The organism is Devosia sp. Z11_6 (assembly GCF_058133665.1).
In genome coordinates, this window is sequence record NZ_JBYUNQ010000001.1 from 507,299 (window position 1) to 563,363 (window position 56,065).

53 protein-coding genes (1 of these 53 only partly in view) are annotated in these 56,065 nt (G+C 63.4%); 26 read left to right on the forward strand and 27 right to left on the reverse strand.

Annotated features, from left to right (window positions below; translation table 11 throughout):
• The 4 genes from AC3YMN_RS02385 to AC3YMN_RS02400 all read right to left on the reverse strand — a co-directional run.
• On the reverse strand, window positions 1-363 hold the start of the coding sequence (locus AC3YMN_RS02385) for a carbohydrate ABC transporter permease (RefSeq protein ID WP_172123982.1). Its footprint begins 468 nt before the window's first position; 363 of the gene's 831 nt are visible here — the first part of the coding sequence; its start codon is at window positions 361-363; its stop codon lies off the left edge, out of view.
• Window positions 364-542: 179 nt separating this feature from the next.
• Window positions 543-1,415: a carbohydrate ABC transporter permease gene (locus tag AC3YMN_RS02390; protein ID WP_489888785.1), complete on the reverse strand. Its 873-nt coding sequence runs from the start codon at window positions 1,413-1,415 to the stop codon at window positions 543-545.
• Window positions 1,416-1,719: 304 nt separating this feature from the next.
• Entirely contained in the window at window positions 1,720-3,030 is a 1,311-nt protein-coding gene (locus tag AC3YMN_RS02395; RefSeq protein ID WP_489888786.1) for an ABC transporter substrate-binding protein, read from the reverse strand.
• Window positions 3,031-3,320: 290 nt separating this feature from the next.
• On the reverse strand, window positions 3,321-4,100 hold the full coding sequence (locus AC3YMN_RS02400) for an SDR family NAD(P)-dependent oxidoreductase (RefSeq protein ID WP_489888787.1): 780 nt from the start codon (window positions 4,098-4,100) through the stop codon (window positions 3,321-3,323).
• A gap of 107 nt (window positions 4,101-4,207) precedes the next feature.
• Here AC3YMN_RS02400 and AC3YMN_RS02405 point away from each other — a divergent pair, with 107 nt between their 5' ends.
• Both AC3YMN_RS02405 and AC3YMN_RS02410 read left to right on the forward strand, forming a co-directional pair.
• A complete protein-coding gene (locus AC3YMN_RS02405) occupies window positions 4,208-4,933 on the forward strand; it encodes a Crp/Fnr family transcriptional regulator (RefSeq protein WP_489888788.1) in 726 nt (241 codons plus the stop codon).
• 179 nt (window positions 4,934-5,112) lie between these two features.
• Complete coding sequence (locus AC3YMN_RS02410) at window positions 5,113-5,340, forward strand: DUF2934 domain-containing protein (protein ID WP_127753833.1); 228 nt, start codon at window positions 5,113-5,115, stop codon at window positions 5,338-5,340.
• A gap of 54 nt (window positions 5,341-5,394) precedes the next feature.
• On the opposite strand, the gene efp is transcribed toward AC3YMN_RS02410, so the two are convergent.
• Complete coding sequence (gene efp, locus AC3YMN_RS02415) at window positions 5,395-5,964, reverse strand: elongation factor P (RefSeq protein WP_127753832.1); 570 nt, start codon at window positions 5,962-5,964, stop codon at window positions 5,395-5,397.
• A 125-nt stretch (window positions 5,965-6,089) separates the two neighbouring features.
• Here efp and epmA point away from each other — a divergent pair, with 125 nt between their 5' ends.
• From epmA to AC3YMN_RS02430, 3 genes are read left to right on the forward strand one after another with little or no spacing between them, the layout of a single operon-like run.
• Window positions 6,090-7,175, forward strand: coding sequence for an EF-P lysine aminoacylase EpmA (gene epmA / locus AC3YMN_RS02420; RefSeq protein WP_489888789.1), 1,086 nt, complete (start codon window positions 6,090-6,092; stop codon window positions 7,173-7,175).
• Complete coding sequence (locus AC3YMN_RS02425) at window positions 7,172-8,221, forward strand: lysine-2,3-aminomutase-like protein (protein ID WP_489888790.1); 1,050 nt, start codon at window positions 7,172-7,174, stop codon at window positions 8,219-8,221. The genes epmA and AC3YMN_RS02425 overlap by 4 nt, the downstream gene beginning before the upstream one ends.
• A gap of 17 nt (window positions 8,222-8,238) precedes the next feature.
• The gene (locus AC3YMN_RS02430) at window positions 8,239-8,520 is read left to right on the forward strand and encodes a hypothetical protein (RefSeq protein ID WP_489888791.1); all 282 of its coding nucleotides are present in this window, start codon (window positions 8,239-8,241) and stop codon (window positions 8,518-8,520) included.
• 98 nt (window positions 8,521-8,618) lie between these two features.
• Here the strand turns inward: AC3YMN_RS02430 and AC3YMN_RS02435 are convergent, their stop codons facing one another.
• From AC3YMN_RS02435 to AC3YMN_RS02455, 5 genes are all read right to left on the reverse strand, one after another.
• Window positions 8,619-9,275 carry a glutathione S-transferase family protein gene (locus AC3YMN_RS02435; protein WP_489888792.1) on the reverse strand — a complete coding sequence of 219 codons (657 nt, stop codon included), beginning with the start codon at window positions 9,273-9,275 and terminating at the stop codon, window positions 8,619-8,621.
• A gap of 142 nt (window positions 9,276-9,417) precedes the next feature.
• A complete protein-coding gene (locus tag AC3YMN_RS02440; protein WP_489888793.1) occupies window positions 9,418-11,181 on the reverse strand; it encodes a Rieske 2Fe-2S domain-containing protein in 1,764 nt (587 codons plus the stop codon).
• A 495-nt stretch (window positions 11,182-11,676) separates the two neighbouring features.
• Window positions 11,677-12,171, reverse strand: coding sequence for a DUF1801 domain-containing protein (locus AC3YMN_RS02445; protein WP_127753826.1), 495 nt, complete (start codon window positions 12,169-12,171; stop codon window positions 11,677-11,679).
• 47 nt (window positions 12,172-12,218) lie between these two features.
• Entirely contained in the window at window positions 12,219-13,115 is an 897-nt protein-coding gene (locus AC3YMN_RS02450; protein WP_489888794.1) for an aromatic ring-hydroxylating oxygenase subunit alpha, read from the reverse strand.
• A gap of 71 nt (window positions 13,116-13,186) precedes the next feature.
• A complete protein-coding gene (locus AC3YMN_RS02455; RefSeq protein WP_489888795.1) occupies window positions 13,187-13,963 on the reverse strand; it encodes an SDR family NAD(P)-dependent oxidoreductase in 777 nt (258 codons plus the stop codon).
• Window positions 13,964-14,206: 243 nt separating this feature from the next.
• On the opposite strand from AC3YMN_RS02455, the gene AC3YMN_RS02460 reads away from it, so the two are divergent.
• Window positions 14,207-16,192: an autotransporter assembly complex protein TamA gene (locus tag AC3YMN_RS02460; protein ID WP_489888796.1), complete on the forward strand. Its 1,986-nt coding sequence runs from the start codon at window positions 14,207-14,209 to the stop codon at window positions 16,190-16,192.
• On the forward strand, window positions 16,192-20,523 hold the full coding sequence (locus AC3YMN_RS02465) for a translocation/assembly module TamB domain-containing protein (RefSeq protein WP_489888797.1): 4,332 nt from the start codon (window positions 16,192-16,194) through the stop codon (window positions 20,521-20,523). Before AC3YMN_RS02460 ends, AC3YMN_RS02465 begins: the two co-directional genes overlap by 1 nt.
• Window positions 20,524-20,822: 299 nt before the next feature.
• Here AC3YMN_RS02465 and AC3YMN_RS02470 read toward each other — a convergent pair whose 3' ends face one another.
• The 4 genes from AC3YMN_RS02470 to AC3YMN_RS02485 all read right to left on the reverse strand — a co-directional run bounded on the left by AC3YMN_RS02470 (window position 20,823) and on the right by AC3YMN_RS02485 (window position 26,856).
• Window positions 20,823-22,673 (reverse strand): extracellular solute-binding protein, encoded by a 1,851-nt coding sequence (locus AC3YMN_RS02470; protein WP_489888798.1) that lies wholly within the window; start codon window positions 22,671-22,673, stop codon window positions 20,823-20,825.
• Between the two features lie 52 nt (window positions 22,674-22,725).
• A complete protein-coding gene (locus tag AC3YMN_RS02475) occupies window positions 22,726-24,351 on the reverse strand; it encodes an ABC transporter ATP-binding protein (RefSeq protein WP_489888799.1) in 1,626 nt (541 codons plus the stop codon).
• A gap of 262 nt (window positions 24,352-24,613) precedes the next feature.
• Window positions 24,614-25,756 (reverse strand): ABC transporter permease, encoded by a 1,143-nt coding sequence (locus AC3YMN_RS02480; protein WP_489888800.1) that lies wholly within the window; start codon window positions 25,754-25,756, stop codon window positions 24,614-24,616.
• Window positions 25,753-26,856 carry a microcin C ABC transporter permease YejB gene (locus AC3YMN_RS02485; RefSeq protein ID WP_489888801.1) on the reverse strand — a complete coding sequence of 368 codons (1,104 nt, stop codon included), beginning with the start codon at window positions 26,854-26,856 and terminating at the stop codon, window positions 25,753-25,755. Before AC3YMN_RS02485 ends, AC3YMN_RS02480 begins: the two co-directional genes overlap by 4 nt.
• Before the next feature lie 214 nt (window positions 26,857-27,070).
• Between AC3YMN_RS02485 and AC3YMN_RS02490 the strand changes: the two genes are divergently transcribed.
• The 13 genes from AC3YMN_RS02490 to uxuA all read left to right on the forward strand — a co-directional run bounded on the left by AC3YMN_RS02490 (window position 27,071) and on the right by uxuA (window position 41,794).
• On the forward strand, window positions 27,071-27,298 hold the full coding sequence (locus AC3YMN_RS02490; protein ID WP_127753817.1) for a hypothetical protein: 228 nt from the start codon (window positions 27,071-27,073) through the stop codon (window positions 27,296-27,298).
• A 119-nt stretch (window positions 27,299-27,417) separates the two neighbouring features.
• Window positions 27,418-28,062, forward strand: a complete 645-nt coding sequence (locus tag AC3YMN_RS02495) for an AprI/Inh family metalloprotease inhibitor (protein WP_127753816.1) — start codon at window positions 27,418-27,420, stop codon at window positions 28,060-28,062.
• Window positions 28,063-28,118: 56 nt separating this feature from the next.
• The gene (gene zapE / locus AC3YMN_RS02500; RefSeq protein ID WP_489888802.1) at window positions 28,119-29,231 is read left to right on the forward strand and encodes a cell division protein ZapE; all 1,113 of its coding nucleotides are present in this window, start codon (window positions 28,119-28,121) and stop codon (window positions 29,229-29,231) included.
• A gap of 1 nt (window position 29,232) precedes the next feature.
• Entirely contained in the window at window positions 29,233-29,724 is a 492-nt protein-coding gene (locus AC3YMN_RS02505; RefSeq protein WP_489888803.1) for a P-loop NTPase family protein, read from the forward strand.
• A gap of 88 nt (window positions 29,725-29,812) precedes the next feature.
• The gene (gene mdh, locus AC3YMN_RS02510) at window positions 29,813-30,775 is read left to right on the forward strand and encodes a malate dehydrogenase (RefSeq protein WP_489888804.1); all 963 of its coding nucleotides are present in this window, start codon (window positions 29,813-29,815) and stop codon (window positions 30,773-30,775) included.
• 162 nt (window positions 30,776-30,937) lie between these two features.
• On the forward strand, window positions 30,938-32,134 hold the full coding sequence (gene sucC, locus AC3YMN_RS02515; protein WP_489888805.1) for an ADP-forming succinate--CoA ligase subunit beta: 1,197 nt from the start codon (window positions 30,938-30,940) through the stop codon (window positions 32,132-32,134).
• A 33-nt stretch (window positions 32,135-32,167) separates the two neighbouring features.
• Window positions 32,168-33,076, forward strand: a complete 909-nt coding sequence (sucD, locus tag AC3YMN_RS02520) for a succinate--CoA ligase subunit alpha (RefSeq protein WP_127753811.1) — start codon at window positions 32,168-32,170, stop codon at window positions 33,074-33,076.
• A 210-nt stretch (window positions 33,077-33,286) separates the two neighbouring features.
• The gene (locus AC3YMN_RS02525; RefSeq protein WP_489888806.1) at window positions 33,287-36,289 is read left to right on the forward strand and encodes a 2-oxoglutarate dehydrogenase E1 component; all 3,003 of its coding nucleotides are present in this window, start codon (window positions 33,287-33,289) and stop codon (window positions 36,287-36,289) included.
• A gap of 10 nt (window positions 36,290-36,299) precedes the next feature.
• On the forward strand, window positions 36,300-37,580 hold the full coding sequence (gene odhB, locus AC3YMN_RS02530) for a 2-oxoglutarate dehydrogenase complex dihydrolipoyllysine-residue succinyltransferase (RefSeq protein WP_489888807.1): 1,281 nt from the start codon (window positions 36,300-36,302) through the stop codon (window positions 37,578-37,580).
• A gap of 154 nt (window positions 37,581-37,734) precedes the next feature.
• Window positions 37,735-38,199: a hypothetical protein gene (locus AC3YMN_RS02535; protein WP_489888808.1), complete on the forward strand. Its 465-nt coding sequence runs from the start codon at window positions 37,735-37,737 to the stop codon at window positions 38,197-38,199.
• A 197-nt stretch (window positions 38,200-38,396) separates the two neighbouring features.
• Window positions 38,397-39,803: a dihydrolipoyl dehydrogenase gene (lpdA, locus tag AC3YMN_RS02540; RefSeq protein WP_489888809.1), complete on the forward strand. Its 1,407-nt coding sequence runs from the start codon at window positions 38,397-38,399 to the stop codon at window positions 39,801-39,803.
• Window positions 39,804-39,893: 90 nt separating this feature from the next.
• A complete protein-coding gene (locus AC3YMN_RS02545) occupies window positions 39,894-40,508 on the forward strand; it encodes a trimeric intracellular cation channel family protein (RefSeq protein ID WP_489888810.1) in 615 nt (204 codons plus the stop codon).
• Window positions 40,509-40,573: 65 nt separating this feature from the next.
• A complete protein-coding gene (uxuA, locus tag AC3YMN_RS02550) occupies window positions 40,574-41,794 on the forward strand; it encodes a mannonate dehydratase (protein WP_489888811.1) in 1,221 nt (406 codons plus the stop codon).
• Here uxuA and AC3YMN_RS02555 read toward each other — a convergent pair.
• From AC3YMN_RS02555 to AC3YMN_RS02590, 8 genes are all read right to left on the reverse strand, one after another.
• Window positions 41,791-42,933: a succinylglutamate desuccinylase/aspartoacylase family protein gene (locus AC3YMN_RS02555; protein ID WP_489888812.1), complete on the reverse strand. Its 1,143-nt coding sequence runs from the start codon at window positions 42,931-42,933 to the stop codon at window positions 41,791-41,793. The genes uxuA and AC3YMN_RS02555 overlap by 4 nt on opposite strands.
• Window positions 42,934-42,937: 4 nt before the next feature.
• Window positions 42,938-43,672 carry an ABC transporter permease gene (locus AC3YMN_RS02560; RefSeq protein ID WP_489888813.1) on the reverse strand — a complete coding sequence of 245 codons (735 nt, stop codon included), beginning with the start codon at window positions 43,670-43,672 and terminating at the stop codon, window positions 42,938-42,940.
• A complete protein-coding gene (locus AC3YMN_RS02565) occupies window positions 43,672-44,484 on the reverse strand; it encodes an ABC transporter permease subunit (RefSeq protein WP_489888814.1) in 813 nt (270 codons plus the stop codon). The genes AC3YMN_RS02560 and AC3YMN_RS02565 overlap by 1 nt, the downstream gene beginning before the upstream one ends.
• 75 nt (window positions 44,485-44,559) lie before the next feature.
• The gene (locus AC3YMN_RS02570) at window positions 44,560-45,312 is read right to left on the reverse strand and encodes a transporter substrate-binding domain-containing protein (protein WP_489888815.1); all 753 of its coding nucleotides are present in this window, start codon (window positions 45,310-45,312) and stop codon (window positions 44,560-44,562) included.
• 29 nt (window positions 45,313-45,341) lie between these two features.
• Window positions 45,342-46,136 carry an ABC transporter ATP-binding protein gene (locus AC3YMN_RS02575; RefSeq protein WP_489888816.1) on the reverse strand — a complete coding sequence of 265 codons (795 nt, stop codon included), beginning with the start codon at window positions 46,134-46,136 and terminating at the stop codon, window positions 45,342-45,344.
• 142 nt (window positions 46,137-46,278) lie between these two features.
• Window positions 46,279-47,256 carry a sensor histidine kinase gene (locus AC3YMN_RS02580; RefSeq protein WP_489888817.1) on the reverse strand — a complete coding sequence of 326 codons (978 nt, stop codon included), beginning with the start codon at window positions 47,254-47,256 and terminating at the stop codon, window positions 46,279-46,281.
• 92 nt (window positions 47,257-47,348) lie between these two features.
• Window positions 47,349-47,513, reverse strand: coding sequence for a DUF1328 family protein (locus tag AC3YMN_RS02585; protein ID WP_127753798.1), 165 nt, complete (start codon window positions 47,511-47,513; stop codon window positions 47,349-47,351).
• 114 nt (window positions 47,514-47,627) lie between these two features.
• Window positions 47,628-48,422, reverse strand: coding sequence for a response regulator (locus AC3YMN_RS02590; protein ID WP_127753797.1), 795 nt, complete (start codon window positions 48,420-48,422; stop codon window positions 47,628-47,630).
• A gap of 165 nt (window positions 48,423-48,587) precedes the next feature.
• Between AC3YMN_RS02590 and AC3YMN_RS02595 the strand changes: the two genes are divergently transcribed.
• Both AC3YMN_RS02595 and AC3YMN_RS02600 read left to right on the forward strand, forming a co-directional pair.
• A complete protein-coding gene (locus AC3YMN_RS02595; RefSeq protein WP_348983115.1) occupies window positions 48,588-48,788 on the forward strand; it encodes a NepR family anti-sigma factor in 201 nt (66 codons plus the stop codon).
• Window positions 48,775-49,347: an RNA polymerase sigma factor gene (locus AC3YMN_RS02600; protein ID WP_489888818.1), complete on the forward strand. Its 573-nt coding sequence runs from the start codon at window positions 48,775-48,777 to the stop codon at window positions 49,345-49,347. Before AC3YMN_RS02595 ends, AC3YMN_RS02600 begins: the two co-directional genes overlap by 14 nt.
• Here the strand turns inward: AC3YMN_RS02600 and AC3YMN_RS02605 are convergent.
• Window positions 49,344-49,712: a hypothetical protein gene (locus tag AC3YMN_RS02605; RefSeq protein WP_127753795.1), complete on the reverse strand. Its 369-nt coding sequence runs from the start codon at window positions 49,710-49,712 to the stop codon at window positions 49,344-49,346. The two genes, AC3YMN_RS02600 and AC3YMN_RS02605, sit on opposite strands and share 4 nt — an antisense overlap.
• 189 nt (window positions 49,713-49,901) lie before the next feature.
• On the opposite strand from AC3YMN_RS02605, the gene AC3YMN_RS02610 reads away from it, so the two are divergent.
• The 4 genes from AC3YMN_RS02610 (at window position 49,902) to AC3YMN_RS02625 (ending at window position 54,621) form a co-directional block, all read left to right on the forward strand.
• Entirely contained in the window at window positions 49,902-50,594 is a 693-nt protein-coding gene (locus AC3YMN_RS02610) for a Crp/Fnr family transcriptional regulator (RefSeq protein ID WP_172123918.1), read from the forward strand.
• Between the two features lie 134 nt (window positions 50,595-50,728).
• Window positions 50,729-52,069: a sensor histidine kinase gene (locus AC3YMN_RS02615; RefSeq protein ID WP_489888819.1), complete on the forward strand. Its 1,341-nt coding sequence runs from the start codon at window positions 50,729-50,731 to the stop codon at window positions 52,067-52,069.
• Between the two features lie 11 nt (window positions 52,070-52,080).
• Window positions 52,081-52,998, forward strand: a complete 918-nt coding sequence (locus tag AC3YMN_RS02620; RefSeq protein ID WP_127753793.1) for a diacylglycerol/lipid kinase family protein — start codon at window positions 52,081-52,083, stop codon at window positions 52,996-52,998.
• 174 nt (window positions 52,999-53,172) lie between these two features.
• Window positions 53,173-54,621 carry a sensor histidine kinase gene (locus AC3YMN_RS02625; RefSeq protein WP_489888820.1) on the forward strand — a complete coding sequence of 483 codons (1,449 nt, stop codon included), beginning with the start codon at window positions 53,173-53,175 and terminating at the stop codon, window positions 54,619-54,621.
• A 31-nt stretch (window positions 54,622-54,652) separates the two neighbouring features.
• On the opposite strand, the gene AC3YMN_RS02630 is transcribed toward AC3YMN_RS02625, so the two are convergent.
• From AC3YMN_RS02630 to AC3YMN_RS02645, 4 genes are all read right to left on the reverse strand, one after another.
• The gene (locus AC3YMN_RS02630) at window positions 54,653-55,093 is read right to left on the reverse strand and encodes a hypothetical protein (protein ID WP_489888821.1); all 441 of its coding nucleotides are present in this window, start codon (window positions 55,091-55,093) and stop codon (window positions 54,653-54,655) included.
• A gap of 4 nt (window positions 55,094-55,097) precedes the next feature.
• A complete protein-coding gene (locus AC3YMN_RS02635; protein ID WP_489888822.1) occupies window positions 55,098-55,475 on the reverse strand; it encodes an ElaB/YgaM/YqjD family protein in 378 nt (125 codons plus the stop codon).
• A 201-nt stretch (window positions 55,476-55,676) separates the two neighbouring features.
• Entirely contained in the window at window positions 55,677-55,835 is a 159-nt protein-coding gene (locus tag AC3YMN_RS02640) for a DUF3309 family protein (protein WP_127753789.1), read from the reverse strand.
• A 47-nt stretch (window positions 55,836-55,882) separates the two neighbouring features.
• The gene (locus tag AC3YMN_RS02645) at window positions 55,883-56,050 is read right to left on the reverse strand and encodes a hypothetical protein (RefSeq protein ID WP_164854853.1); all 168 of its coding nucleotides are present in this window, start codon (window positions 56,048-56,050) and stop codon (window positions 55,883-55,885) included.
• Between the last annotated feature and the right edge of the window lie 15 nt (window positions 56,051-56,065).

Below are 56,065 nucleotides of genomic sequence, written 5' to 3' on the forward strand. Positions count from 1 at the left end.
GACCGCCGGCATCATCTTGGTGGAGAGCATCCACATCAGCACATCCTTGGTGCGGCGCGTGGGGGCGAAGGCCATGGCCCAGGCGGCGGGGATGCCGATCAGGAGGCCGAGCAGGGTTGAGCCGAGCGAGACGATCACTGAATTGGTGGCGTGCTTGATGTAGTCGCTGCGCTGCTGGACGGCGGCGAAGTTTTCGAGGGTAAAGGTTTGCGGGAAAAAGGTCGGGCGGGCGGCGATGGCCTCAGCCTCGGTCTTGAAAGCGGTGAGCACCGTCCAGAGAATGGGGGAGAACAAGAGGAGCGCGATCACCCAGGCGAGGAGGGTGAAGCCGATGCGGGTGCCGGTGGAGGCGTTGCGGGCCATGTCAGCGGGTTCCTCCGGAGTTTTGGCGTGGGAACACCCCCCACCCATCCTCCCCCACAAGGGGGGAGGTGCTGCATCGCGCTTGCGGCCCCCTCGCCATTGCACCACTCGCAGACCCCCACCCCGGCCCTCCCCTCAAGGGGGAGGGAGGGCATGGCGCGAGCGTCTTGCTTGATGAGCTACTCATCGAGGTTCTTTCCCACGGCTCGCATCAGGAAGATGGCGACGATGTTGGCGAGGATGACGGCGACCACGCCGCCCGCGGAGCCGGCGCCGATGTCGTTGGAGAGGATGCCGGTGCGGAAGACGAGGAAGGTGAGGTTGGTGGAGGCGTAGCCGGGCCCGCCGCCGGTGGTGACGCGGATTTCGGCGAAAATGCCCAAAAGGAAGATGGTCTGGATCAGGATCACGATGGTGATCGCCCGGGCCATATGGGGCAGGATGATGTAGCGGAAGCGGTTGACCGCCTTGGCGCCATCCATTTCGGCGGCTTCGCGCTGTTCTTCGGAGAGGGACTGGAGAGCCGTCAGCAGGATCAGGGTGGCGAAGGGGAGCCACTGCCAGGCGACGATGACGATGATGGACTGCAGGGGAAACTGGTTGAACCAGTCGATCGGCTGCAGCCCAAAGGCGCGCCAGAGGTGGCTCAGCATGCCATAGCCCGGGTGCATAAAGCCGTTTTTCCAGACCAGCGCGGCGACCGGGGGCATGACGAAAAAGGGTGAGATGACGATGATGCGCAAGATGCCCTGGCCCCAGATGGGCTGATCGAGCAGCAGCGCGAGGAAGGTGCCGCCAATGACGGTGATCAGCAGCACGCCCCCGACCAGCAGCAGCGTATTGACGAGAGCCTGGGTGAAGCTGGGATCGCCAATGACATAGACATAGTTCGCCCAACCGGCGAAACCGGTCATCATCGGATTGAGCAGATTGTAGTTCTGGAACGAGAACCACAGGGTCATCACCAGCGGCACGATCATCCAGACGAGGAGCACCAAGACGGCCGGGGCCATCATGAGGCGCGACAGGGTGCGGGTCTGGGCTGTGGCCATGCTTTTTGTCCGTTTTGCCCGGTGAGTCGGCGGTTTGGCTTCCTCCCTTTTGGGAAGGAGTGGGTTGGGGGCGGTGCAGTGAACCACCGAGGGACCCCCACCCTCGATTGCCAGTCGAGCATAGCTCTCCTGGCCTTTCTCGCTCAAATCGCTCCACCGGAGCGATTTGACCCTTCGGGCCGCTCCAAAGCCCCTCAAGGGGGAGGGAAGGGCAGGAGCCGCGCGCTCAGTTCCTCTGGAGGCGTGTGAATATCCGCCTGGCAGATCGCGCGCGCGACCGGTCGGGCGGCAGCGGAGTGGAGGATTACTTGATGTAGCCGGCGCGGGTCATGTCGCGCAGGGTGGCGTCCTGGGCTTGGGCGAGGGCGTCGTCGGCGCTCATCTGACCAGCAAGGGCGGCCGAGAAGAGTTGGCCGACATTGGTGCCGATGCCGGCGAACTCGGGAATGGCCACGAACTGGATGCCGGTATAGGGCACCGGGTTCACGGTGGGCTTGCTTGGGTCGGCGGCGTTGATGGAGTCGATGGTCATCTGCGCGAAGGGCGCGGTTTCCAAGTATTCCGCGTTTTCATAGAGCGAGGTGCGGGTGCCGGGAGGCACGTTGGCCCAGCCGTCCTGTGCGGCGACGGTATTGAGATAGTCCTTGCTGGTCGCCCAGTTGATGAATTGCTCGGCCGCTTCCTTTTGCTGGCTGGAATTGGGAATGGCCAGCGACCAGGCCCAGAGCCAGTTGGAGCGTTTGCCGAGGCCGGCATCGGGCGCCAGGGCGAAGGCGACCTGATCGGCGACGGTGGAATCGTCGGGATTGGTGACGAACGAGCCCGCGACCGTGGCGTCGATCCACATGCCGCACTTGCCCTGCTGGAACAAGGTCAGGTTTTCGTTGAAGCCATTGGAGGATGCACCGGACGGCCCAGCATCGGCCATGAGAGCCAGATAGGTGTCGAGCGTTTCCTTCCATTCGGGGGAATCGAATTGGGGCTGCCAGTTTTCGTCGAACCAACTGGCACCAAAGCTATTGGCCATGGCGGTGATGAAGGCGACGTTTTCGCCCCAGCCCGCCTTGCCGCGCAGGCAGATGCCGTTGATGTCGTTGGCGCGGTCAGTCATGGCGCGGGCGGCCTGGCCTACGAACTCCCAGGTGGGCGCATCGGGCATGGTGAGCCCGGCTTTTTCCATCAGGTCCTTGCGGTACATGATGAAGGAGGATTCCGCGTAGAACGGGGCGGCATAAAGCTTGTCCTCGTAGGAGAGGCCCGCGCGCACCGGGGGGAGAATGTCGTCGACATCATATTCGGGATCGGCGCTCAGCACGTCGAGCGGCACCAGCCAGCCCTGGCGCGCCCAGATCGGCGCTTCATAGGTGCCGATGGTCATCACGTCATACTGCCCGCCATTGGTGGCGATGTCGGTGGTGACGTTCTGGCGCAGGGTGTTCTCCTCCAAAATCACCCAATTGAGCTGAATACCGGTTTCTTCGGTGAAGGCGGGCGACAGGCCCTGCATGCGCACCATGTCGCCATTGTTGACGGTCGCGATGGTGAGCGTTTGGGCTGATGCAGAAGCGGCGAGCGCAAGTGTGAAGGCGCCCACGAAAAGGGGTGTGAGTTGCATTGTTTCCTCCCAAAGCCGCAACAATTTTGTTGCTGCGGCGATGGGGCAAGTACTCGCCTTCCGCGGCTAGTTGTCAAGCCTGCTATGCTTGGCAAGGGATGGCTTCCGCCTGAGATAAACTACGGAAAATTGCGCCGATCCGCAGATTTATCTGTGGTAATGCTGATGAGGCATTGGGCGCAGCCCTCCGGAGGGCGGCTAAGCATTTCGATTGGGCGGCTGGAATGAACGCCGCCGACCGCTTTGGGGGCGATCGGCGGGGAAAATTGCGGTGCGGCAGCGTGGGTCGATCAGGGCATCAACTGGCCGCCATTAACCTCGATGGTCTGGCCGATGATGTAAGACGACAGGGCGTCGGAGGCCAGAAACAGGTAGGCGCCGACGCAGTCCTCGGCGACGCCCAGCCGGCCCTGCGGGATGGTGGCGAGCGCGGCATCAAGTTGAGCCTGGGTGGAATAGCGCTCATGGAAGGGCGTGGTGATCACCCCGGGCGCTACGGCATTGACCCGAATGCCAAAGGGGATCAGCTCCTTGGCCATGCCGCGGGTGACATTGCCGATAAAGGCCTTGGAGGAACCGTAAAGCCCCGCGCCATTGCTGGCGCCGTTGCGCGCTGCGATCGAGGTGGTGTTGATGATGAAACCACCATTGCGCTTGAGGTACGGAATGGCCGCGCGGGTGGCCGAGAGCACCGAGCGGGCGTTGAGGTCCATGACGGCGTCATAAAGCTCGTCGGTCCATTCCGCATAAGGCTGGCGTGCGACCATGCCGCCGGCATTGTTGATGAGCCCGTCCAAGCGGCCGAAGCGTGCGGCGGTGTCTTCGACGGCCCGAGCCAGTTCACCCTGGCGCGACGCATCGGCCTGAACCAGGAAGACGGTGCCGCCGGCGGCTTCGATGGACTGGGCCAGGGTGGTGGCCTGATCGGCGCTGCTGTTGTAGTGCAGGCCCACAAGAGCGCCCTGCTGGGCAAAGGCCTGGGCGAGGGCGGCGCCGATGCCCGTCGAGGCGCCGGTTATCAGAACGGCCTTGCCGGCAAGGCCGGGAATGGTGAGCGTAGATGCGGGCACAGTGTGGTCCTCCAGGAAGTGGAGCCCAGCGTTGCGACTGGATCACGGCTTGTCCACTGGTTTTTAGGGCGCATCGCCGCTAAACACAGCGTTTAGCAGGAGTGCGCATGGCTGCGGATCGCAAGGATATCCACAATTCGGACGTGCCAGTGCTGTGCCGCAGTTGCGAAGCGCGGCACCGGGGCATGTGCGGCGTGCTGGAGCCCGAGCAATTGGTGGCGCTGGCCAAGGCGACGCACAAGGCGCGCCACGAGCCCGGAACCGAGCTGATCGGGGAAAGCACCAAGATCCAGTCCTATGCCAATGTGATGCGCGGCGTGGTCAAGCTCACCAAGCTGCTGGAGGACGGTCGCCAGCAGGTGGTGGGGCTGCAGTTCGCTCCCGATTTCCTGGGGCGCTTGTTCGGATACGAAAATGCAGTGGCGGCAGAAGCGGCGTCGACGGTGGAGCTTTGCGTGGTGCCCAAGCGGGCGCTGGAAGGATTGATCGCGGAGAACCCGGCGCTCGAGCATCGGTTGATGCAGCAAACGCTGCGCGAACTGGACGAAGCGCGAGACTGGATGGTGACGCTGGGGCGCAAGAGCGCCCAGGAAAAGCTCGCGAGCTTTCTTTACCTGCTGGCCACGCACTCGGATCCAGTGGCGGACCTCAAGGCGGGCGCCCGGTTCGAGCTACCGCTGACGCGGGCCGATATCGGGGATTTTCTGGGGCTTACCCTTGAAACCGTGTCCCGGCAGATCAGCAAATTGCGCCAGCTCGGGGTGATCGAGGTGACCCATAACCGGCAAGTCGAAGTGCCCGATCTCAAGCGTCTACAGGCGCTTTGCGGCTGAGCTTGGGCGGGCCGAAGCGCCCGGACCAAGCTAGGGTGACGCATGGCGCCATCAAATCGGCGATAACCAACCTAGGTGAAGGCTTTCGCGAGCGGCTCGTGGCAAGCTAACATATGGCAAGTCGCTGGCAGCGGGAGCTGGCGGTTGTTCACAACGTCACAGGGTGACTGACCAATCAGATGCTGAAGAATACCGAGCTGGCCGAGGCGGTCAGGAACACGGCCTATTTTCTGTGGGAACAGGATGGCCGCCCGGAAGGGCGAAGCTTTGAGTACTGGGTCAAGGCCAAGGAAATGCATTTGCGCCAGATGGCCTATGACCGCTGGCTGGCGGAAGGCACGCCCATTGGCCGCGCCGAAGAGATCTGGCGCGATGTGGCCGAGGAAATCGAAGACGACGACGCATAAGCAAACGGGCCCCGAACAGGGGCCCGCTGCGTAAGCTGGAGTGGGCGGCAGGGATCAGTCCTTGGCGCGTTCCACATAGGAATTGTCTTCGGTCAGGATGACGATGCGGGTGCCGGCGCCGATATGGGGCGGGACCATGACGCGCAGGCCATTGTTGAGAACGGCGGGCTTATAGGAGGAGGACGCCGTCTGGCCCTTCACCACGGGTTCGGTTTCGACGATTTCGAAGGTGAGGCGCTGGGGCAATTCCATGGAAAGGGCAGTACCCTCAAAGGTCTTGAGGTGAACCTTCATGCCGTCGATGAGATAGGCCTTCTGGTCGCCGATCACGTCATCGGCCACAGTGATCTGCTCGTAGTTCTCCGGATTCATGAAGTGGTGGCCTTCACCATCGGAGTAGAGATAGTCGTATTCGCGGTCATCGACGTCGGCCTTTTCGACCATTTCGACGGTGCGCCAGCGGCCAACGACCTTCACGCCATCGCTGATGCGACGCATGTTGACGTTGGTGATGGAGTTGCCCTTGCCGGGATGCACGTTCTCAGCCGTCAGGACGACGTGCAGATTGCCGTCCTGCTCGACGACGTTGCCCTTGCGCAGCGAAGAGGCGATGACCTTGACCATTATTTCTTCCTTGTTCACGCCGACCGGGCGGCCTAAAGCGTTGGCACAGAGCGCCGGCCGGGACGTGGATGGGTTGTTCGGTGCCGCCCGATACCCCAAATCCGGCAAATTCACCAGCCCCGAGCATGAAAGAGGCGCAGTTGCCCCGCCAATCCTTGCCAGTTGCCGCATCGCCATGGTGGACGCCCGAGCTGCATCGGGACCGTCGGCCCGTGCTGCTGGCGCGCAACTGGATCGAGGCGGGGGTGCGGGGATACCTGGCCGAGCACGACTTTCTCCTCGTGGATCCGCCGGGCTTGCAGCGCTCGCCGGGCAATGAAACCCATCTGCATGCGTTCGAGACCACTGCCATTGGCAATGACGGGGTGGGGCATCGCGCGTTCCTGCATACCTCCCCCGAATTTGCGATGAAAAAGCTGCTGGCGGCAGGCGAGCACAGGATCGCCAGCCTCGGGCATGTCTGGCGCAATCGCGAGCGGGGTGCGCTGCATGCGCCCGAGTTCACCATGCTGGAATGGTATCGGGTGGGCGAGGACTATACCGCGCTGATGGATGACTGCATGGCGCTGTTGCGCTTGGCGGTCGCGGCGACAGGGGCGGAGCGGCTGCGGTTTCGCGGGCGGGAAGCCGACCCAGTCGCCGAGCCGGAGCGGCTGAGCGTGGTGGACGCGTTTGCACGCTTCGCCGGGATTGATCTTTTGGCGACGATGAACGCCGAGGGCGAGACGGATGCGGCAGCGCTGGCCGCGCAGATGCGGGGGCAGGGGCTGCAGGTGCCGGCGGAGCATAGCTGGAGCTATCTCTTCAGCCTCGTGTTGAACGAGAAGGTCGAGCCCAATCTGGGGCTAGGGCGGGTGACGATCCTTGATCGGTATCCGGCGGCGGAAGCGGCGCTGGCGCGGCGATGCGCGGACGATGGGCGGGTGGCGGAACGGTTCGAGCTTTATGCCTGCGGGGTGGAGCTGGCCAATGGCTTCGGGGAGTTGACCAATCCAGAGGAGCAGCGGATGCGCTTCGAGGCCGAGATGAATGAAAAGCAGCGCCTGTATGGGGAACGCTACCCGATCGACGAGGAGTTTCTGGCAGCATTGGCGCTGATGCCGGCGGCGAGCGGGATTGCGCTGGGGTTCGACCGGCTGGTGATGCTGGCGACCGGAGCACCGCGGATCGACCTGGTGCAATGGGTGCCGGTGACGGAGTTTGGCGCATGAGCGAAGGGCGGCCGATCCGGACGGCAGGCGAGCTCGCGGCGGCAGGGCTGGTGGCGCCGGGCGCGGTGGCGGGGCTCGAGGGGGTGGCGGCGCGCTATGCCATTGCCCTGACGCCTGAGCTCGTGGAGCTGATCGATCCTGCGGATGCGGCGGACCCGATTGCGGCGCAGTTCGTCCCCCAGCTGGCGGAGTTGCACACGACGCCCGAGGAGCGGGCCGACCCGATCGGGGATCTCAGCCATTCGCCGGTCGAGGGGATCGTGCATCGCTATCCCGACCGGGTCTTGCTCAAGGCCGTGCATGTGTGCCCGGTGTATTGCCGGTTCTGCTTCCGGCGCGAAATGGTGGGGCCGCAGGGGCTGGGAACGCTCGCGCCCGAAGCGCTGGAGCGGGCGCTCGATTATATCCGCGCGCATGACGAGATCTGGGAAGTGATCCTGACCGGGGGCGACCCGTTGGTGCTGTCGCCGCGGCGGCTGCGGGCGATCACCGAGAAGCTGGCCGAGATCGCGCATGTGCGGGTGGTGCGGTTTCATACGCGGGTGCCGGTGGTGGAGCCGGGGCGGGTGGATGATGAATTGGTGGCAGCGCTCAAGGCGAGCGGCAAGACCACCTATCTTGCCGTGCATGCCAACCATCTCCGGGAGTTCACCCCGGGGGCACGGGCGGCGGTGTCGCGGCTGGCCGATGGGGGCATTGCGCTGGTCAGCCAGTCGGTGCTGCTCAAGGGCGTGAACGACGACGTGGAAACACTGGCCGCGCTGATGCGCTGTTTTGTCGAGAACCGGATCAAGCCCTATTATCTGCACCACCCGGACCTCGCGCCAGGGACGAGCCACTTCCGGGTCGGCATCGAGGAGGGGCAGGCGCTGGTGGCAGCGTTGCGCGGGCGCATTTCGGGGCTGGCGCAGCCCACCTATGTGCTCGACCTGCCCGGCGGCCACGGCAAGGCTGATATCGGCAAAGCGGCGATTGCGGGCGGGGATGGATGCTTTACGGTGCGGGACTGGCAGGGGCAGGAGCATCGCTATCCGCCTGTCGGGTAAAAAGCATCGAGGCATAATTGGCTGGCAAAGAGGGCAATGGCGGGCCGCCGCTGGACGAGCCCGAGCATGAATGGGGCAATGGCTCCATCGGCACCTATTTCGAATGGAAGGCGGCCAAGCAGCAGGCGTTTTACGGCGTGCCGATGGAGATCGCGCGGATGCGGGCGGAACGCGCCGCGCTGCTGGGGCTGACCTATGAGGAATATACGCTGGAGCTGCTCGAGCGCGGCCGGTTTTTGCAGGCGAGCGATGGGGAGCGGATTGCGCAGATCAAAGCCAAGCGCGGCGTGCGGTATTGAGGAGGCGCATGGCCACCCTCGGCTTACCCAGTCAAGGCGATGGGGCTCGCCTTACCCCTCCCGCCCTCCGCCGTTGAAGGGGAGGTGAAGAAAGGGGCTTACTGCTGGACGGTTTCTAGCGGGCGGCCGGCCGGGAAGATGCCGGACATCACCACAAAACCGGGGATGCGGCGGACGCGGTCGCTCCAGCGGCGCAGGGCGGGGTAATCGGCGCGGCTGATGCCGCCTTCCTCGGACAGCATCACATAAGGAAAGCAGGCGATGTCGGCAGTGGTCGGGTGGGCGGGCGAGCAGAGCCAGTCGCGCCCTTCGCGTTCGCCGAACCAGAGATGCTCGTCCAAGATGCGGAAGATGCGGTGGGCGCCGGCCTGGGATTTCTCGACGTCGAAATCATAGCCATAGCCGAGCGCCAGGCGGGCGGCGGAACTGGTTGCGGTGATGTCATCGGCCACGGCGTGCCAGCGCAGCACTTCGGCGGTGAGCGCAGGGTCCTCGGGGAACCACTGGCCGGAGGCGTCATACTTTTTGGCGAGATAGACGAGGATGGCGCCGGAGTCCGAAAGCGTGAGGCCGTCATCGACCAGCACGGGCAGCTGGCCGAAAGGGTTGAGGCGCAAGAACCATTCGGATTTGTGCTGGCGGCCGGGGAAGAAGTCCACCGGCACGATGTCATAGCGCAGGCCGAGAATGCTCATCAGCAAGCGCAGCTTGTAGCAATTGCCGGAGAGCTCGAAATCGTAAAGCGTGATGGTCATGGGTGGGGCTCGGTCTTCTACCGGAAAAGGGTGCGCTGGGTGAGGGGGCTGTTATTGACTGATGGACCCCCACCCCCGGCCCCTCCCCTCAAGGGGGAGGGGAGGGATGGCGCCGAGAGATCCTGTGCAATCAACGCCAGCATCAAATGTCGAGGACCAGCCGCTTGCCCTTGGCGCGGCTGACGCAGGTGAGCATGGCGGTGTTGGAGCGTTTTTCGGTTTCGTTGAGATAAACGTCCTGGTGGTCGACTTCGCCTGCGATCACGGCGGTGAGGCAAGTGCCGCAGGCGCCCTGTTCGCACGAGCTGGGGGTTTGCAGACCCGCTTCGCGCATCACTTCGAGGATGGTCTTGCCTGCAGGGATCTGCAGGGTCATGGCCGAGCGGGCCAGTTCCACCTCGAAGGCCGAGGACTGGTCGATGACCTTGTCGTTCTTGAAATATTCGAAATGCACGGCCTCATCGGGCCAGCCCTGGGCGGCCGCGGTGGTGCGAACGGTTTCGAGCATGGATGCGGGGCCGCAGATATAAACATGCTGGGCGCGGCTCCAGTGGCCCAGGGCCCCGGCAATGGTGCGGCCGCTGTCTTCGCGCGAAAGACCGATGTGAGTGGTGATCTTGCCCGCCAACTGCCCCAGTTCCGCGCGGAAGGCGGCGTGTTCGCCCTGGCGCACGAAGTAATGCAGCTCATAGAGCAGGTGGGACTTGTCGAGGAAGCGAGCCATGGAGAGGATCGGCGTGATGCCGACGCCCCCGGCGATGAGGACGGTGCGGGTGGCGTCGCGGCGCAGCGGGAAGTTGTTGCGCGGCTCGCTGATGGCCAGCACGTCACCCTCCCTGACGCTTTCGATGAGGATCTGCGAGCCACCCTTGGAGGCGCTCTCGCGCTTGACGCCGATGGTGTAGCTGAGCAGGTCGCCCGGGCCATTGGTGATGGAATATTGCCGGACGAGGCCGTTGGGGAGGTGCAGATCGATATGGGCGCCGGGCTGGAAGGTCGGCAGGTGGCCGCCATCGAGCGCCGCGAGCTCAAAGGCGACAATGCCATCGGCGCTGTCCCACTTGCGCTTGACCACGACGCGCAGGGTGTTGCCGCGCGGCACGGCGATATCGGGCATGGTGGAGAGTTCGGCTGAAACAGGCGCGAAGGCGGGCTGCAGCGGCTCGGGCGCGGGCTTGCGACGGGCGGCGCGCTCAACGTGGTCGCGCAGCTGCGTTAGGCGCTCGTTGTGGTGGCGCAGCACGGCAAGAGGGCGGGCCTGCGAGCCTTCGATGAGGCCCCGGATCACGGCGCGGCCGGCGTCGACGGGCTGCACGAAGAACACGGCGCGCTCGATGACCTCACCCGACTGAGCGGTGAGGCGGATCGAAAGGGGCGACAGGCGCTCGATCATGGTGCGGGCGGCTTCGCCAGCCAGCGCCTCGGCTGGCTGGAAGCGGTATTTTTCCAGAGCGAGCGCCACGTCTTGGGGGGCGGCGTTGAGGGGAACGGGGCGCAGCGCGAACCAGTCGGCGCTATCGCTGCCGTTGAATGGGGCAAAGGGCTGGGCCTCGGTCGCGGCGGACCAGACGAGGCCAAAGGCCTCATGGGCGGGATAGGTGCGGTTGGTGATGCGGCGCGCCGGCGCGTCGGCGGGGTGAGCGGGGATATAGGTGCAGCCGGCCGAGCGATTGGCATAGCGCCAGCCATGATACTGGCATTTAAGTTCGGCGCCCTCGTTGATGCCGATCGAGAGGCGTACGCCACGGTGCAGGCAGCGGTTTTCCCAGACATTGACATTGCCGTCATCGGCCCGCCAGACGGCCAGTTCGCGGCCCAGCAGCTGGCCCTGATAGACATGGCGGAAGGGCAGGTCATCGCTCGAGGCGATGGGATGCCAGGTGGTGTCGTCGAGGTCTAGGGGCATGGGTCAACCCAGGGCAAGTGGGGATCGCGCCACGATCGGGGGCAAACAGGCGGGGCTCTCCTGGCGTACGGGAGACCTTGGTGAGGGTTACCCTTAGGGCGGGGCTGTTCACAAGGGGGCGGGTGAAGAAAGAGGGTCGCAGGGGCGGTTGTCGGCGGGGCTGTGATCCCGATTGAGGAGAGGGGGTCGGGAGGGGGTGGCGCGGTGAGTGACTGAGGGACCCCCTCCCTCGGTCCCTCCCCTCAAGGGGGAGGGAAGGGCAGAAGCGGATGGCGTTGGGGGAGCTGGAAGTGCTGAATATGTGCTTTGCTTCGAAATCCGGACCGCGGAGGGGCCTGAACCCCCACCCTCGATCCCTCCCCTCAAGGGGGAGGGAGGCGATGGGGCCGATGGCTCTCGGACGGATGGTTTCGGTCGAGCACTGAGGTCCGGGGCTCGCGTCCCCCACCCCGGCCCTCCCCGGGAGGGGGAGGGTGAAGAAGGGGCTCAGCCCGATTACATCTTTTCGCCGGGGAGTTGGGCGGCCTGGTGGATCCAGGCGGTGAACTGGGCGGGGTCGATGGGGTCGTGTTCGCCGATATGGTAGGCGCGGACCTTGGGTTGGGTGGAGACGACCGGCGGGGGCGGGGTCAGGGCGTGGCCGTCAAAGAAGGTCACCTTGACGTATTTGTTGAAGCAATGGAGCGAGAGGAACCAGCGACCTTCGGCGGCGCCGTAAAGGGGGGAGTTCCATTTGACGGCCTTGTAGACGCCGGGAAGGGCGGCCGTGATCAGGCTATCGAGTTGCTCGCCGACGGCGCGCTTCCAGCCGGGCATGGCGGCGAGGTAGGCCTGGATTGGCTCGTTGCCGTGGCCTTTGGGGATTTGGGGATTACCGCCGGAGAGGAGTTTTGGTTCGCCCGTTGCTTGAGGAGTTGCGGACGGGCCTGAACCCCCACCCTTGATCCCTCCCCTCAGGGGGGAGGGAGACGACTGCTTGACTGGTGACATTGTTGTCTCCTCTTAGCGTGCGCCGTCTCGCCTTCGGTGTTCCCCGCTTATCCCGCGACGGGGATGGTGCCGTAGGTGATGCCTTTTTGGCTGAGCCAGCGGCGGTAGGCGATGGCGGATTTATCGGCGCGGATGGGGGTTTCGGCGCGAGGATCGAGCGGCAGGCGCTTGGGAAACTGGTTTTCGAGGATCGGCTTGTCCTGACCGAAAATGGTCTGCTGGAAGCGGCGCAGATCGGTGATGGTGGAGGTCGAGTCGATCATCGATTGCAGCAGATGGGCGCGGCAGCTTTCCTCAGTTACGGGCTGCAGGAAAATGCCGATGACGTCGCGGCGCGATTCATCCTCGGGGCAGGATTTGTAGAGCACCGAGCAGAAGGGGTGGGGGACGCGATAGACATACTCGACCTCGATACCCTCGGTTGCTGACAGGGCGGCGCGGGGCTGGAAGAAGCGGCAACGGGTGGCCAGCACTTCGTCGCGCTCTTCGGAGACTTCCACGTCGTATTCCTTGACCTCGGTATGAGGCTCGGAGCCGAGGATATCGGTGTGGACATAGGGGAAGTGGCCCATATCGAGGAAGTTTTCGACGGCCCGGGGGGCCGAAACATGGATGCCGATGGAGCCGCAGCTCATGTTGACGCGGTCAGGCTCGCTGTATTCGGGGATGGGGAAGAGCTCGGCGGGCGGGGTGCCGAGGCTGGTCCAGGTATAGCCATAGCCGGTGCGCACGGGCAGGCGTTCGGTGATTTCGGCGGGGTCGATCTCGTCGCCTTGCTCTTCATCGGTGCGGCGCCAGACCACGGGATTGCCCGCGGCATCGCGGGTGAGCGCGAGCTTTTGGCCAAGGAGCATGGTGGTTTCCACAAGGCCCTGGGGCACTTCATCGGTGGCGGCAATGACGTGCCAGAGGTCGAGGGTCGTGCGATCAATGGGCGAAGACATGGGCAGATCCAGGGGGAAGACCGCGCCAGCATAAGCGCTGGCTGGCGCGGTGCCAAGTTGGGGCGGGGCGATCAGCTTTCGCGGTAGATGTCGAAGGGCGCAAAGGCCTGGGTGGTGGCCATGAGCTGGAGGCGGTTGACGTTCACATGGGCGGGCAGGGTCGTGGTCCAGAAGATGGACTCGGCGATGTCCTCGGCGGTCATGGGCTGGGTGCCCTGGTAGGGCTTGCCGGCCTGGGCTTCGTCACCCTTGAAGCGCACAAGGGAAAACTCGGTTTCCGTGAGGCCCGGCTCGATATTGGTGACGCGCACCTGCTTGCCCTGCACATCGGAGCGCAGGTTGAGGGCGAATTGTTTCACGAAGGCCTTGGTCGCGCCATAAACGCTGCCGCCGGGATATGGGTAATCGCCGGCGACCGAGCCCAGGGTGACGATGTGGCCGCCCCCGCGCGCGATGAGGCCGGGCAGGAGGGCGCGGACCGTATACATCAGGCCGTTGATATTGGTCGCGACCATGGTGTCCCAGTCGGCGATATCGGTTTGGGCGGCGGGCTGGAGCCCGAGGGCAAGGCCGGCATTGGCGATGACGATGTTGATGCCGGCAAAGGGCGCGGGCAGGGCGGCAATGGCGGCCTCAAGCGCAGCGCGGTCGCGAATGTCGAGGGTGATAATGTGGCAGTTCTCTGCACCCAATTCGTCGCGCAGGGCTTTGAGGCGCTCGGTGCGGCGGCCGGTGGCAATGACCTTGGCGCCCGCAGCGACATAGCGGCGGGCAGCTGCCGCGCCAAAGCCCGAGGTCGCGCCGGTGATGAAGACAACAAAGCGCGTGGGGTCGAGCATCTGGTACATGAGGGGTCCTACAAATGGTGTGGGCGAGCCGGGAACGTGGACTGGGCCGCGGCAGGGGTCAAGCGGGCGGGCGGCGTTAACCCGGTGCTAACCATGTCTTCAGGGGGTGCGGCGAATCCGCAACTCCGGTGGTCACAATTAGGAACAAATTGCGCGGACCGGTTGTTCCGGCGCTGGGGTCGCTCTACACTGCCCGGTAAGGTAAACAGGCTTGCTGCAGGCCTGTCTGGCCGGTGCGGGACGATGAGCGAAGGCCTGGCGCGGGCGACCAATCTTGGTGGCGGCGCAGGCGAACTGGGGGCGGGTTCACTGCAAAACGCGCGGATTGTAACGAGTTTAAGCGCCCTTTGTCTTGCTGCGGCCTTAGCCGGGCCGGTGTTTGTGCCGGCGGCTGCCGCGTTCGAGATTTTCGGCATCAAGCTGTTTGAAGACCAGACGGAGGCGGATGCCGAGGCGGTGATTGCCGATCCGCAGCCCTATACGGTCGAGGTCACCGTCGCGGGCGAAGGGGAGGTGGAAAGCGCGGTACGCAATGCTTCGGCTCTCGTGGCCGATGCGGACGAGCCTGCTTCAGGTGCAGCCGGGTTGCTGGCCAAGGCGCGGGGCGATTACCGACGGATCATCGCCGCGCTTTATAATGAAGGTTATTACGGCGGCACGGTCCATGTCCTCGTGGCGGGACGCGAAGCGAGCGATCTTGCGCCTGACGTGTCGCTGCCCGACCCGGTGGGGGTCGTTATTACCGTGGATCCGGGTCCGCTGTTCAACTTCAACCGGGTTGCAGTGGTCAACGAAGCGCCCTTGACCAGCGATCCCGCGGATCTGGTGGAGCTGCCCGAGGAGCGCGGCTTTGGGTCCGGTGAGGTGGCCAAGTCGAGTGTCATTCTCGCGGCTGAAAAACTAGCTATCGAGGCTTGGCAGGAACAAGGCTACCCCAAGGCGCAGATTCGCAGCCGCGAGGTCGTGGCCGATCACGCGACACGCACGGTAGATGTGGCGATCACGGTGGATCCGGGCCGGCATGCCGGGTTTGGTGACATCACCGTATCGGGTACCGAGCGGATGGACCCCGAGTTCGTGCGCCGCCAGACCGGCATCGAAGTGGGTGAGGAATACGATCCCGATACGCTGGACCGGGCGCAAAAGCGCCTCGACCGGCTCGAAGTGTTCCGCTCGGCCCGGTTTGAAGCGGCCGAAGCGGTGGGCGCGGATGGTTTGCTGCCTTACCAATTGCTGGTGCAGGAATTGCCCGGGCGCCGCTTTGGCGTGGGCGCCAGCTATTCCAGCATCGATGGGCTGGGAGTGGAAGGGTATCACCTTTGGCGCAACCTCTTCGGGCAGGCCGAGCGGCTGCGGCTCGATGCGCGCGTTGCGAGCATTGCTTATCCGGTGGAAACCGAAGAGTTCGATTATTTCTTTGGCGGCACCTTCACCAAGCCCGGGATCTGGACGCCCGATACGGATCTGGTGGCGGTGATTTCGGCCGAGCGGACGGTCAATCCAACCTATATCGAGACATCGGCGACCGGGCGGGTCGGGCTAACCCATATCTTCTCGGATCAACTGACCGTTGAAGGCGGTACGTTCTATGAGCGGGGCCGATACGAGGATGATTTCGGCACGCGCGATTTCTCGCTGCTCGGTGTTTATGCGGGCGCCGTTTACGATGCGCGCGACGACAAGGTCGATCCGACCGGAGGCTTTTACCTCGCGGGCAATGTCGAGCCGTTCTACGAGCTGAGCTATGGCAATGCGGCGGCACAGCTGACGGTTGAAGGGCGCGCTTATTGGGGTTTTGGCGAGGATGAGCGGTTCGTTTTGGCCGGGCGGCTCAAGGGCGGATTGCTGGCAGGCCCGGACCTGGCGGAAATTCCGCCTGACCGGCTGTTCTTTGCCGGCGGTGGCGGCTCGGTGCGTGGCTATGGGTTCAAGTCCATCGGCGTTGAAGGCCCCGATGGGATTGTCACCGGTGGTCGCTATCTGCTGGAAGGCTCGATCGAAGCGCGCGCCAAGATTACCGACACGATCGGTGCCGTGGCGTTTCTCGACGGGGGCTATGTGGCCGCAGACGAATTCCCGGGCATTGATGACCTGCAATTGGGCGCGGGCCTCGGGCTGCGCTATTACACGGGCCTTGGGCCGTTGCGGCTCGACGTGGCTGTGCCGCTCAACAAGCGGGACGAAGACCCTGACTACGCCATTTATGTCGGCATAGGACAAAGCTTTTGATGGCACTTTTCCCGTTCTTTCGGCGGCGGTTTGCGGCGCTTGTGGTTCTGGCGCTCGCGCTCCTGTTTGGCGCCACGGCGCTGTCGCTGTCCCAGGACGGGGGCGAAGAAGAGCAGAAGAACTGGATCACCAATTTCGTGCAGGATCGGCTGTCGACCCCTGAGCGGCAAATCCAGCTGTCCAATATCGAAGGGGCGCTCGGCTCCAATGTGGTGATCCGCGAGATCACCATAGCCGACGCGGAGGGCGTATGGCTGCGCGTCAATAATGCGCGGCTGAACTGGAACCAGGGCGCGCTGCTGCTGGGGCGCCTTGAAGTGCGTTCGCTTGCAGCCGATTCCATCGAATACCTTCGCAATGCCATACCCAATGACCAGCTCGACCTGCCGGCCCCTGAGGCCGTGCCGTTCAGCGTGCCTGAATTTCCCGTCGCCATCACCATTGAGGAACTGGCCGTTCCGCGGGTGAGCTTTGGCGAGGACGTGTTTGGTCTGGCGTCCGAGATTTCGCTGGCCGGCGGGTTTACGCTCGCAGACGGCAATCTTGATGCGCAGCTCGATATTATCCGGCTCGACGGGCCGGGCGGAACGCTCGATCTCGATGTTGCCTATAGCAATGAAACCAGCAGCATCGAGCTGGCGCTCGCGCTGGTGGAGCCCGAAAACGGCGTGTTGGCCAATCTGTTGCGCATCGATGGGCGGCCCGCGGTGGAACTGCGGCTGACGGGATCGGGCCCGGTGGCCGGGCTGCAAACGCAGCTGACGCTGGTGGCCAATGGGCAAACCGCGCTGTCGGGCGGCGCCCGGGTTACCCAGACGGGCGAGGGGCACAATATCGACCTGGATGTGCGCGGGCCGCTCGCCATGCTGGTGGCCGAGCCTTACCGGCCCTTCTTTGGCGCTGAATCGGTGCTGTCGGCCGATGCGCTGGTGCGCTCGGAAGGCGGGTTGAGCATCAGTGGCTTGCGGCTGAGCGGCGGGCAACTGGCGCTGGAAGCTTCGGCGCAAACCACGCCGGACAATTTCCTGCGTGAGTTGGTGCTGCGCGCCAATATCGCGGACAGCACAGGCGCGCCGGTGACGCTGCCGGTGCCGGGCGCCGCAACTACGGTGCAATCGGCCGTGCTCGCAGTGGATTACGGGGTGGGCGACAGCGAGGACTGGAGTTCGAGCTTTTCGGTAACGCAATATGCGACCGAGGGCTTTGCAGCGGATACGCTGGCGTTCAATCTGGGTGGCGTTGCGGCCAATCTGTCCGACCCGGCCACTCGCCGCCTGACCTTTAATGGTGATGGCACGCTGGGCGGCATTGCAGCCTCACCCGAGGTGGAAGCGGCGCTGGGCGACGGCATCGGGGTTGGCATTGCGGGCCTATGGAATGCCGGCCAGCCCGTTGAGCTCGCCGAGTTGCGCGTTGTCGGGGAAGCGCTGACGGCGGCGCTGTCAGGGACGATTTCGGGCCTCGATTTTACCGGCGACATCGCGATCGAAACGGCCAGCATTGCGCCGTTCTCGGGACTGGCTGGGCGGGAGCTCGATGGCGGGCTGACGCTGCGGGCGACCGGCAGCGTCATGCCGGTGACCGGGGTGTTCACGCTCGAACTCGACGGCACCGGGCGCGATCTGAAGATCGATGACGAGTTGGCAGACAATCTGTTGCAGGGCGAGGTTGCCCTATCCGGCCTGGTGGCGCGCACCGAGGCGGGGCTGACCGCCAAGGAATTCCGCATCGCCAACCAGCAGGTGCAGGTACTGGCGGACGGCACCTTCTCGTCCAGCGCGGCCGATTTCACCTTCAATCTCGGCTTGGCCGACCTGGCGCTGCTCTCGCCCGAAGCAACCGGCGCGCTCAGTGTTGTCGGCACCGCCAAGGGCCAGGAGGGGGTGATTGCGCTTGATCTTGACGCCACCATTCCCAGTGGCACGCTGGCCGGACGGCCCTTGCGCGAAGCGGCGCTGGGTTTTGCCGGGCAATACCAGGACGCGCGGCTCGCGGGCGCCGTTACCGGCACCGCGTTTGTGGACGGACACCGCTCGAGCCTCGGGGCCGATGTGGATGTGAATGCCGATACCCAGGCTCTACGCAACATTGCGTTCCAGACTGTGGGCGCGGAAATCACTGGCGGGCTGGTGCGCAATGTGGCCAGCGGGCTGATCGATGGTGATCTCGTGGTCGCGGCCCCCGATATTTCGGTGGCGGCAGCGCTGGCGCTGGTGGAAGCGCGCGGCGCGGTCAATGCGCGGGCGGTGCTCTCGGGCGCTGATGGCAAGCAGAATGCCAGCGTCAGCGGCGATGTTTCGGGGCTGCGCATCAACGATATCCAGGTCGGCGCGGCCGATTTTGCCGCCGAGATCGGCGACCTCTTCGGGGTGCCGGCGGTCAATGGCCGGGCCAATGCCAGCACTGTGGCGGTGGGTGGCGTAACCGTGGAAACCCTGGCGGCGACTGCGAACCAGACCGGCGACACCACTGCATTTGACGCACAGGCGCGGCTGGCGACGGGCACCGATGTGGACGTGGCGGGATCGCTGGCTCCGGTGGACGGCGGCTATCGGCTGGCGCTCGATCGGGCGCAACTGGCGCAAGGGGAACTTTCGGCGCGCCTGGCGCAGCCAACCGTGCTGCAGGTGAGTGGCAACAATGTTGCGCTGCAGGCAGTGCGCTTCGATGTTGGGTCGGGCTCGATCACAGCGACCGGCTCGGCCGGGGAGGTGCTCGACATTGCGCTCGAGGTCAATTCCCTGCCGCTGTCGATAGCCAATGCGGTGGCCCCGGATTTGGGCCTGGCGGGAACGCTCGATGGGCAGGCCCGCATTACCGGCAGCGGCAGCGATCCGCAGGTGCAGTTTACCGCACGGGGGGCGGGGATCAATGCAGCCGCGATCCGCGATTATGGGGTGGCCCCGCTGGCGCTGACCGCCGAAGGCAGTTTTGCCGGGGGGGTGGTGCGGCTTGGGTCGGTGCAGGCCAATGGCGCGGGCGGGCTGACCGTTTCGGGTAGCGGCAGCGTGCCGCTGGCGGGCGAGGGGCTCGATCTGCGCTTGCAGGGGGCGGCGCCGCTGACCCTGGCCAACCGCTTCGTCGCCGATCGCGGCGCGCAGTTGAGCGGCACGGTGCAACTTGACGCCCAGGTGAGGGGGAGCCTGCAGGCGCCGCAATTTGGCGGCTCGGTTTCCACCAGCAATGCTGGCTATGTCGATCCGGAGCTCAATCTGCGGCTGGTGGGGATCACCGGCTCGGCGAGCCTTTCGGGCACGCAGCTGGCGATCAATAGCCTTGGGGCGCAGCTCGCCACGGGGGGCACGGTTGCGGCCTCCGGTACGGTGGGACTGACCGGTGGTTTCCCGGCTGATCTGCGGCTGGCGCTGCGTTCGGCCCGGTACGCCGATGGCGACCTGTTCGTGGCGACCGCATCGGGCGATCTGGCACTGACGGGCAATCTGACCGGTTCGCCCCTGCTGAGCGGGAATCTCCTCGTAGAGGAAGCCAATATCACCGTGCCCGAGAATTTCGGTGGCGGTGCGGCGCTGGTCGAGGTGGAGCATGTGCGCCCGCCGCGCGATGTGGCGCAAACCCTGGCCCGGGCGGAGGTGACCACCCGCGGCGGGGCACCGGTGCCGCGTACGCGGCCAGCCGGCGTCGTGCTTGATGTCAATGTTAACGCACCCAACCAGATCTTTGTGCGCGGCCGCGGGCTTGATGCGGAAGTGGGGGGCACGGTGCGGCTCACCGGACCGCTCAACGATATTCAGCCGGTGGGGGCGTTCGAGCTCAATCGCGGGCGGTTGAGCCTGTTGGGTCAGCGCATCGTGTTTGATAGCGGCATTGTCACGCTGGTGGGCGACCTGGATCCCGTGATCAATTTTGTCGCGAGCACCGAGGGCGACGACATTACGGTGTTCGTCACGGTCGCCGGCCGGGTGTCGGATGTCGAGGTGACCTTCACCTCCAATCCGGTGTTGCCGCAGGATGAAGTGCTGGCGCGGCTGATCTTCAAGCGCTCAATGGGCGAGCTGTCGCCGCTGCAGCTGGCGCGGCTGGCGGGCGCGGCGGCCGAACTGATGGGCGGCGGCGGCGGGGGCCTCGTGGACTCTTTGCGCGGTGCTGCCGGGCTCGATGATCTCGATGTGGTCACCGACGCGGAAGGCAATGTGGCCGTGCAAGCCGGCACTTATATCCAGGACAATGTGTATCTGGGCGTGCAGGCTGGTGCCGGCGGGCAGAGCCGGGTGACGATCAATCTCGATGTGACCGACGACCTCAAGGTGACGGGCGCTGCCGGGCAGAACGGGGAATCCGCGCTCGGGGTGTATTACGAGAAGGATTATTGAGGGGGCTTGCCTGTGTTGGTTAGCCGAGCGATCTCGTGCTGGACCCCGGCTCAGAGCTGAGGTCGGGAAGGATCGGTGCGTTGCTGAGGGACCCCCACCCCCGGCCCCTCCCCTCAAGGGGGAGGCGGGGGTTCGCCCTTAGCTTTGGTGCCGTGGGGGGCGTTGTATAGGGGCGCCCTCTGCAAGATCAGGATGGGCCCTGGCTCAAGGTCGGGGTCACAATCGCGGTTGAGGGCGGGTCAAGCCCTTGCCTGATTGCTGTGCGGCGAGGGCCGGCTGTTGCCGGCCTGGTTTTTTTGCTAGCGAGCACCGCCGGTTTTGGCGGCCTTGGCTTCGTCCCACCACCAGATGGTGGGAAAGCCGCTGGAGAATTCGGGCAGGGGCTCGGGGTGGCTGAAGCGGTCCCAGTGCGCGATGCGCGAGGTGCGCAGGGAATAGGACGGCACCACGAAATGATGGGCAAGCAGCACCCGGTCGAGCGCCTTGGTGACGGCTTCCTGGGTGGCGCGGTCATCGGCGACGACGAGCTTGTCGATCAGCGCATCGATGCCGGGATCGGCAATGCCGGCATAGTTCTGCGAGCCCTCTTCGTTGACCGTTGAGGAGCCGAAGAAGTAGCGCTGCTCGTTGCCCGGCGAGAAGGATTGCGGCCAGCCGGCATAGGTGACGTCGTAGTCGAAGGAGCGCAGGCGGTTGATGTATTGCGGGCTGTCGACGGTGCGCAGCGAGACGGCGACGCCGATCTGGGCGAGGTTAGTGACGAGGTTGGCGGCGACAGGCTCGATGGTGGGGCCGTTGAGCAGGATTTCAAAGCTCAGCTGCTGACCATTGGCATCGATGAGACGGTTGCCCTCGAGGCGGTAGCCGGCGTCGGTGAGGAGGCCGAGCGCGGTACGCAGATTGGCGCGCAGCTTGGTTGGATCGCCGCCGACTGGATTGGTGTAGGGCTCGGTGAAGACGCTGGCGGGCACGAGGTCGCGCACGGATTCCAGCACTTCCAGTTCCTCGCCCTCGGGCAAGCCGGTGGAGCGGAAGGGCAGGCCGAAGAAGTAGCTGTCGACGCGCTCATACTGGCCATAAAACAGGGTGTTGCTCAGCTCCTCGAAGTTGAAAGCGTAGTTGAGGGCTTGGCGCACGCGCTGATCCTGGAATTTTTCGCGACGCAGATTGGGCACAAAGCCGATCATGAGGCCGGAATTGGCATAATCCTGGGGGAAGAGTTCCTGGACGATGCGGCCTTCCTTGACGGCGGGGAAATCATAGGCGGTGGCCCAGCGGCGGGCAGAGTTCTCGTTCCACCAATCGAACTGGTCACCCTTGAAGGCTTCGAACTGCACGGTCAGATCGAGGAAATACTCGATGCGGTATTCGTTGAAATTGTTCTGGCCGATCTGGGTGGGGTGATCGGCGCCCCAATAATCCTCGACTCGAGCATAGGTGACGGTGCGGCCGGCATCGAAGCTGGCCAGGCGATAGGGACCGGAGCCCAAGGGTGGCTCGAGGGTGGACTGGCCGATATCGCGCTGCTTGCCATTGGCGTCGGTGCCTTCCCACCAGTGTTGGGGAAAGACCTGGAGTTGGCCCAGGATCAGGGGCAGTTCGCGGTTACCGGTCTGGTTGAAGGTGAAGGTGACTTCGCCGGGAGCGGTGACCTCGGCTTTCTCGATATTGGCATAATACTGAGCGCGGTCCGGATTGAGCTCGATGCTCTTTTGGAAGGACCACACCACGTCCTCGGCCGTCACCGGCTCGCCATCGTGCCAGCGGGCCTTGGGGTTCATGCGGAAGGTGACGGCGCCATAATCGGGAGCGATCTGCAGGCTTTCAGCGAGCAGGCCGTAATAAGCGCTGACCTCATCGAGGGAGGGGGTCAGGAGGGTTTCATAGAGCAGGCCAATGCCGCCGGCCGGTTCGCCCTTGGGCAGGATAGGGTTGAAGGTATCAAAACCCCCCATGCCCCCCAGCCGCACCGAGCCCGCCTTGGGGGCATCGACATTGACGTAATCGAAATGGGCAAAGCCTTCAGGATATTTGGGCGCGCCCTCCATGACAAAGGACGAGGTCCAGACGCCCCCGGGGGTTTGCGCGCCGGCAGGCAGGGCAAGGCTGAACAGCGCCAGGGCGGTGGCAAGGAGGGGCGCAAACTTCATCGGCTGGCTCCGGGCATGGGCAGAAACTGGGGTTGAATTCTAGGCTGGTTTGTCATGGGCTGACAGGGGCGGGCGGATCAAGATCGCGCGTGTCGGTGGCGGCGATGTCGAAGGCGGCGGCCATGAGGGCGCGGGTATAGTCCGTGCGGGGGGCCGCAAAGATCTCGGCAGTGGGGCCGCTTTCCACCACTTTGCCGTGGCGCATGACCAGGAGGGTATTGGCGAGCGCGCGCACCACTTTGAGATCGTGGGAGATGAAAAGGTAGGTGAGGCCCCGCCGGGCCTGGATGTCGCGCAGGAGATCGACGATCTGGGCCTGGATGGAGACATCGAGCGCCGAGGTTGGCTCGTCGAGCACCAAAAAGCGCGGCTCGAGCACGATGGCGCGGGCAATGGCGATGCGCTGGCGCTGGCCACCGGAAAACTCATGGGGATAGCGGAAGCGGGTAGCGGGCGAGAGGCCGACCTCCTCCAGGGCACGCACCACGCGGCGGTCGCGCTCGGCGGCGTCGAGTTTGGGGGCGTGGACCTCAAGGCCCTCGCCAATGATGCGATCAACCGACAGGCGCGGGCTGAGTGAGCCGAAGGGGTCCTGGAAGACGATCTGCAGGTCGGCGCGCAGCGGGCGCATGGCGCGCCAGGAGCGCGTATGGACCTCGTTGCCGAGGACGACGATGCGGCCTTGCGAGGCGATGAGGCGGAGGAGGGCCAGACCCAGGGTGGATTTACCCGAGCCGCTTTCACCGACAACACCAAGGGTTTCGCCCTGGCGGATGGCCAGGTCGACCCCGTCCACTGCCTTGATGTGGCCGACAGTGCGGCGCAGCAAGCCACGCTTGATTGGAAACCAGACGCGCAGGTCCTTGGCTTCAAGCGCGATCGGTGCATCGGGGCGGGCCGGCGGCGGGGCGCCCTTGGGCTCGGCGGCGAGGAGGCGCTGGGTATAGGGGTGTTGGGGCGCGGCAAAGAGGGCTTTGACTGCGCCGGTTTCAACAATCTCGCCGGCCTGCATGACGCAGACCCGGTCGGCGATGCGGCGGACGATGCCGAGGTCATGGGTGATAAAGAGCATGGCCATGCCCAGCCGCGCCTGCAACTGCTTGAGGAGAGTCAGGATCTGCGCCTGGACGGTAACGTCGAGCGCGGTGGTGGGCTCGTCGGCGATCAGGAGGTCCGGCTCGTTGGCGAGCGCCATGGCGATCATCACGCGCTGGCGCTGGCCGCCCGAAAGCTGATGCGGATAGGAGGCGAGGCGACTGGCGGGATCGGGGATGCCGACCTGATCGAGCAGTTCCAGGGTGCGGGCGCGGGCGGCGTTGGGGCGCATGCCGCGATGCACGGCGAGCACTTCCCCGATCTGGCGCTCGATGGTGTGCACGGGATTGAGGGAGCTCATCGGCTCCTGGAAGATCATGGAGATGCGATTGCCCCGCACGGAGCGGAGCTCGGCGGCGGAGGCGGAAACGAGGTCGGTATCCCCGAGCAGGATTTTTCCCGCAACGCTAGCGCTGGGCGGCAGGAGCTTGAGGATGGACAGGGCGGTGACGGATTTGCCCGAGCCGCTTTCACCGACAAGCGCCAGGGTTTCGCCTGGCGCGATATCAAAGGCGATGTTGTGGGCAGCATCGGCAGGGCCGAAGCTGATGGTGAGGTCGCGCACGGAGAGGAGAGGGGTCATGGGGTGGCCTCCTCATGGTGGTGATTGGTGGCTTGAGTGGTCGGATGGCGGGATGCCGGTGCTGGTTGCGGCCGCCGTGTTTCGTTGAGGGACCCCCTCCCTAGCTGTCCCCTTAGGGGGGAGGGGACCGCTCGTTCGGGCACCGGCGTATCAGCACACAAGCCAGGTTTGCGGAGGGGCTTGCACCCCCACCCCGGCCCTCCCCTCAAGGGGGAGGAGGTGGAGCGGGGCTCAGGGGTAGTGGGAAGGCGAAGGAACTGGGTCATGCCAGGGTCCGGCGAGGGTCGAAGGCGTCGCGGACGGCTTCGCCGATGAAGACGAGGAGGGTCATCATCAGGGCGATAGTAAAAAAGCCGGTGAGGCCCAGCCAGGGCGCCTGGAGGTTGTTCTTGCCCTGGGCAAGCAGTTCACCCAGCGAGGGGGAGCCGGGGGGCAGGCCGAAGCCGAGGAAGTCCAGCGAGGTCAGGGTGGCGACGGAGCCCGAAAGAAGAAAGGGCATGAAGGTCAGCGTGGCGACCATGGCATTGGGCAGGAGGTGGCGGATCATGATGGTCCAGTTGCCGACGCCAAGGGCGCGGGCGGCGGCGATATATTCAAAATTGCGGCCGCGCAGGAATTCGGCGCGCACGATGCCAACGAGCGCGACCCAAGAAAACAGCAAGAGAATGCCAAGCAGCACCCAGAAGCTTGGGGCTATGAAGCTGGAGATGATCAGCAGCAGATAGAGGGCTGGGATCGAGGTCCAGATCTCGATGAAGCGCTGCATCAGGAGATCGGTCCAGCCGCCGAAATAGCCCTGCACCGCACCGGCGGCGACGCCGATGATGGAGGAAGCAATGGTCAGCACGAGACCGAAGAGGATGGAGATGCGGAAGCCATAGAGCAGGCGGGCGAGGACGTCACGGCCGCGGTCGTCGGTGCCCAGCCAGTGGTAATTGCCGAGATTGCACTCGGGATCATCGACCCCCAGGGGATAGCGCGCGCAGTTTTCGGCGCGGTCCATGGTCCAGCTGGGCGCGACGGCGCCGGAATAGGGCAGGTAGCTGTCGACAGTGGCGTAGCTGAAGTGCACGGGCGGCCAGATGGCCCAGCCATTCGCCTTGATCTCGTCAGCGATGAAGGGATCGCGGTAATTGGTGACGGCAAGAAAGCCGCCGAACTGGGATTCGGGATAATCCACAAAGGCGGGAAAGAGTAGTTCGCCCTTGTAGGAGACGAGGATGGGCCGGTCATTGGCGATGAATTCAGAGCCCAGCGTGAGGATGAAGAGGACAAGGAAGACCCAAAGCGACCAGAAGCCCCGCCGGTTGGCGCGGAAATTGGCGAGGCGCCGCTTATTGATCGGCGACAGCCAGCGATTATGGGGCGCCTCGAGCACGCCAGCTTGTTCGGCCATTTCGCTCATAGGCCGCGGCTTTCAAAATCGATGCGCGGGTCGACCCACATATAGGCGAGGTCGGAGAGGAGGCTGATGACAAGGCCAAGCAGCGAGAAGATGTAAAGCGTGGCAAAGACCACGGGGTAATCGCGATTAGCCACGGACTGGAAGCCGAGCAGGCCCAGCCCATCGAGCGAGAAGATGGTTTCGATGAGGAGCGAGCCGCCAAAGAAGGCGCCGACAAAGGCGCCGGGAAAGCTCGCGATAATCAGCATCATGGCGTTGCGGAAGACATGGCCATACAGCACCTGCCGTTCGGTCAGCCCCTTGGCGCGGGCCGTGGTGACATATTGCTTGCCGATCTCATCGAGAAACGAGTTCTTGGTGAGCAGGGTCGTCGTGGCAAAGGCGCCAAGCGCCATGGCGGTGATGGGCAAGACGAGGTGCCAGGCGTAATCGAGAATCTGGCGCCACCAGGGGAAGTTCTCAAAGCCCGGCGAGGTCAGGCCGCGCAGGGGAAACAGCGACCAGAAGCTGCCGCCGGCAAAGAGGACAATGAGCGCGATGGCGATGAGAAAGCCGGGAATGGCATAGCCCACGATGATGACCGTCGAGGTCCAGACATCGAAGCGCGAGCCGTCGCTGATGGCCTTGCGGATGCCGAGGGGAATGGAGATGCCGTAGGAGATCAGCGTCATCCAGAGCCCGAGTGAAATGGAAACGGGCATTTTCTCGCGGATGAGGTCGATCACGGAGATGTCACGGAAATAGCTCTCGCCGAAATCAAAGCGGAGATAATTCCACAGCATGGTGCCGAAGCGCTCGAGCGGCGGCTTGTCAAAGCCGAACTGCTGCTCAATGCGGGCGACGAGTTCGGGCGGCAGGCCGCGTGAGCCACGATATACCGAGTTATTGCCGCCAGGATTGGCGCCGGGCTGGGCGGCGAAATCGCCACCGGCGCTGCCGGTGACGCGTTCGGCGATGGAGCTGCTCTGGCCGCTCAGATTGGCGAGCGCCTGCTCCACCGGGCCACCCGGAGCGAACTGGACCACGAGAAACGAGATCGCCATGATGCCGAACACGGTCGGTATCATCAGCAGGAGGCGGCGAAGAATATAGGCGCCCATCAGATCTCCATGGCTGGCTGTGCCCGAGCAAAGCGCCGAACCTGCCCATGTGCAAATCACCAGCGGGTGAAATGGCTTACCGACCACAGCAACACTTCCCCCGCAAGATGGCAAGTGCCGAGGCGGTGCTTTGAGTTCGGTGCCGCTTCGGCGGGGCGGGGTTGCGGCAAAGGGGGATGAACGGCACAATCGGGGCAGCAACAAGGAGCCGGCGATGGCGTTCGAAACAATTGCCCAAGTCGAGGACCTGTCCATGGCGCGGGTGCTGGTAGTGGCGCTGCGGGCGCATGGCTTTCATCCGCTCGAGGGCGGGGAAGGCGGACTGCCGGGCGTGCGCGGGCTGTTCGGGCCCCGCGGCGTGCCGGTGCAGGTGCCAGAAGAGGAGGCGGGGGACGCAACCCTTCTGGCGCGCGAGTTGTTGAAGGAAATGCAGGGGCCTTAAAACTGCCACATCAGTGAATGGTGGTCCACGCGAAGCGGGCGATTGTGTCACACCAGTGGTTTGGCTATAAGCGCGCCCATTGTTAACCTTTAGGCAGGCCTTCGGGCAGGAGCGACTTCATGGCGGCTTGGATGCGCGGATCGGTATCGGCAGCGGGTTTGGCAGCGGTGGCCCTTTTGATGGCCGGTTGCTCTTCAACCTCCAACACCGCAAATCTCAACACGATCGGCGCCCCGGCGCAGTTGCAGCCGGTGCAGCCTTCGAGCGTGCAGCAAAGCACGCTGCCGGCACTGGGCGGCGCCACTGGCGCGCCCGCTCCCGGACTGTCTGGTCAGCCCGTGTTGGGCGGCGTTCCCAGCACCCCTCCAGGCATGGCTGGGGGCGTTTCATCGCTGCCGCCGGTTGGTGCGTCCACCCAGACGGCTTCCAACAGCTCGTTTGTAACACTTGGGCCCAATGGCGCGGCGCCTGCTGCGTCGGGCGGCTTTACTGCCGGCCCCGAGGGCGTTTGGACCGTGCAGGCCGGGCCGACGCAGTGCCGGCTCAACCTGCCCATGACCGCCAAGACTGGCACCAGCTATTACCGCGCATCGGCGCCGGGCTGCGGCGTGCCGGGCCTTGCTTCGGTGGGCGGCTGGCAGCAGGTCGGCTCGCAGCTGCAGCTATATGATGAGAATGGCAATATCGCAGCGTTCCTTGCACCGAGCGGCGGGCGCTATATCGGTACGCTGGGCGGCGGCCAAGCCATTTCCATGCAGCGCTGATCGCGCCTGACTTGCCAAGCCAGGCTGACCCATCCGCATCGTCCCAGTCGGGGCCGGTGAGCGCTGCTTATGCGGCGCTTGTCGCGCGTGGCGGTTTGAGCCGCGATCCCGCCCAGGAACAGGCGGCGGGATTACTGGACGGTATTGCCACTGCGCTCGACGCTTCGGCTTCCGGAGGCTTTCTGGCCCGGTGGCTCGACAAGCCGCAGCCCGTCAAGGGGCTCTACCTTTATGGCGAGGTGGGACGCGGCAAGACCATGCTGATGGATCTGTTCTACGAGGCGACGGAAATCCCGCAGAAGCGGCGGGTGCATTTCCATGCCTTCATGGACGAGATCCACGCGGGCATTGCCGCGTTCCGCAAGCGCGCCAAGGCCAAGGGTGATGATAGCGATCCGGTGGAAGCGGTGGTGCGGCCCATCCTCAAGGGTGGGTTGCGGCTGCTGTGCCTCGATGAATTTCACGTGCACGATATCACCAATGCCATGCTGCTCAACCGGCTGTTTGAAAAGCTGTTTGCGGGCGGGGTGACGCTGGTGGCCACGTCCAATGTGGTGCCGGAGCGGCTGTATGAGAACGGGCTCAACCGCGAGTTGTTCTTGCCGTTTATTGCGTTGCTCAAACAGTATACGACGGTGGCGCCACTCGACGCGGAACAGGATTACCGGCGGCTCAAATTTGCCGGCCAGCAGGTATTTGCCTTCGGGACCGGGCCGGAAACCAAGGCGGCGATGGACCGGTTATGGTTGCGCCTGACCGGTGGCGAGGCGGGGCGGCCGACCACGATCCACAGCACCGGGCGCGAAATTGCCGTGCCGCTCGCGGCGCGCGGCGCTGCCCGGTTCGGCTTTCCCGATCTCTGCGAGAAGCCCTTGGGTTCGCGCGACTTTGTGCGGATTGCTCAGAGTTTTGACGCCATGATCATTGATGGCGTGCCGCAGATGGACCGCACCAAGAGCGATGCGGCCAAACGTTTTATCCTGCTGATCGACAATCTCTATGACCGCGGCGTCAAGCTGGGCGCGAGCTTTGCGGCTCCGCTGGCTGAACTGGGGCGCGACGATCGCACGGCGTTTGAGTTCGAGCGTACGGTATCGCGGCTGGTCGAGATGCAGTCGGAAGAATATCTCGGCAAGGCGTTGCGCGACGTCGGGGTGGCCGAGCACTGAGATGGAACGCATCATGATCATTGGTGCGCCGGGTGCGGGAAAGACATGGTTGGCAGGCCAAATTTCGGCCAAGCTCGGGTTGCCGGTGATCTCGGTTGACCAATTTGTGCATGACAGGGGTGGCAAGCTTCGGCCTGCTGACACCATCGACCGGGATGTCAGGGCTGCGGCAGAGCTGCCGCGCTGGATTATCGAGGGCGGTAATACCCGAACCTATGGGGACAGAGTTGCCCGTGCAGACTGCGTGAACCGCCTCAAGCTGCCGCGATTGCTGCGGCTGTGGCGGCTGTGGAGCCGTGAGGGCGTTAACCTTGGCCTGTGGCGCGGCGCCTGGAGCTATGAGCGCGTGCTCGGAGACAGGGACGAAGCGGTGCTTAGCGCGGCCGGTGGCACCCCGGTATTTGATCTTCGATCAGCGGCTGCGGCGCAGGGTTTTCTGCGCATCCTTCCATGCCCGCTCGGCATGGGGGCTTCCCCCATGGGCAAGGGATGAGGGGGAGTTTAGACGAAGGGTTCACTTGCCCCTGTGACGCGACAGGGTTAAGAGGTGCGCCAATTCAACGCAGTGGGGATTGAGGCTTATGGCGCGCAACAAGATCGCTCTTATCGGCTCGGGACAGATCGGCGGAACGCTCGCTCACCTGGCAGCGCTCAAGGACCTGGGCGATATCGTGCTGTTCGACATCGTCGATGGCGTGCCCCAGGGCAAGGCGCTGGACATTTCCCAGTCTGCACCGGTGGAAGGCTATGACGCCAAGATCACCGGCACCTCCGAATACAAGGACCTCGCGGGGGCCGATGTGGTGATCGTCACCGCCGGCGTGCCGCGCAAGCCCGGCATGAGCCGCGACGATCTGCTCGAAATCAACCTCAAGGTGATGGAGCAGGTGGGCGCGGGCATTGCCAAATACGCACCCGACGCTTTTGTGATCTGCATCACCAACCCGCTCGACGCCATGGTCTGGGCGCTGCAGAAGTTCTCGGGCCTGCCCACCAACAAGGTGATCGGCATGGCCGGCGTGCTCGACAGCTCGCGCTTTGTGCATTTCATCGCCGATGAGCTCAATGTTTCGGTCGAAGACGTCAATGCGTTCGTACTGGGCGGGCATGGCGACACCATGGTGCCGCTGGCGCGCTATTCCACTGTCGCGGGCATTCCGCTGACCGATATCGTCAAGATGGGCTGGATGAGCCGCGAAAAGCTCGACGCCATCATCCAGCGCACCCGCGATGGCGGCGCCGAGATCGTGGGCCTGCTCAAGACCGGTTCGGCATTCTATGCGCCGGCAACCTCTGCCATTGCGATGGCCGAAAGCTATCTCAAGGACAAGAAGCGCGTGCTGCCTGCAGCGGCGTTCCTCAACGGCGAGTATGGCGTCAAGGGCACCTATGTGGGCGTGCCGGTGGTGATCGGGGCCAATGGCGCCGAAAAGATCATCGAGATCGCACTCAATGGCGCCGAGCAGAAGGCATTCGACAGCTCGGTGGACGCCGTCGAAGGCCTGATCGAGGCCTGCAAGAAGATCGCACCCAAGCTGGCCTGATGGTACTCCGAGCGCTCCCGCCGGGCGCCTAGCGCAGATTTCTGCGCTTCCGGTGCTCACGTACTCAACGTACGCTGCGCTCCGGTTCTCGACATCCACGCTATCCGCCGCGGCGGATAGCCCCCAGAGCACCATCAGGTGCCCCACACAGGGTTCAAGCAAATGAACATTCACGAACACCAGGCCAAAGAGCTGCTGAAGTCCTACGGTGCGCCCGTGGCTGGAGGCGTTGTGATTTTTTCGGCTGACGAGGCGGAAGCCGCGGCCAAGAAGCTGCCCGGGCCGCTTTATGTGGTCAAGTCGCAGATCCATGCCGGCGGACGCGGCAAGGGCAAGTTCAAGGAACTTGGGCCCGACGCCAAGGGCGGCGTGCGGCTGGCCCGTTCGATCGACGAGGTGAAGGCATTCGCCAAGGAGATGCTGGGCAACACGCTCGTGACCAAGCAGACCGGCGATGCGGGCAAGCAGGTTAATCGCCTTTATATCGAAGACGGTGCCGACATCGCGCGCGAGCTGTATTGCTCGCTGCTGGTCGATCGCAGCAGCAGCCGGGTGGCTTTCGTGGTGTCCACCGAAGGCGGCATGGATATTGAAGCGGTTGCCGAGCACACGCCCGAAAAGATCATCTCGGTGGCGATCGACCCGCAGACGGGTGTGACCGAAGCCGATGTGGCCAAGATCGCCGATGCGCTGGCGCTCGAAGGCGACGCCAAGGCGGACGCCGCCAAGCTGTTCCCCATTCTCTACAAGGCGTTTGTCGAGACGGATATGAGCCTGCTCGAGGTCAATCCGCTGATCGTGATGACCGATGGTCATCTGCGGGTGCTCGACGCCAAGGTGAGCTTCGATAACAACGCCGCCTTCCGCCACCCCGAGCTCAAGGAGCTGCGCGACCTTTCGGAAGAAGACGAAAAGGAAATCGAGGCGTCCAAGTACGACCTGGCCTATGTGGCGCTTGATGGCAATATCGGCTGCATGGTGAACGGGGCGGGCCTTGCCATGGCTACTATGGACATCATCAAGCTCTATGGCGCCGAGCCGGCGAACTTCCTCGATGTGGGCGGTGGCGCGACCAAGGAAAAGGTCACGGCAGCGTTCAAGATCATCACCGCCGATCCGGCAGTGGAAGGCATCCTCGTCAACATCTTTGGCGGCATCATGCGCTGCGATGTGATCGCCGAAGGCGTGATCGCTGCGGTCAAGGAAGTGGGCCTGCAGGTGCCGCTGGTGGTGCGCCTCGAGGGTACCCGGGTCAAGGAAGGCAAGGAGATCCTCAACCAGTCGGGTCTCAACGTCATCTCCGCCGATGACCTTGACGACGCTGCCCAGAAGATCGTCGCCGCGGTCAAGGCCGCCTGATCCCCCCACACGATTAAAGCGTAGGCCCAAACCATGTCCATTCTCGTCAACAAAGACACCAAGGTCCTCGTGCAGGGGCTGACCGGCAAGACCGGCACGTTCCATACCGAACAGGCGCTGGCCTATTACGGCACCAAGATGGTGGGTGGTGTTAACCCCAAGAAGGCCGGGGAAACCTGGACCAGCGGGCTCGATGCTTCGGCGTCGCTGCCCGTGTTCGCCTCGGTTGCCGAAGGCAAGGAGCGCACCGGCGCCACCGCATCGGTGATCTATGTGCCGCCTCCGGGTGCTGCTGCGGCCATCGAGGAAGCCATCGATGCGGAAATCCCGCTGATCGTGTGCATCACCGAGGGCATTCCGGTGCTCGACATGGTGCGGGTCAAAGCCAAGCTCGAAAAGAGCAAGTCGCGCCTCCTGGGCCCGAACTGCCCCGGCGTTTTGACGCCAGAGGAATGCAAGATCGGCATCATGCCCGGCTCGATCTTCTCCAAGGGCTCGGTGGGTATTGTTTCGCGCTCGGGCACGCTTACCTATGAGGCAGTGTTCCAGACCACGAATGAGGGCCTGGGGCAGACCACGGCAGTCGGTATCGGCGGTGACCCGGTCAAGGGCACCGAGTTCATCGACATGCTCGAAATGTTCCTGGCTGACGAAGCGACCAAGTCGATCATCATGATCGGCGAAATCGGTGGTTCGGCCGAAGAGGATGCGGCGCAGTTCCTGATCGATGAAGCCAAGCGCGGCCGCAAGAAGCCGATGGCCGGCTTTATCGCGGGCCTGACCGCTCCGGCCGGGCGCACGATGGGCCATGCCGGCGCGGTGATCTCGGGCGGCAAGGGCGGCGCGCAGGACAAGATTGCGGCCATGGAAGCGGCGGGGATCAAAGTATCCAAGTCCCCGGCGCGGATCGGCAAGACCTTGGCGGAAGTGCTCAAGGGCTGATGGGGCAATAGAACCCCAACTCGGTCCCGTTTTCGCCATTGAGTGATGTTAGGGACCAGCAAGTGGGCCGGGCGGCGGCGCTCCAGGGCGCCGTCTCGCTTAACAAGATGCTCACGAAACTCGGTTAAGGCTTCGTATTCGGACTACAGGTAAGCCGGGCTGGCCGGCTTGTTGAGAAGGATGGCGGGGCGTGGGCCTCGCATAAAAGCGATGACACGACAGGAAAAGAACGACACGTTCTTGCTGACCTCGTTTCTTTACGGGGGCAATGCCGACTATATCGAACAGCTGTATTCCCGCTTCAAGGCCGATCCAAACAGTGTCGACGAGACCTGGAAGAGCTTTTTCGGCAAACTCGAAGACAGTGATGCCGACGCCATAAAGAGCGCGGAGGGCCCGAGCTGGGGCCGCACGGACTGGCCCCAGACCCCGCGCAGCGATCTCGTGAGCGCGCTCGACGGTAATTGGGGCGAGATCGCCGTCAAGACCGAAAAGGCTGTCACCAAGAAGGCCGAAGCTGCTGGCGTTCCGGCGGCTAGCGCTGCGGATGTGGTGCAGGCGACCCAGGATTCCATTCGCGCCATCATGATGATCCGCGCTTATCGCATGCGCGGGCATCTGCATGCAGATCTTGATCCGCTCAAGCTGCAGGTGCGCGAGCCCGCGCCCGAGCTCGACCCGCGGAGCTATGGCTTCACCGAGGCCGATTACAGCCGCAAGATCTTTATCGACAACTATCTGGGGCTGGAATACGCCACCATCCCCGAGATGCTGGCCATTCTGCAGCGCACCTATTGCGGCACGCTCGGCATCGAATTCATGCACATCTCCGATCCCGAGGCCAAGGCCTGGATTCAGGAGCGCATCGAAGGGCCCGACAAGGAAATCACCTTCACCCCCGAGGGCAAGAAGGCGATCCTCAACAAGCTGATCGAGGCAGAAGGCTTCGAAAAGTTTATCGATGTGAAATATACCGGCACCAAGCGCTTCGGCCTTGATGGCTCGGAAGCGCTGATCCCGGCGCTCGAGCAGATCATCAAGCGCGGCGGTGCGCTGGGCATCAAGGACATCGTGCTGGGCATGGCCCACCGCGGGCGCCTCAATGTGCTGACCCAGGTCATGGGCAAGCCGCATCGCGCACTGTTCCACGAATTCAAGGGTGGCGCATTCTACCCCGAGGATGTGGAAGGCTCGGGCGACGTCAAGTATCACCTAGGCGCATCCTCGGACCGCGAGTTCGATGGCAACAAGGTGCACCTGTCGCTGACTGCCAATCCGAGCCATCTCGAGATCGTTGATCCCGTGGTGCTGGGCAAAGCACGCGCCAAGCAGGACCAGCATATTTCGCCCGATGGCAAGCTGATCAATATCGCCACTGACGGTAAGCCGGATCGCTCCATGGTGCTGCCATTGCTGCTGCATGGCGATGCCGCCTTTGCCGGGCAGGGTGTGATTGCCGAGTGCCTGGGGCTTTCGGGCCTTAAGGGGCACCGCACCGGCGGTTCGGTGCATTTCGTCATCAACAACCAGATCGGGTTCACCACGAGCCCGAAATTTTCCCGCTCCTCGCCCTATCCGACCGATGTCGCCAAGATGATCGAGGCGCCGGTGCTGCATGTGAACGGCGATGATCCGGAAGCCGTGGTGTTTGCCACCAAGGTCGCGATCGAGTTCCGCCAGCGCTTTGGCCGGCCGGTCGTCATCGACATGTTCTGCTATCGCCGCTTCGGTCACAACGAAGGCGATGAGCCAAGCTTCACCCAGCCGCTGATGTACACCAAGATCCGCGGGCACAAGACCACGCTCGAGATCTATGGCGAAAAGCTGATCGGGGAAGGCCTCGTCACCGCCGAGGAGATCGACGCGCTCAAGGCGGAATGGCGCAGCAAGCTCGAAGCCGAGTTCGAGGCCGGGCAGGACTATCGGCCCAACAAGGCCGACTGGCTCGATGGCGCCTGGAAGAACTTCAAGCCGGCCGAGCAGGAAGGTCCGCGTCGCGGCCATTCCGGCGCCGAAGTGGATCGCCTGCACCAGATCGGCACCGCGCTGACCAAGGTGCCGGAAGGCTTCAACGTCCACAAGACCGTCAAGCGGTTCCTCGATAACCGGCTCGCCGCGATTGAGTCGGGGGAAGGCATCGACTGGGCGACTGCCGAGGCATTGGCCTTTGGCACGCTGGTGACCGAGGGTCATCCGGTGCGCCTGTCGGGCCAGGATGTGGAGCGTGGCACGTTCAGCCAGCGCCATTCCGTGCTCAACGACCAGATGGTTGACGGCAAGACCTTTACGCCGCTGAACAACCTGGCTCCCGATCAGAGCCGCTACGAAGTCATCAACTCGATGCTCTCGGAAGAAGCGGTGCTTGGCTTTGAATATGGCTATTCGCTTTCCGAGCCCCGGGCGCTGACGATCTGGGAAGCCCAGTTCGGCGACTTCGTGAACGGCGCTCAGGTGGTGATCGACCAGTTCATCTCCTCGGGCGAACGCAAGTGGTTCCGCATGTCGGGACTCGTGATGCTGTTGCCGCATGGCTATGAAGGGCAGGGCCCCGAGCACTCCTCGGCGCGTCCCGAGCGCTTCCTGCAGCTTTGCGCTGAAGACAATATGCAGGTCGCCAACTGCACGACGCCGGCCAACTATTTCCATGCGCTGCGCCGGCAGGTGACCCGTGATTTCCGCAAGCCGCTGATCCTGATGACCCCCAAGTCGCTGCTGCGGCATAAGCGGGCAACTTCGGGCTTGGCTGAGATGGGCGCCGACTCCTGCTTCCATCGCCTGCTCTGGGACGATGCCGAAGCGCCCGGTGCACCCAAGACCAGCATCAAGCTGGTGGCGGACGACAAGATCCGGCGCGTCGTGCTGTGCACCGGCAAGGTGTATTACGACCTCCTGGAAGAGCGCGAAAAGCGCGGCATCGACGATGTGTATCTGTTGCGCATCGAGCAGCTTTATCCGTTCCCGGCCAAGGCACTGCTCGATGAACTCGGGCGGTTCGGCAATGCCGAGATCATCTGGTGTCAGGAAGAACCCAAGAATATGGGGGCCTGGGCGTTTATCCAGCCCTATGTGGAATGGGTATTCGACCAGATGGGCCGCAACGGCCAGCGGGTGCGCTATACCGGGCGCCCGGCTTCCGCCTCCACGGCAACGGGCCTGATGCGCACGCATCTGGCACAGCTGCAAGCCTTCCTCGACGAAGCTTTCGCACAATAAGGGACTGACAATGTCGACAGAAATCCGCGTGCCGACGCTCGGCGAAAGCGTTACCGAAGCCACTATAGGGCAATGGTTCAAGAAGGTCGGCGATGCGATCGCCGCCGATGAACCCGTGGTGGAGCTGGAAACCGACAAGGTGACCATTGAAGTGCCGGCCCCTGCCGCCGGCGTGCTCGAAGCGATTGCGGCCCAGCCCGGCGATACCGTCGATGTGGGCGCGCTGCTGGGTGCGATCGGCGCTGCCGGTGCGACGGCAACCGCCAAGCCAGCTCCCGCCGCCAAGGCAGCCGAGGCGCCAAAGCCTGCCGCAGCGCCTGCTGCCGGTCAGGCCGATCCGGCGCTTGGCCACCAGACCAGCCGCGAAGCTCCGGCTCCGGCGGCCAGCAGCGGTTCGGCGACGGCCAGCCCCTCGGCCCAGAAGCTCATGACCGAGAACAATCTGGGCACGGGCGATCTCAACGGTTCGGGCAAGCGCGGGCAAGTGCTCAAGGAAGACGTGCTGGCGGCGATCAGCCGCGTTGGCACCGCTCCTGCCGCCGAAGCCAAAGCGCCAGCGGCTGCGCGGGCACCCGTCGCGGCAGATGATGCCGCGCGCGAAGAGCGGGTGAAGATGACCCGGCTGCGCCAGACCATTGCCCGCCGGCTCAAGGACGCGCAGAACACCGCCGCCATGCTGACCACCTTCAACGAGGTGGACATGAAGCCAGTGATGGACTTGCGCGCCTCCTACAAGGAGCTGTTCGAGAAAAAGCACGGCGTCAAGCTTGGCTTCATGGGCTTTTTCACCAAGGCGGTGGTGCATGCGCTCAAGGAGATCCCCTCGATCAATGCCGAGATCGATGGCGATGAGCTGATCTACAAGCAGTACGCCCATATCGGCGTGGCCGTGGGCACCGAGAAGGGCCTCGTGGTGCCGGTGGTGCGCGATGCCGACCAGATGAGCATTGCCGAGATCGAGAAGTCGATCAACGCACTGGGCAAGAAGGCGCGCGACGGGCAGTTGTCCATGGCCGACATGCAGGGCGGCACCTTCACCATCTCCAATGGTGGTGTCTACGGCTCTCTGATGTCGACGCCAATCCTCAATGCGCCGCAGTCGGGCATTCTGGGCATGCACAAGATCCAGGAGCGCCCGGTTGTGGTCGGGGGACAGGTTGTCGTTCGGCCGATGATGTATCTGGCCCTGAGCTATGATCACCGGATCGTTGATGGCAAGGAAGCGGTGACCTTCCTCGTGCGCGTCAAGGAAAGCCTGGAGGCTCCCGAGCGCCTCGTTCTCGATCTCTGATGGAGCCACAAATCACACGCTTGAATGGAGGCCCGCTTCGGCGGGCCTTTGTTTTATGTGGTCACGTTGGCGTGGGGCGGGTGGCGGGTAACGCTTTGCTAAGCTCTAACCGGTTTCTACGGGGGCTGGGGCGTTGCAGTGTGGAGTTGAGTGTTTGAAGAAGATCCCTGTCATTGCCTTGTGCCTGTTGCTGTCCGTTTCTGCCTGGGCGCAGGAGGCCATCGAACCAGCGACTGCTGTTCCCGATCCGGCCCTTGTGGGCGAGTTGATGGCGTTCCACGGCTCGGAAGCGATCGTTTCGGCGATGACCACCCATTGCTATGAAAATACCGGGCTAGACAGCGCCTATGAGACGGCGCGCGACAACTGGTATTTGCGCAATATCGGTTTTCTGGACCTTGCTGACCGGGTGATCGCGCGGCTGGGGGGCGGGGAGCCGGGCCAGCTCGAGGCGGCCGAGACTTATGGCGGCACCCAGATCATGAGCGCCTATAACAGCGCCGACGACAAACGGGCCTTTTGCCAAAGCTTTCTCGAGCGGGTGGAAAGCGGCGAGCTCGATATCGACAAGCAATTGCCCGAGCCGCTCAAGCAGGCCCAGGAAATTGCCTCGCGTTGAGGCTGGCGTGGGCAGCGGGAGTGCTGCGTTTTGCCAATTCGCTTTTGCCGCGACTCCCGCTAGTAGACGACAGTGTCCGGCGAGGCTTTTCCGCGCTCTAGCGGTGGTTAAATCTCCTCCCCGACATTACATCTAGCCGCAGGCCGCCAGCGTGACTGGGGCTGAACAGCAGTTGCAGGATTTTTGGGGCTATCACTATGGCAGATATATTCGACCTCATCATCATCGGCTCGGGCCCTGGCGGCTATGTGGCAGCCATTCGGGCGGCACAGCTGGGCATGAAGGTCGGCGTGGTGGAGAAGTGGCCGACGCTGGGCGGCACCTGCCTCAATATCGGCTGCATTCCCTCCAAGGCACTGCTGCATGCTTCCGAGCTGTTTGATGAAGCCGGGCATGGCTTTTCTCAACTGGGGATCGACATTCCCGCGCCCAAGCTCAACCTGCCACAGATGATGAAGCACAAGACCGATACGGTGGCGAGCAATGTCGGCGGGGTGGATTATCTGTTCAAGAAGAACAAGGTCACCGTGCTGCGCGGCACCGGCTCAATCGTCGGCCAGGGCAGGGTGCGCGTAACGCCGGAAAGCGGCGAGGCCAGCGAGGTCGAGGCCAAGGCCATTGTGATCGCCACAGGTTCGGTTTCTGCCAACCTGCCGGGGATCGAGATTGACGAAAAGCGCGTGGTCACCTCGACCGGGGCGCTGACGCTCGACAAGGTGCCAAGCAAGCTGCTGGTGATCGGGGCCGGCGTGATCGGGCTCGAGCTTGGCTCGGTCTGGGCGCGCCTTGGGGCCAAGGTCACCGTGGTGGAATATCTCGACCGCATCCTGCCGGGCATGGACAGCGAAGTGGCGCGGCAGTTCCAGCGCATTCTCGCCAAGCAGGGCATCGAGTTCAAGCTGTCGAGCAAGGTCGCGGGGATCGACAAATCAGGCGCTGCGCTGCAGGTGCGGGTCGAGCCGGCGCAGGGCGGCGAGGCCGAGGTGCTGGAAGCCGATGTGGCGCTGGTGGCGATCGGGCGCAAGCCGTTCACCCAAGGGCTGGGGCTCGAAGAAGCGGGCGTGGCGCTCGATGAACGCGGGCGCGTGCGCGTCGATGCGCATTACAAGACTTCGGTCGAGGGCATCTATGCCATCGGCGATGTGATCGAAGGGCCGATGCTGGCGCACAAGGCCGAGGACGAGGGCATTGCCGTGGCCGAGATCCTGGCGGGGCAGGCGGGCCACGTCAATTACGGCGCCATCCCGGCCGTGGTTTACACCAATCCTGAAGTGGCGAGCGTCGGCAAGACCGAGGACGAGCTCAAGGCCGAAGGCATCGAATACAAGATCGGCAAATTCCCCTTCACGGCCAATGGTCGTGCCAAGGCGATGCTGGCGACCCAGGGCTTCGTCAAGATCCTGGCCGATGTGGAAACCGATCGCGTGCTGGGCGCCCACATCGTGGGCAAGAATGCTGGCGAGATGATCCACGAGCTGGTGACGCTGATGGAATTCTCTGGGGCGGCGGAAGACCTCGCCCGAACCACCCATGCGCACCCGACGCTATCGGAAGCGGTACGCGAAGCGGCGTTGTCGCTGGGTGATGGCGCCATCCATATCTAGGTCCCGAGGCGGCGGGCGTCCCGCCGCATTGGACATGAGGACTAGGTTCTGTAACGTGCCGGAGCGCATCTTGCGCTTCGGAGCCCGTTCATGCTGACCCTGCTTTCTTATGTCGCGATCGCCGCCCAGGCGATGACGGCTGCGTTGACGGCTGGGCAGCGCAGCATGGATTGGTTCGGCGTTTGCGTGTTGGCCTGCGTGACGGCGCTTGGCGGCGGTACGGTGCGCGACATCGTGTTGGGACATTATCCGCTGTACTGGGTGGCCAACCCCTATGTCTTGTTGTTGGCCTGCGGAGCGGCACTCCTTACCATCGCCCTGGCGCAATTTGTCGACCGGCTGCGCTGGCCGTTCCTCTTGCTGGATGCGCTGGGTCTCGTGGTGTTCACCATCATCGGCTGCAATGTGGCGATGCAATTGGGCAGCCATCCCATCATCGTGCTGGTTTCGGGCATGGTGACCGGCATCGTCGGCGGCGTCCTGCGGGACGTGTTGTGCAACGACGTTCCGCTGGTCTTCCGCAGTGAGCTTTATGCGACCGTGTCTTTGGCGACAGCGGCGGTATATTATCTGGGGCTCAAGGCAGGCCTGAACGCGGAACTGGTCAGTGTCGCGGCGGCTTCCTTCGGCTTTGCGTTTCGCGTTGCCGCGCTGATTTGGCACTGGAACATGCCCAAGTTTGTCTATGATAAAGATTTGCGCTGACGCATAGGGACTTCCGTCCCTAACCCCCTTATGGCATTGAGCTACCATACAAGTGGGAGTGTGGAATGCGACAAACTTGGCGGTGGTTCGGTCCCCAGGATCTGACCAGCATTGACGATATCACCCAGGCTGGCGCGCAAGGTGTCGTCAGCGCGCTGCATCACGTACCCAATGGGGTGGTGTGGACGCCCGAGGAGATCCGCAAGCGGCACCAGGAAATCGGCACCCGCAAGGATGGCACGCCTTCGGGTCTCACCTGGGACGTGGTGGAAAGCCTGCCCGTTTCCGAGGACATCAAGAAACAGAAGAACGGCTGGCGCGAGCATATCGCCAATTACAAGATTTCGCTCCGGCACCTGGCGGAAAGCGGCATCGAGGTGGTGTGCTACAATTTCATGCCGGTGCTGGATTGGACGCGGACCGATCTGCGCTTCACCGTCGCCAATGGCGCTTCCTGCATGCGCTTTGACATCAATGATTTTGCGGCCTTCGACATTCATATTCTCGAGCGGCCGGGCGCTGGCGCCGACTACAGCAATGCCATTGCCGATGAGGCCGGGCGGCGCTTTGCCGAGCTGGACGAAGATGGCAAGAAGCAGCTGGCGCGCAATGTGACCATGGGGCTGCCGGGCTCAACGGAGTCGATGACGCTCGACGATGTGCGCGCCCACCTGGCGGAATATGGCCAGATCAGCGCCGAACAGTTGCGGGCCCATTTCATCGACTTCCTCGAGGAAGTGGTACCGACGGCCGAGGAGTTGGGCGTGCGGCTCTGCTGCCATCCCGACGATCCCCCGTTCGCGCTGCTGGGCCTGCCGCGGGTGATGTCGACCGAAGCGGATTACACCACCATCCTGCAGGCGGTGGATAGCCACGCCAATGGCATGACGCTGTGCTCGGGTTCGCTGGGGGCACGGCCGGACAACGACCTGCCGGGCATGATGGAGCGGCTGGGAAGCCGGGTGCACTTCCTGCATCTGCGCAACGTCAAGCGGGACATCGACGACGTCATTGGCTCGTTTTTCGAGAGCGAGCATCTGGGCGGGGATGTGGACATGGTGGCCCTTATCGCCGCTATCGTGCGCGAGGAGAACCGGCGCCGCATTGCCGGGCGGAGCGACCACACCATTCCCATGCGCCCCGATCATGGGCAGGACATTCTCGATGACCTCAACCGGCGGGCGCAGCCGGGTTACCCGACGATTGGCCGCATGAAGGGGTTGGCGGAACTGCGCGGGGTGATGACCGCGTTCGAGCATCGGGAACTGGGACTAGCGGCGCGCTAGTCTTCCAGCAGATAGGCGCCGGCGCGGGTGGGCAGGATGGTGGAGCCGACGATCTTGGCGATACCCGCGCCGCGCCGGACATATTTGGCCGAAACGCGCGAGAGCACGATGCCGCTCGTTCCGGCGAGGATCGGGCGGCGGGCCATGAAGGCCTCCGGGCCATCCATGGCGATGAGATCGGCCACGGGCTGGCCGGCCTCGACATGTTCACCCAGCTCGACCCGGTAGGCGAGGAGCCCGGGTGCATCGACGCGCAGCACTTCGGTGGCTTCAAAGGGCGTGGGGCCAGGAGCGGGGACGGGTGCTGCCGCGGGCGCCGCGTCGATCAAGCCGCGGCCAGCAAAGAAATTGAACAGCCCCAGAGCGTCCTGGTGGCCGAAATGGTCGAAGCTGTCGGCGCGGCCGCGATATTCAAGGGTTGCGGCCTCGACGGCCACCGGAACGGGGTGGTCGGGATTTGCAGCCGCCGCCTTGCGGTAGAGCGAGGGTAAGACCTCGTCAAAGGAGCCACCGCCACTGTCCTCGGCAGTAAGGGTCGCGGCAACGCCCATCCAGTCGGCGAGGTCCTGCAAGCCCGGCATCAGTTCGGGCGAAGTGAAGATGTGCTTGAGGCTGTCGTCGTCGCAATGCAGGTCGAGCACGAGATCGGCGGCAGCGGCGGACCGCAGGACTTGGAGGCGCAGCTGCTGGGCGGCGGAGCTGGGGATTTGTTCGTCAATCCAGGCGGCAACAGCTGAGCGGATGGCGGCGATATTGGCGGTGGGGTCGTCGCTCAGCCGGCCGGCGAGGGCATGGGCGACCAGCGGGTAGAGATCGGGCCAGCGGCGATTGTAGTTGACCCCGGTTTCGGTGTCGTGGCGCCCGATATGGTGCCGCAGCGAGCGGTTGGCGAGCCCGAGCGGGTTGACCGAGGGGAAGATGGTGAAGCGGGCACGCAGGGCGGCATCCACGTCGGCGTCGCGCAGCATGGGCAAAAGGTGATGCAGCGCCATGGTGCCCGGCTGTTCATCGGCATGGAGGGCGGCTTGCAGATGGACGGCGCGGGGCGCGTCGGCCGGGCCGGCCGTGTACCAGAAGAGCTCGGTGCTGGTGCCGGGGATGTCGCCGGAAAGGGTGGTGCGGTGGAGCTCGAAGGTCATGGGTTCAGCGCATCCATTTGGGGGCAAAGCGCAGCTTGGGCTGGTTGGGCATGTGCCGCATCAGGCGGCGGTACACGAGGTCGAACACGAAAAAGACGGTGAGTGAAACCACGAGGAAATACAACGCGGCCACCGAGAAGTGGAGGAAAACGTTGTAGTCGCGCTCGAACAGCTCCTTGGCCGTGACCATCAGGTCCTTTTGCTGGCCGATTACCGGCAGGGCGAAATAGACGATGGCCGTGGCGTGGAAGAGGAAGACGACCTCATTGGTATAGGCCGGCCAGGCCAGGCGGATGGCGCTGGGCCAGATGACGGAGCGGAACTGTTGCCAGCGGCTCATGCCAAAGGCGCGGGCGGCTTCCACCGAGCCGCGCGGCACGGCGCGCAGGGCGCCGTAAAAGATTTCGGCGGTGTAGGCGGCGGTGTTGAGGGTCAGCACGACCGGGCCGATGAAGAGGGGATGGAGCACCAGCCAGGAGATGCCCCATGGCTTCCAAAGGCTGATATTGAGCGAGAGGGCCAGCGAATAGAACATGAAGAACTGGATAAAGAGCGGAGAGCCGCGGAAGGCATAGATATAGCCGCGGCAAAGGCGCGACAGCAGCGGATTGCGCGCGTTCTTGCCCATGGCCAGCAAAACCGCCAGCACGAAGCCGATGGGGATGGATGACGCGGCGAAATAGATATTGAACCAGACGGCGGGCCAGAACAGCGCCAGTTCAGCGAAAAAGCGCTCCATCAGCTGTGGCCCTCGCTGATGATGCCGCGCCCGACTCGGCGTGTGATGGCGGCAAAGGCCTTTTCGGAGAGGAAGGTCACGAGGATATAGAAGACGAAGAGAACGAGGTAATAGCGCCAGCGCCAATCGTCATGCACCAGCCCGACGGTGGGCAGGAAATTGGGGGCGCCGAGCCGATCGGCCCACAGGACGATGTCGGCGATCTGTAGCAAGGACAGCAGGGATGTCGCCTTGATGATCAGCATCCAGACATTGGAAAGGCCGGGCAGGGCATAGACCCACATCTGGCGGATCTGAAAGCGCCAGAGCACCTGACGGGCCGAAAAGCCGAAGGCCTGAGCGGCTTCGAGCTGGCCCTTGGGCACAGAGCGCAGGGCGCCGTGGATTACCGTGCTGGCGAATGCGCCGTAAACAAGCCCGAGTGAGACGGAAGCGAGGACGAGGTATTCGGGCGTCCCCAGGAGCCAGTTTGCGCCGGGACAGGGCGGCCAGGCTGCAGCTTGGGCCGCGATGTCCTCGGGTGAGCAAACCTGCTTGGCCAGCAGCCACTCCATGCCTTGTTCGAAGGCCAGGGGGAAAAACAGGAAAAACAACACATCAGGTACGCCGCGCACGATGTTGGCGTAAAAACCACCGACAAGCCGCAGCGGCAGGAAGCGCGAATTGCGGAATGTGGCCCCGAGCAATCCAAAGATCACGGCCAGAGTGCCGCCGGCCAAAGCGGCAAAGATCGTGAACTGGAAGCTCGCATACCAGGTGAGGTGCTTGCCATTGGTCAGATAAGCCAGCCAGAAGGCGATGTCTTCGCTCATAGATAAGGGCTGACCGGGCAAGAGGAGGAGACTTGGCGAGAAGCCGGGGCAGGGTGCCTGCCCCGGAGCAATGGTTTATTGGGCGAAGTAGGGACCGCGGCCTTCGAACCACTTGGCGATCAGATGGTCAACGGTGCCGTCGGCCTTGAGGGCCGCAAGGGCGCCATCAAGCGTTGCCTTGAGTTCGGTATCTTCCTTGCGGATGCCACCGCCGATGCCCTCGCCGATGAGGACATCTTCGCCAACGAACTCGATCCCGCCGCCCGAGGCATTCACGACAGGCTCGAGATAGGCCCCGTCGGCAAAGATGACGTCGAGATTGCCACCAGCCAAATCGGCCATCGCCTGATCGGCGGTGGTGAAGGACAGGATGGTATTGCCTTCAGCCATGTTCTGCTCGGCGTAAGCGGCCTGGATGGTGCCGCCCTGAACGCCGATGCGCACGCCGCTGAGGTTGGCGAAATCCAGATCAGCGCCGGCAGGGGCAGCGAAGCGCGACGGATCGGGCGGGAAGTAGTTGTCGGTGAAGCCGATCGACTCGCGGCGCTCATCGGTGATCGACATGCCCGCCATGATCAGGTCGTAGTTACCGGCAAGCAGGTTGGGGATGATGGAGTCCCAATCATTGATAACCCATTCGCAGGTGAGGCCCGCCTGTTCGCAGATGGCATTACCCAACTCGATCTCATAGCCAGCGGGAGCGCCTGAGTCATCGAGGTAGTTCCAAGGGGCATAGGCACCTTCGGTGGCGATGCGCAGGGTTTCCTGGGCTTGAACGGCTCCGGAAAGCGACAGGGTCGCGAGCGCCGCCAGCAGTAATTTTTTCATTGTCGTCTCCGTTTTCGCTGATGTGCTGCCTAGCTGTGCTGGGCAGCGTTGAAGAATTGCCTGAGCCGAGCGGATCTGGTGAAGTTGAAAACCTCCTCGGGCGTACCTTCTTCCTCGATGCAGCCCTGATGCAGGAAGATAACGCGGTCCGAGACCGAGCGGGCGAATTCCATGTCATGGGTCACAAGGATCATGGTGCGGCCTTCATCAGCCAAGACCTTGATGACGCGCAGAACCTCTACCTGTAATTCGGGGTCGAGTGCCGAGGTCGGTTCATCAAACAACATGACGCGGGGATTGATGCAGAGGGCGCGGGCGATGGCGGCGCGCTGCTGCTGGCCGCCCGAAAGCTGGGCCGGGTAGCTCATGGCCTTATCGGCGATGCCTACTTTATCGAGCATGGCGAGAGCTTCACGCTCCACTTCGGCGCGGCCGCGTTTTTGCACCACGAGCGGCGCTTCCATGACGTTCTGGAGGATCGTCATATGTGCCCAGAGATTGAAGGACTGGAACACCATGCCGAGCTCCGAGCGGATGCGGCGGATCTGCTCTTCATTGGCGATGCGGCGATGTGAGCCCTCGCCGCGCAGGGCAATGGGTTCACCGTCGATGCAAACAGTGCCGCGCTCGGGCACTTCGAGCATGTTGATGCAGCGCAGCAGCGTCGACTTGCCCGAACCAGACGAGCCGATCAGAGATATGACCTCGCCTTCATAAGCGGCAAAGGAAATGCCCTTGAGCACTTCTAGTGCGCCGAAGGATTTATGCAGGTCCTGGAGCTGCACCACCGGGGATCGAGCCCCAGCGGGCTGAGTTTGCGTCATACTTACCTTGGGTCCGTGGCGGCCGGCAGCCGCTCTGGTCATGTGCTCGTTTTTGAGGCTCGCTCCTCAATTCGCAATCAAGAAATGCAAATCCACGGCAATAAGCAAGGGAAAACGCGTGTTTGCGGCTGCATGACTGCGTTCAAGCGCCGAACTGGTCGGCCGGGACGCGCAGTCGGTAGCTCAGCCGGTCCTCGTCGATGGTGAAGCTGGCGGTGCCCCCGACAGAAAGCGGCACGATGCGCTCGAGCACCATGGTGCCGAAGCGGGGCGCCTGGCGGGTTTTTTCGGTGTCGATGCCCGTTTCCTGCCACTCGATGAGGAGGGATGGGGGCTGCTCGTCCTCCTGGCTTACCTGCGCGTCGATCCAGACATGCCCCATCTGGCCATCCGAAAGCGCGCCGTGAAAGACGGCGTTAGCGGCAAGTTCATGGATGGCGAGACCGATATGCAGGGCAGCGTTGGGCCCGAGCAGGGGATTGTCTCCGGTCAGGCGCATCTCCTTGAGCATGGCCGAACTCACCCGGGTGAGCTGTGAGGTCACAAGCGACTGGAAGTGCGTGCCCTGCCAATTGCTTTCGGTCACAAGGTCCTGCGTGCTGGAAAGCGCGTGCAGGCGGCCGCGGAACTTGTCGAGGAAGTCCTTGATGCCCCCGCTGTGGTGGGCGGTCTGCATCGCGACGCTTTGCACGATCGCAAGGAGATTCTTGGAGCGGTGACTGACTTCACGCAGCAGCGCGGCGATGGCGGCCTCGCGGCTGCGCTCGTCGGTGATATCATTGAGGACGATGATAACCCCGTCGCTGTCGGGCAGGAACCGGCCCTCGAACTGTCGGCGGCGGGGGCCGTCAGGCAGCTCGAAGGTGTTGGTTTGCACTTGGCCGGTGGCGCGGCAATCGGCAACGGCCTCGGCAAAGCTTGACGCGACGGATTCGGGCAATAGCTCCCGTTCGGTGCTGCCAATGATCGGGCAGTTGGCCCAGGCGGAGGGAAGATTTTCAGCCAGATCGAAACGGCCCTGGGAGTTGTGGTGCAAGATGGTGATCCCTTGCCCCGCCAGTCCGGCAGACAAGGCGCGCAGCCGCAGAGCTTCGGGGGGCTCGGTAGAGGTGCTCGGCATGGCGTTAACTGCTCACTATTTGCGGCTGCCTCGCAAGCCAAAGGCGCTGAAACAGCGTACGCCTTTGGCTTGCAAGGATCGCCTAGGATGCTTCAGACACGCCGCATAAGGCCGACGACGACAGAACTGGCGACCAGCGCCAGGAACAAAAAGAACAGAAGTTGCGCGGCACCGGCCATCGCGCCAGCGAACCCGCCGAAGCCGATTATGAATGCCAACGCCGCAATGACAAGGAAGACAAGCGCGTAATACAGCATGGGTTTGCTCCCGGACCTGCCAATGCAATGGTAACGGGTGGCCGATAGCGCGGTTCCTGCAAGGCACAAAAAAGGGCCGGGAAAACCCGGCCCGATCAATGGTTTGCAGTACCCTTAGGCTGCAGCGCGCGAACCCTCGTCAAAGAACAAAGCCTGGCTGATAAGGGCTTTGACCATGTCCGGGTTGAAGGGCTTGGTCACGAGGAAAGTTGGCTCGGGACGCTCGCCCGTCAGCAGCCGCTCGGGGAAGGCGGTGATGAAAATCACCGGGACCGAATGGGTGTTGAGAATGTCATTGACCGCGTCGATACCCGAGCTGCCATCGGCGAGCTGAATATCGGCCAGGATCATGCGGGGATTGGTCTGGTTGAAGAGATTGACCGCTTCCTTGTGGGTGCGGGCAACGCTGACCACTTTATGGCCAAGGCTTTCCACCAGCTGCTCGATGTCCATCGCGATCAGTGGCTCATCCTCGATGATCATGATCTCGGTGGCAACCTGCCGGGAGATTTCGACCGAAGCTTCGTCGAGGAGAGCGGCGAATTCGGCGTCCGAGACGGACAGAATTTCCGCCGCTTGCGGATGGGTGAAGCCTTCGACAGCCACGAGCAGGAAGGCCTGGCGGGGGCGGGGGGCAAGGTTGGCAAGGTTGCTGGCAGCGCGCTGCTCCCAGGCGAAGGTGGAGGCAGGCTCGGGAACCTTGACTGCCGAAGACGAGAACAGGGCAGAGAAGAGCTTATAAAGCGCAATCCGGTCGTTTGACGCTTCAGGGAACAATGAGATGTCCGCGATCAGAGCTTCCAGGGTGGCGGCAACATAGGCGTCGCCCGAGGTTTGAGAACCCGTGGTTGCACGGGAAAACCGCCGCAGATACGGCAAGTGCGGAGCGATCCGCGTGGACAAAGTCATTAACAACTCCCAAATGACGCTTGAAGCTTGTGGTGGCCACGATCCGAATAAACGGACCGGTGAAATGAAAGTTCCAATGGCTTGGAACTTTTTTGAGGACGGTGCATTCTACCGACCTAGTGGGCAAATCGGATCAGTTTTATAGGCATGATAAAGGATAATTTTGTGTCCCAGCAACGTATGCGTATGCAGGGGCGGGCGGAGGACGGCTTGGGTCCGAATTCGGACATCGGCTCGCGTCTGCGCGCGCTCTATGGCGCGGTTCAAGACGAGGGCGTACCCGAGCAATTGCTCGATCTTCTTGAGAAACTCGACAGCGCTGAGCAGGCACAATCACGCAAGAATCCTCAACATGGCGGAGAATAACGGCATGGAAGTTGAGGCTCCTTCTTTCAAGCGAGAGATGCTGTCGACCTTGCCGAGCCTGCGTGCATTCGCCGTATCGCTGACGGGCAAGCACGACAAGGCCGACGACCTGGTGCAAGATACCGTCATGAAGGCCTGGGCGAAGCAATCCAGCTTTGAGATGGGCACCAATATCAAGGCCTGGTTGTTCACCATCCTGCGCAATGAGTTCTACAGCCAGATGCGCAAGCGCGGCCGTGAGGTTCAGGACAGCGATGGCGCGTTCACCGAGCGGCTGTCCGTCCATCCCTCGCAATATGGCTCCATGGACCTGCAGGATTTCAAGAAGGCACTGGCCCAATTGCCCGATGACCAGCGCGAAGCGGTGATCCTGATCGGTGCCTCGGGGTTTTCCTATGAGGAAGCCGCAGAAATCTGCGATTGCGCCGTCGGGACCATGAAGAGCCGGGTCAGCCGTGCGCGCACGCGCCTGCAGGACATCCTCAAGATCAGTGGCGAAGCCGATTTCGGTCCCGACGCAGTCTCAACGCAGGTAACCACGTCCAACCACTCGTTCTAGGAACGACCGGCGAGCGCCCCTGTAATGGCGCTCGTCAATTTCTGCTCGGGCACGGGCTTGAGGACCACCGAGACATCCTTCATGCCAGGAACGCCGCGAGCAGTGATGTAGTCGGCTGTGGTGAACACCAGGGGGACTCCGGCCCCGCGCAACCCCTCGCACAGCGCCAGCTCATCGGGGGAGGCGCGCTTGAGATCCACGATCGCCAAGGCGCATGAACTCCACTGGTCCTGGAGCGCGAGGGCTTCATCGACGGAATGCGCCAGGGTTGTTTGACCAACATTAAAAGCTTCCAGCACACGCTGGATGTCCAGCGCGATGAGCAGTTCTTCTTCGACAACGAGAACAGTTTGGCCGGTGAGCATGGCGATCCGATAATGTGAGCCACTCTAATGGCTCCCGGCGCGAATCCTGTCATTAAAGTTTGACATGTGAGGGGGCCGACCCTTAGCTAGCCCGCCAAGGGGCCCCTTTGCTTTTCGCGGTGTTGTTTGAGTCTCGTTCTGCCCAGTTCCGGTCGACGGGTGCCTTGTCAGCAATGCCCATTGCGGGCGATGCCGCGCTTTCGCGAATTCTCCCCTGGCGAGCTGCAATTCATTTCCACCTTCAAGACGGGCGAGCTGATCGCCGAGACCGGCACCACCGTGTTGTCGGAAGGCGTCAACAACGCCCACCTTTATACGGTGCTGTCGGGCTGGGCATTCCGCTACAAGTCCCTGCCGGACGGGCGGCGGCAAATCCTCAACTATGTGCTGCCGGGGGACCTGGTGGGGCTGCAGGGCTCCGTGCTTGGGGAAATGCAGCATTCCGTAGAAGCGCTGTCGCCCATGGTGCTCTGCGTGTTCCAGCGCAATCGGCTGGACGAGGTGTTCCGCAATCATCCGGGGCTGGGCTTTGACGTCACCTGGCTTGCGGCACGCGAAGAGCGGATGCTCGATGAGCACCTGCTCAGCGTAGGCCGGCGCAGTGCCACGGAGCGGGCGGCCTATCTTATTGCGTTCCTTTATCACCGCGCGGCTTCGGTGGGCCTTGCGCCGTCGCGCACGCTGCATATCCCGATTACGCAAAGCCATGTTGCCGATACGCTGGGCTTGTCCATCGTGCATACCAACAAGACGCTGCGCCGGCTGGCCGACCGCATGCTGATTCGATGGCTCGACCGGGCGTGCGACGTGCTGGACCCCGATGGGCTGATGGCATTGGCTGATTGGGACGGGACAGTGGAGCCGAATCGGCCGTTTATCTGAGGATCGGCCTCAAAACCGCCACCCCCATTAACCAAGAGCGTGCCGGGGCCGCGCCAAGCGCATGTTGAAGTGAGGGCAGGTTGAGTCAGACCGGAACGGTCGTATCGTCGCGCGGATCAATACAAAGGCTGGCCGTGTTTGCCTCGCTGGCTCTGGTCTTGTTGGCCGCGGCGGCTGCCCTTGTGATGATGCAGGGCATTGATCGGCAACTGCGCGACGTGATCGACACCTATGAGGTGCGCAACCAGGCACGTGAGCTCACCAACGCCCTGGCGGAGGCGGAAAGCAGCCAGCGCGGCTATCTGCTCACGGGCGATGTAAGCTTCGTTGATCCTTATCGCCGGGCGAGTGCTGCAATTCAAACCCGAATGCTCTCGCTGGCTGCGCTGACCAAGGATCGCCCGAACCAGGCCGAGCGGATGGCGCTAATCGCCTCCGAGATCGCGATGCGCACCGCTGAAATGGAACGCAATGTGCAACTGGTGCGGACCATGCGGGCCGATCAGGCGCAAGCGCTCACCCAAACCGGCATGGGGGCACGGCTGATGGATTCGGTTCGCGAGTCGCTCGAGCAGTTTATCCGCGAGGAAAACCAGCGGCTGGGCGAGCGTAACCGCGCCATTGATACGTCGCGGCGCTGGCTGGTGGGTGCGGTGATTACCGCCTTGGCGGCAGCGGCGATCCTGGCTTATTCGCTGTTTAGCAGATCGCAGCGCATGGTCGTGTCGCTGGCCCATGGCCAGTCGGCGCTGCAATCCCAAAACGAGGTACTCGAAGGGCATGTGCGCGAGCGCACCCAGGCGCTGGAAGAAGCGCGCGCGCATGCCGAACATGAACGGCAGCGCGTGGAGGCGCTGCTGCAGGACACCAATCACCGTATCGGCAATTCCCTCGCGACGGTATCGTCCATGCTGGGGCTGCAGATGCTGCGCTCGAAATCGCCGGAGGTGCAAAGGGCGTTGGAGTCGGCTCGTTCCCGGGTGCACGCCATTGCGTCGGCGCATCGACGGCTGCGCTTGGGCGACGATCTGGAAACTGCCCGGGCCGATGAGTTCATGGAAGCGGTGCTTGATGATCTCAAGCTGACCGCCGCCAATGCAGGGGTGGTCCATATCGAAGGGGATGTGGAGCCCTTCGTGATTGGAGCGAGGGATGCCACCACGATCGGCATCCTGGTCGGCGAACTGGTCACCAATGCCCTCAAGCATGCTTTCCCGGAAGGGCAGGGTGGCACAATCTCGGTGCGGCTGCGGCGCTCGGAGGATGGCGTGCCCACGCTCGCGGTGGCTGATGACGGGGTGGGCATTGCGCCGGATCAGGACCTGGGCGAGGGTGGGCTCGGCAGTGTGATCGTCAAGCAATTGGCCGCACAGTTTGGCGGCGTGCCGGTTTACGAGCGGCGCGAAGAAGGCGGCATGAAGATCTCGGTGCCGCTGCCGACGATAGACTCTGCCGAAAACCCGACACACAGCTAAGAGGGCTGGGGATGCGCATCATTGCCGTGCTGAACCGCGATGGCGGTACGCTGCGCACCATGGACCTTGATGCCTTCAGCACTGAGGCAATCTCGATTTTTGCCGAGCACGGTCATTCCCTCGAGTGCCGGGTGGTGGGTGGCAAAGCTGTCCAGGGTGAGCTTTGGCGCGTGGCGGAAACGCCGGGGGTCGACGTCATTATGGCCGCTGGTGGGGACGGCACGGTTTCTGCAGCGGCGGGGGTGGCCTTTGCCACCAAGGTGCCACTGGCGGTACTTCCCGCCGGAACGATGAACTTGTTTGCCCGGTCTCTCAAAGTGCCGCAGGACCTGCATGAAGCGCTTGAGGCACTTGCTGCGGGAACTATCGGGCAGGTCGATGTTTGCAGCGCCAATGATCGCGCCTTTGTCTACCAGTTCAATGTGGGCGTCCATGCCAGGCTGGTGCGCATTCGCGAAGACATGGTTTACCGGAGCCGGCTGGGAAAGATTTTCGCCAGTCTGCGGGCCGTGGCCGCGACCGTAGTGCGGCCCCCCAACTTCGAAGTGGATCTGCATACGCCCACCGGCAGCCAGCGGCGGCGCGCGTCGGGCATTGTCGTTTCCAACAATCCCATCGGCTCGGGCCCGCTGCCGCATCCGGATCAATTGGATGCCGGCCTGCTGGCCGTTTATGTCGCCGAACCCATGTCGAGCTGGGCCCTGCTCAAGCTGGTAGTCGATGTTTTTCGCGGCACCTGGCAATCAAGTCCGCTGGTTACCTCCACCCTGGTCGAGGAAGCGGTGCTGCATTTTCCCAAACGCAAGCGCGGTGCCCATGCTGTGATCGATGGCGAGTTGATCCGGCTGGATAAACTGGTAAAACTGCGGGTTCATCCCGGCGGCCTGCCGGTGCTGCTGCCGCAGCCGGCGATGCAGGTTCCCGAATGATTGCAGAATATTGGCAACCAAATACCACCCTGGTCGTTTGGTTGGGTTGATGGATGTGCGGCCTTGTCGTTGCACCATTTGCCGCAACCGGTAACGGGACAAACATTGGCAGATAATCAACGCTCTCTTCCTTCTCACGTTCGGCAAGTTCTCGAAGAGCCTGAACGACTTGCAGTGCTCGAAAGCCTTGAGTTGCTGTATGGCGAACCCGACGCCGATTTCGATCGCCTCACCCGCATTGCTGCCAGAGTGTTTGGAGCCAAGTTCGCGCTCCTGCCGCTGCTTGACGCTGAGCGGCAATGGTTTCGCTCCTGTTTTGGCGTGGATGACCTGCAAGGCAGCGAGGTGGAGGCCTCCTTTTGCGCCTATACGCTAGCCGAGCCAGGATCCGAGCCGCTCGTCGTGCTCGACACCGCGGCCGATCCGCGCTTCGAGAATAATCGCTTCGTTGTGGGTTCGCCCAAGGTGCGCTTTTACGCTGGCGCGCCGGTGGTGGTGCGGGGGCAGCGCCTGGGTTCGCTTTGCGTCCTAGACACCCAGCCACGCTCCGAGATTGACCCCGATCAACTCGCGCAACTGGTCGATCTGGCGGGCGTGGTCTCCAGCCTTTTGTCGCTCAAGGATGAGGCGCGGGTGCGGGCGCGCACGGCTGCAGCATTGATCCGGGAGGAATGGCGCCACGCCTTGACGCTGGAAGCCGGCAAGGTGGGCAGCTGGGTTTGGGATGTGCCGAGCGGGGAGATCACCTGCAACGATACATTCCGGCGCATGTATGGATTGCCCGATAACGAGGCGATCGATGCGCAGCAGGTGTTGGACGCTCTTCATGCCAATGATCAGGAGCGCTTGCGCGAGGAGATCAAGGGTAGCCTCGAGGAAGGCGCTGACTTCAATGTCGAAGCCCGCTCAGCGGATGCGACGCGCTGGCTGGCGATGCGCGGTCGGGTTTACCAGCGCGACGCTGATGGTCGGCCCTTGGTGCTGATGGGTGCCAGCACCGACATCTCGGAAAACAAGCTCAGTGCCGACAATACCAGGCTGCTGCTGCGTGAGCTCAATCACCGGGTCAAGAATACGCTGGCGATGATTCAATCGGTAGCACGCCAGACCATCCGGCAGAACCCGGATCCGCAAAGTTTCATCGAGGCATTCTCGGGCCGGCTGAAAACCATCTCGGACGCCCATGTGCTGCTCGCCAATCGTGATTGGTCGGGCGTGACCATGTATGAGGTGATCGGCTCGCAGTTCGGCCCGCATTTTCTGGAGGAGCCGGACCGGGCCAAGGTCGAGGGTGAGAACATCATGTTGCCGGCCGACCATGCCCTGGGTCTAGGGCTGATCCTGCATGAGCTGACCACCAATACCCATCGCTATGGCGCCTGGGCGAGCGAGAACGGGGTTGTCGATATTGTTTGGGAGATCACCGATACGCCGGTGCGCGGCTTGTCGCTGAACTGGCGTGAGCGGGGCGGCCCCAAAGTCAGCAAGCCCACAGAATATGGCCTGGGGGCCCGACTGATCGAACGGAGCCTTGCCAAGGTGCTCGACAGCAAGGTCGATCTCAAGTTCAACCCGGCTGGCGTGGAAGCCAGCATCTGGATGCCGCTGCCCGAGGAAGTCTGAAGCGCGACGCCAGGAGCGTCGCGCTTGGTGCTTATTCGTCGGTGCGCTTGCCGCGCCGGCGGCTGAACAGGAAGGTTGCGGCAGCGGCTGCCGCCGGCAGGGCGATGTTGCGTAGGGCCGAGGACCTCCACAAGGCAGGCAAGGCCGTCACGGTCGCGCTGGTGACAAAGGCGCTGGCCTCGGCAGCCCGCCGCTTTTCCGCCTGTTCGCGCTCGCGGCGGGCGGCGCTAACCTGGATCACGATGAAGGTGGCGAAAGCCAGCACGATCGCTACCCCGGCGCAGATCAAGGCTGCGGGCACGGCGCCCAGCCAATCGGCCAGGGCCAGATAACCCGCGATCAGCAGGAAGCCGAAAGCGATCAGCCCGAACAGGCCCATTATCGCGTAAGCAATAATGGCCTGCCGGACACGACCGGTTATTGCCTCAAGCTCGATGCCGAGCAGGGCCGCAAGCGGCACGAGCATGTTCATGCTGTTAGTGCCGGCTCAGCAGCGCCAGGATGAAGCCTACACCCAAGGCGCTTGCCACGGCGGTGAAGGGCTTTTCACGGATGGTCTGCTTGAGGCTTTCCTCAAGCGCCCCGGCCTGATCCTGCACTTCGTCCAGAGCGTTCTGGCCGCGGCGCTTGAGGCGGTGCATCTCGGTTTCGGCGATGCCGCGCGCTTCGGTGACCTTTTCGCCGGTCAGCTGGGCCAATGTTGCGGCAATATCGCGAATATCGTTCTGGAGCTGGCTGACCTGCTGCTCGAGCTGTTGCTCCTTGGAGGCCGCGGGGATTGCGTCTTCTGCTGCTGAGGCCGCGCCGACTTTGCGGACGCCCGGGGGAAGATCAGTGCTGGTAGTGTTGGCCATGATGAGGCGGTCCTTCTCTGGAGTTGACGATTACGGGTTGATCCGGTGTGCGGCCCGCTGAAATGGGAAAGACACCCCGACGCGACAAGGCATCGGGGTGACAGGGCAAGCGCGGGAGGGGGCTTCCCGGCTCGCAAGGCGCGTCCTGCTTGAGCAGAGGCCAATTTCATTGGCTGCGCCATATTGGTTGAACTGGGAGGGTTAGACCCGTCCCATCAGCACCAGGATCAGAACGATCACGAGGATCACGCCGAGGATGCCGGAGGGGAAGTAGCCAAAGCCGCGCGAATAGCCCCAATTGGGCAGCGCGCCGATCAGCAACAAAATGAGGATGATGATGAGAATAGTGCCTAACGTCATGGGAACTCTCCTTTAAGTGACGCTAAAGTTCCGATCGCCGCTGGCCGCTAAAGAATGGCGAGCATCAAAGCGGCAGCGACGGTCAAGATAAAGAACGCAGGCGACAAAGCTTTAAGCACGTCGGAATAGTGAGTCTCCCCATCATAGCCCTCGAGTGACCATGCCGGTGCCCTGTGGCGTGCATGCTCGCTCAAGTTGCGGACAGAATTGTTCACGATGCCCTCCATGTG

Excerpts from the sequence above, each read along its gene's own strand:
- AC3YMN_RS02390 (WP_489888785.1), bottom strand. The coding sequence starts at position 1,415 with ATGGCCACAGCCCAGACCCGCACCCTGTCGCGCCTCATGATGGCCCCG.
- AC3YMN_RS02395 (WP_489888786.1), bottom strand. The coding sequence starts at position 3,030 with ATGCAACTCACACCCCTTTTCGTGGGCGCCTTCACACTTGCGCTCGCC.
- AC3YMN_RS02405 (WP_489888788.1), top strand. The coding sequence starts at position 4,208 with ATGGCTGCGGATCGCAAGGATATCCACAATTCGGACGTGCCAGTGCTG.
- AC3YMN_RS02410 (WP_127753833.1), top strand. The coding sequence starts at position 5,113 with ATGCTGAAGAATACCGAGCTGGCCGAGGCGGTCAGGAACACGGCCTAT.
- efp (WP_127753832.1), bottom strand. The coding sequence starts at position 5,964 with ATGGTCAAGGTCATCGCCTCTTCGCTGCGCAAGGGCAACGTCGTCGAG.
- epmA (WP_489888789.1), top strand. The coding sequence starts at position 6,090 with ATGAAAGAGGCGCAGTTGCCCCGCCAATCCTTGCCAGTTGCCGCATCG.
- AC3YMN_RS02425 (WP_489888790.1), top strand. The coding sequence starts at position 7,172 with ATGAGCGAAGGGCGGCCGATCCGGACGGCAGGCGAGCTCGCGGCGGCA.
- AC3YMN_RS02435 (WP_489888792.1), bottom strand. The coding sequence starts at position 9,275 with ATGACCATCACGCTTTACGATTTCGAGCTCTCCGGCAATTGCTACAAG.
- AC3YMN_RS02440 (WP_489888793.1), bottom strand. The coding sequence starts at position 11,181 with ATGCCCCTAGACCTCGACGACACCACCTGGCATCCCATCGCCTCGAGC.
- AC3YMN_RS02445 (WP_127753826.1), bottom strand. The coding sequence starts at position 12,171 with ATGTCACCAGTCAAGCAGTCGTCTCCCTCCCCCCTGAGGGGAGGGATC.
- AC3YMN_RS02450 (WP_489888794.1), bottom strand. The coding sequence starts at position 13,115 with ATGTCTTCGCCCATTGATCGCACGACCCTCGACCTCTGGCACGTCATT.
- AC3YMN_RS02455 (WP_489888795.1), bottom strand. The coding sequence starts at position 13,963 with ATGTACCAGATGCTCGACCCCACGCGCTTTGTTGTCTTCATCACCGGC.
- AC3YMN_RS02460 (WP_489888796.1), top strand. The coding sequence starts at position 14,207 with ATGAGCGAAGGCCTGGCGCGGGCGACCAATCTTGGTGGCGGCGCAGGC.
- AC3YMN_RS02465 (WP_489888797.1), top strand. The coding sequence starts at position 16,192 with ATGGCACTTTTCCCGTTCTTTCGGCGGCGGTTTGCGGCGCTTGTGGTT.
- AC3YMN_RS02470 (WP_489888798.1), bottom strand. The coding sequence starts at position 22,673 with ATGAAGTTTGCGCCCCTCCTTGCCACCGCCCTGGCGCTGTTCAGCCTT.
- AC3YMN_RS02475 (WP_489888799.1), bottom strand. The coding sequence starts at position 24,351 with ATGACCCCTCTCCTCTCCGTGCGCGACCTCACCATCAGCTTCGGCCCT.
- AC3YMN_RS02480 (WP_489888800.1), bottom strand. The coding sequence starts at position 25,756 with ATGAGCGAAATGGCCGAACAAGCTGGCGTGCTCGAGGCGCCCCATAAT.
- AC3YMN_RS02485 (WP_489888801.1), bottom strand. The coding sequence starts at position 26,856 with ATGGGCGCCTATATTCTTCGCCGCCTCCTGCTGATGATACCGACCGTG.
- AC3YMN_RS02490 (WP_127753817.1), top strand. The coding sequence starts at position 27,071 with ATGGCGTTCGAAACAATTGCCCAAGTCGAGGACCTGTCCATGGCGCGG.
- AC3YMN_RS02495 (WP_127753816.1), top strand. The coding sequence starts at position 27,418 with ATGGCGGCTTGGATGCGCGGATCGGTATCGGCAGCGGGTTTGGCAGCG.
- AC3YMN_RS02505 (WP_489888803.1), top strand. The coding sequence starts at position 29,233 with ATGGAACGCATCATGATCATTGGTGCGCCGGGTGCGGGAAAGACATGG.
- mdh (WP_489888804.1), top strand. The coding sequence starts at position 29,813 with ATGGCGCGCAACAAGATCGCTCTTATCGGCTCGGGACAGATCGGCGGA.
- sucC (WP_489888805.1), top strand. The coding sequence starts at position 30,938 with ATGAACATTCACGAACACCAGGCCAAAGAGCTGCTGAAGTCCTACGGT.
- sucD (WP_127753811.1), top strand. The coding sequence starts at position 32,168 with ATGTCCATTCTCGTCAACAAAGACACCAAGGTCCTCGTGCAGGGGCTG.
- AC3YMN_RS02525 (WP_489888806.1), top strand. The coding sequence starts at position 33,287 with ATGACACGACAGGAAAAGAACGACACGTTCTTGCTGACCTCGTTTCTT.
- odhB (WP_489888807.1), top strand. The coding sequence starts at position 36,300 with ATGTCGACAGAAATCCGCGTGCCGACGCTCGGCGAAAGCGTTACCGAA.
- lpdA (WP_489888809.1), top strand. The coding sequence starts at position 38,397 with ATGGCAGATATATTCGACCTCATCATCATCGGCTCGGGCCCTGGCGGC.
- AC3YMN_RS02545 (WP_489888810.1), top strand. The coding sequence starts at position 39,894 with ATGCTGACCCTGCTTTCTTATGTCGCGATCGCCGCCCAGGCGATGACG.
- uxuA (WP_489888811.1), top strand. The coding sequence starts at position 40,574 with ATGCGACAAACTTGGCGGTGGTTCGGTCCCCAGGATCTGACCAGCATT.
- AC3YMN_RS02555 (WP_489888812.1), bottom strand. The coding sequence starts at position 42,933 with ATGACCTTCGAGCTCCACCGCACCACCCTTTCCGGCGACATCCCCGGC.
- AC3YMN_RS02560 (WP_489888813.1), bottom strand. The coding sequence starts at position 43,672 with ATGGAGCGCTTTTTCGCTGAACTGGCGCTGTTCTGGCCCGCCGTCTGG.
- AC3YMN_RS02565 (WP_489888814.1), bottom strand. The coding sequence starts at position 44,484 with ATGAGCGAAGACATCGCCTTCTGGCTGGCTTATCTGACCAATGGCAAG.
- AC3YMN_RS02570 (WP_489888815.1), bottom strand. The coding sequence starts at position 45,312 with ATGAAAAAATTACTGCTGGCGGCGCTCGCGACCCTGTCGCTTTCCGGA.
- AC3YMN_RS02575 (WP_489888816.1), bottom strand. The coding sequence starts at position 46,136 with ATGACGCAAACTCAGCCCGCTGGGGCTCGATCCCCGGTGGTGCAGCTC.
- AC3YMN_RS02580 (WP_489888817.1), bottom strand. The coding sequence starts at position 47,256 with ATGCCGAGCACCTCTACCGAGCCCCCCGAAGCTCTGCGGCTGCGCGCC.
- AC3YMN_RS02585 (WP_127753798.1), bottom strand. The coding sequence starts at position 47,513 with ATGCTGTATTACGCGCTTGTCTTCCTTGTCATTGCGGCGTTGGCATTC.
- AC3YMN_RS02590 (WP_127753797.1), bottom strand. The coding sequence starts at position 48,422 with ATGACTTTGTCCACGCGGATCGCTCCGCACTTGCCGTATCTGCGGCGG.
- AC3YMN_RS02600 (WP_489888818.1), top strand. The coding sequence starts at position 48,775 with ATGGCGGAGAATAACGGCATGGAAGTTGAGGCTCCTTCTTTCAAGCGA.
- AC3YMN_RS02605 (WP_127753795.1), bottom strand. The coding sequence starts at position 49,712 with ATGCTCACCGGCCAAACTGTTCTCGTTGTCGAAGAAGAACTGCTCATC.
- AC3YMN_RS02610 (WP_172123918.1), top strand. The coding sequence starts at position 49,902 with ATGCCGCGCTTTCGCGAATTCTCCCCTGGCGAGCTGCAATTCATTTCC.
- AC3YMN_RS02620 (WP_127753793.1), top strand. The coding sequence starts at position 52,081 with ATGCGCATCATTGCCGTGCTGAACCGCGATGGCGGTACGCTGCGCACC.
- AC3YMN_RS02630 (WP_489888821.1), bottom strand. The coding sequence starts at position 55,093 with ATGAACATGCTCGTGCCGCTTGCGGCCCTGCTCGGCATCGAGCTTGAG.
- AC3YMN_RS02635 (WP_489888822.1), bottom strand. The coding sequence starts at position 55,475 with ATGGCCAACACTACCAGCACTGATCTTCCCCCGGGCGTCCGCAAAGTC.
- AC3YMN_RS02640 (WP_127753789.1), bottom strand. The coding sequence starts at position 55,835 with ATGACGTTAGGCACTATTCTCATCATCATCCTCATTTTGTTGCTGATC.